General features: G+C 72.7%; 44 protein-coding genes (1 of these 44 only partly in view). 32 read left to right on the top strand and 12 right to left on the bottom strand.

Annotation, left to right across the window (positions count from 1 at the left end; all coding sequences use genetic code 11):
• The first annotated feature begins 213 nt into the window (after positions 1 to 213).
• From ACFC0Z_RS27330 to ACFC0Z_RS27310, 5 genes are all read left to right on the top strand, one after another.
• Entirely contained in the window at positions 214 to 1,038 is an 825-nt protein-coding gene (locus ACFC0Z_RS27330; protein WP_376443117.1) for a L,D-transpeptidase family protein, read from the top strand.
• A 20-nt stretch (positions 1,039 to 1,058) separates the two neighbouring features.
• A complete protein-coding gene (alr, locus tag ACFC0Z_RS27325) occupies positions 1,059 to 2,207 on the top strand; it encodes an alanine racemase (protein ID WP_376443115.1) in 1,149 nt (382 codons plus the stop codon).
• A 31-nt stretch (positions 2,208 to 2,238) separates the two neighbouring features.
• Entirely contained in the window at positions 2,239 to 3,360 is a 1,122-nt protein-coding gene (locus tag ACFC0Z_RS27320) for an alpha/beta fold hydrolase (RefSeq protein WP_376443112.1), read from the top strand.
• A gap of 10 nt (positions 3,361 to 3,370) precedes the next feature.
• A complete protein-coding gene (gene tsaE / locus ACFC0Z_RS27315; protein WP_376443109.1) occupies positions 3,371 to 3,871 on the top strand; it encodes a tRNA (adenosine(37)-N6)-threonylcarbamoyltransferase complex ATPase subunit type 1 TsaE in 501 nt (166 codons plus the stop codon).
• Positions 3,872 to 4,042: 171 nt separating this feature from the next.
• Positions 4,043 to 4,258: a hypothetical protein gene (locus ACFC0Z_RS27310; protein WP_376443107.1), complete on the top strand. Its 216-nt coding sequence runs from the start codon at positions 4,043 to 4,045 to the stop codon at positions 4,256 to 4,258.
• A 7-nt stretch (positions 4,259 to 4,265) separates the two neighbouring features.
• Here ACFC0Z_RS27310 and ACFC0Z_RS27305 read toward each other — a convergent pair whose 3' ends face one another.
• Positions 4,266 to 4,997, bottom strand: coding sequence for an SDR family oxidoreductase (locus tag ACFC0Z_RS27305; protein ID WP_376443104.1), 732 nt, complete (start codon positions 4,995 to 4,997; stop codon positions 4,266 to 4,268).
• Between the two features lie 113 nt (positions 4,998 to 5,110).
• Between ACFC0Z_RS27305 and ACFC0Z_RS27300 the strand changes: the two genes are divergently transcribed.
• The 3 genes from ACFC0Z_RS27300 to ACFC0Z_RS27290 are packed head-to-tail and all read left to right on the top strand — an operon-like array spanning position 5,111 to position 8,238.
• Positions 5,111 to 5,389 (top strand): acyl carrier protein, encoded by a 279-nt coding sequence (locus ACFC0Z_RS27300; protein WP_376443101.1) that lies wholly within the window; start codon positions 5,111 to 5,113, stop codon positions 5,387 to 5,389.
• Complete coding sequence (locus ACFC0Z_RS27295; RefSeq protein ID WP_376443098.1) at positions 5,386 to 6,570, top strand: cytochrome P450; 1,185 nt, start codon at positions 5,386 to 5,388, stop codon at positions 6,568 to 6,570. Before ACFC0Z_RS27300 ends, ACFC0Z_RS27295 begins: the two co-directional genes overlap by 4 nt.
• Positions 6,571 to 6,573: 3 nt before the next feature.
• Positions 6,574 to 8,238, top strand: a complete 1,665-nt coding sequence (locus ACFC0Z_RS27290) for an AMP-binding protein (protein WP_376443096.1) — start codon at positions 6,574 to 6,576, stop codon at positions 8,236 to 8,238.
• A gap of 88 nt (positions 8,239 to 8,326) precedes the next feature.
• Here ACFC0Z_RS27290 and ACFC0Z_RS27285 read toward each other — a convergent pair whose 3' ends face one another.
• Both ACFC0Z_RS27285 and ACFC0Z_RS27280 read right to left on the bottom strand, forming a co-directional pair.
• Entirely contained in the window at positions 8,327 to 8,872 is a 546-nt protein-coding gene (locus tag ACFC0Z_RS27285; RefSeq protein ID WP_376443094.1) for an EF-hand domain-containing protein, read from the bottom strand.
• A 126-nt stretch (positions 8,873 to 8,998) separates the two neighbouring features.
• Entirely contained in the window at positions 8,999 to 9,541 is a 543-nt protein-coding gene (locus tag ACFC0Z_RS27280; RefSeq protein ID WP_376443152.1) for a hypothetical protein, read from the bottom strand.
• 175 nt (positions 9,542 to 9,716) lie between these two features.
• Here ACFC0Z_RS27280 and tsaB point away from each other — a divergent pair, with 175 nt between their 5' ends.
• The 8 genes from tsaB to ACFC0Z_RS27240 all read left to right on the top strand — a co-directional run bounded on the left by tsaB (position 9,717) and on the right by ACFC0Z_RS27240 (position 15,692).
• Positions 9,717 to 10,373 (top strand): tRNA (adenosine(37)-N6)-threonylcarbamoyltransferase complex dimerization subunit type 1 TsaB, encoded by a 657-nt coding sequence (tsaB, locus tag ACFC0Z_RS27275; protein ID WP_376443091.1) that lies wholly within the window; start codon positions 9,717 to 9,719, stop codon positions 10,371 to 10,373.
• A gap of 56 nt (positions 10,374 to 10,429) precedes the next feature.
• The gene (rimI, locus tag ACFC0Z_RS27270) at positions 10,430 to 10,891 is read left to right on the top strand and encodes a ribosomal protein S18-alanine N-acetyltransferase (protein ID WP_376443149.1); all 462 of its coding nucleotides are present in this window, start codon (positions 10,430 to 10,432) and stop codon (positions 10,889 to 10,891) included.
• On the top strand, positions 10,891 to 12,027 hold the full coding sequence (gene tsaD / locus ACFC0Z_RS27265; RefSeq protein WP_376443088.1) for a tRNA (adenosine(37)-N6)-threonylcarbamoyltransferase complex transferase subunit TsaD: 1,137 nt from the start codon (positions 10,891 to 10,893) through the stop codon (positions 12,025 to 12,027). Before rimI ends, tsaD begins: the two co-directional genes overlap by 1 nt.
• Positions 12,024 to 12,278: a hypothetical protein gene (locus ACFC0Z_RS27260; RefSeq protein ID WP_376443086.1), complete on the top strand. Its 255-nt coding sequence runs from the start codon at positions 12,024 to 12,026 to the stop codon at positions 12,276 to 12,278. The genes tsaD and ACFC0Z_RS27260 overlap by 4 nt, the downstream gene beginning before the upstream one ends.
• A gap of 53 nt (positions 12,279 to 12,331) precedes the next feature.
• Positions 12,332 to 13,252 carry a polysaccharide deacetylase family protein gene (locus ACFC0Z_RS27255; protein WP_376443147.1) on the top strand — a complete coding sequence of 307 codons (921 nt, stop codon included), beginning with the start codon at positions 12,332 to 12,334 and terminating at the stop codon, positions 13,250 to 13,252.
• Positions 13,253 to 13,363: 111 nt separating this feature from the next.
• Positions 13,364 to 13,729: a YciI family protein gene (locus ACFC0Z_RS27250; protein WP_376443083.1), complete on the top strand. Its 366-nt coding sequence runs from the start codon at positions 13,364 to 13,366 to the stop codon at positions 13,727 to 13,729.
• A gap of 73 nt (positions 13,730 to 13,802) precedes the next feature.
• Positions 13,803 to 15,002: an RNA polymerase sigma factor gene (locus tag ACFC0Z_RS27245; protein WP_376443144.1), complete on the top strand. Its 1,200-nt coding sequence runs from the start codon at positions 13,803 to 13,805 to the stop codon at positions 15,000 to 15,002.
• A 21-nt stretch (positions 15,003 to 15,023) separates the two neighbouring features.
• Entirely contained in the window at positions 15,024 to 15,692 is a 669-nt protein-coding gene (locus ACFC0Z_RS27240; protein ID WP_376443080.1) for a hypothetical protein, read from the top strand.
• On the opposite strand, the gene ACFC0Z_RS27235 is transcribed toward ACFC0Z_RS27240, so the two are convergent.
• A complete protein-coding gene (locus ACFC0Z_RS27235) occupies positions 15,631 to 16,824 on the bottom strand; it encodes an SAM-dependent methyltransferase (protein WP_376443077.1) in 1,194 nt (397 codons plus the stop codon). The two genes, ACFC0Z_RS27240 and ACFC0Z_RS27235, sit on opposite strands and share 62 nt — an antisense overlap.
• A gap of 149 nt (positions 16,825 to 16,973) precedes the next feature.
• Between ACFC0Z_RS27235 and ACFC0Z_RS27230 the strand changes: the two genes are divergently transcribed.
• Both ACFC0Z_RS27230 and ACFC0Z_RS27225 read left to right on the top strand, forming a co-directional pair.
• Positions 16,974 to 17,918, top strand: a complete 945-nt coding sequence (locus tag ACFC0Z_RS27230; protein ID WP_376443074.1) for a polysaccharide deacetylase family protein — start codon at positions 16,974 to 16,976, stop codon at positions 17,916 to 17,918.
• On the top strand, positions 17,915 to 18,118 hold the full coding sequence (locus tag ACFC0Z_RS27225) for a hypothetical protein (RefSeq protein ID WP_376443071.1): 204 nt from the start codon (positions 17,915 to 17,917) through the stop codon (positions 18,116 to 18,118). The genes ACFC0Z_RS27230 and ACFC0Z_RS27225 overlap by 4 nt, the downstream gene beginning before the upstream one ends.
• Positions 18,119 to 18,145: 27 nt before the next feature.
• Here the strand turns inward: ACFC0Z_RS27225 and ACFC0Z_RS27220 are convergent, their stop codons facing one another.
• Positions 18,146 to 18,568: a DUF6234 family protein gene (locus tag ACFC0Z_RS27220; RefSeq protein WP_376443069.1), complete on the bottom strand. Its 423-nt coding sequence runs from the start codon at positions 18,566 to 18,568 to the stop codon at positions 18,146 to 18,148.
• Positions 18,569 to 18,856: 288 nt separating this feature from the next.
• Here ACFC0Z_RS27220 and groES point away from each other — a divergent pair, with 288 nt between their 5' ends.
• Both groES and groL read left to right on the top strand, forming a co-directional pair.
• Positions 18,857 to 19,165, top strand: a complete 309-nt coding sequence (gene groES, locus ACFC0Z_RS27215; RefSeq protein WP_017239619.1) for a co-chaperone GroES — start codon at positions 18,857 to 18,859, stop codon at positions 19,163 to 19,165.
• 111 nt (positions 19,166 to 19,276) lie between these two features.
• Positions 19,277 to 20,905, top strand: a complete 1,629-nt coding sequence (gene groL, locus ACFC0Z_RS27210) for a chaperonin GroEL (RefSeq protein WP_376443066.1) — start codon at positions 19,277 to 19,279, stop codon at positions 20,903 to 20,905.
• A gap of 127 nt (positions 20,906 to 21,032) precedes the next feature.
• Here the strand turns inward: groL and ACFC0Z_RS27205 are convergent, their stop codons facing one another.
• The 3 genes from ACFC0Z_RS27205 to ACFC0Z_RS27195 all read right to left on the bottom strand — a co-directional run bounded on the left by ACFC0Z_RS27205 (position 21,033) and on the right by ACFC0Z_RS27195 (position 23,332).
• Entirely contained in the window at positions 21,033 to 21,734 is a 702-nt protein-coding gene (locus ACFC0Z_RS27205) for an ester cyclase (protein WP_376443063.1), read from the bottom strand.
• 66 nt (positions 21,735 to 21,800) lie between these two features.
• A complete protein-coding gene (locus ACFC0Z_RS27200; protein WP_376443060.1) occupies positions 21,801 to 22,574 on the bottom strand; it encodes an SDR family NAD(P)-dependent oxidoreductase in 774 nt (257 codons plus the stop codon).
• Positions 22,575 to 22,624: 50 nt separating this feature from the next.
• Positions 22,625 to 23,332, bottom strand: coding sequence for an MOSC domain-containing protein (locus ACFC0Z_RS27195; RefSeq protein WP_376443057.1), 708 nt, complete (start codon positions 23,330 to 23,332; stop codon positions 22,625 to 22,627).
• An 81-nt stretch (positions 23,333 to 23,413) separates the two neighbouring features.
• Here ACFC0Z_RS27195 and ACFC0Z_RS27190 point away from each other — a divergent pair, with 81 nt between their 5' ends.
• Entirely contained in the window at positions 23,414 to 24,307 is an 894-nt protein-coding gene (locus ACFC0Z_RS27190) for a LysR family transcriptional regulator (RefSeq protein ID WP_376443054.1), read from the top strand.
• A 180-nt stretch (positions 24,308 to 24,487) separates the two neighbouring features.
• Here the strand turns inward: ACFC0Z_RS27190 and ACFC0Z_RS27185 are convergent, their stop codons facing one another.
• Positions 24,488 to 24,871 carry a WhiB family transcriptional regulator gene (locus tag ACFC0Z_RS27185; protein WP_376443051.1) on the bottom strand — a complete coding sequence of 128 codons (384 nt, stop codon included), beginning with the start codon at positions 24,869 to 24,871 and terminating at the stop codon, positions 24,488 to 24,490.
• Positions 24,872 to 25,305: 434 nt separating this feature from the next.
• Between ACFC0Z_RS27185 and ACFC0Z_RS27180 the strand changes: the two genes are divergently transcribed.
• The 4 genes from ACFC0Z_RS27180 (at position 25,306) to ACFC0Z_RS27165 (ending at position 29,655) form a co-directional block, all read left to right on the top strand.
• Positions 25,306 to 25,917, top strand: coding sequence for a response regulator transcription factor (locus ACFC0Z_RS27180; RefSeq protein WP_003948568.1), 612 nt, complete (start codon positions 25,306 to 25,308; stop codon positions 25,915 to 25,917).
• A gap of 252 nt (positions 25,918 to 26,169) precedes the next feature.
• Entirely contained in the window at positions 26,170 to 26,772 is a 603-nt protein-coding gene (locus ACFC0Z_RS27175) for a sigma-70 family RNA polymerase sigma factor (RefSeq protein WP_376443048.1), read from the top strand.
• A 139-nt stretch (positions 26,773 to 26,911) separates the two neighbouring features.
• On the top strand, positions 26,912 to 28,414 hold the full coding sequence (gene guaB / locus ACFC0Z_RS27170; protein WP_376443045.1) for an IMP dehydrogenase: 1,503 nt from the start codon (positions 26,912 to 26,914) through the stop codon (positions 28,412 to 28,414).
• A gap of 116 nt (positions 28,415 to 28,530) precedes the next feature.
• A complete protein-coding gene (locus ACFC0Z_RS27165) occupies positions 28,531 to 29,655 on the top strand; it encodes a GuaB3 family IMP dehydrogenase-related protein (protein WP_360800367.1) in 1,125 nt (374 codons plus the stop codon).
• Positions 29,656 to 29,731: 76 nt separating this feature from the next.
• On the opposite strand, the gene ACFC0Z_RS27160 is transcribed toward ACFC0Z_RS27165, so the two are convergent.
• Positions 29,732 to 30,241, bottom strand: a complete 510-nt coding sequence (locus ACFC0Z_RS27160; protein WP_376443041.1) for a hypothetical protein — start codon at positions 30,239 to 30,241, stop codon at positions 29,732 to 29,734.
• A 185-nt stretch (positions 30,242 to 30,426) separates the two neighbouring features.
• Positions 30,427 to 31,668 carry a nucleotide sugar dehydrogenase gene (locus ACFC0Z_RS27155; protein WP_376443038.1) on the bottom strand — a complete coding sequence of 414 codons (1,242 nt, stop codon included), beginning with the start codon at positions 31,666 to 31,668 and terminating at the stop codon, positions 30,427 to 30,429.
• Positions 31,669 to 31,926: 258 nt separating this feature from the next.
• Between ACFC0Z_RS27155 and ACFC0Z_RS27150 the strand changes: the two genes are divergently transcribed.
• From ACFC0Z_RS27150 to ACFC0Z_RS27125, 6 genes are all read left to right on the top strand, one after another.
• Positions 31,927 to 33,633 (top strand): glycerol-3-phosphate dehydrogenase/oxidase, encoded by a 1,707-nt coding sequence (locus ACFC0Z_RS27150; protein ID WP_376443035.1) that lies wholly within the window; start codon positions 31,927 to 31,929, stop codon positions 33,631 to 33,633.
• A gap of 191 nt (positions 33,634 to 33,824) precedes the next feature.
• The gene (locus ACFC0Z_RS27145; protein WP_376443032.1) at positions 33,825 to 36,284 is read left to right on the top strand and encodes a protein kinase; all 2,460 of its coding nucleotides are present in this window, start codon (positions 33,825 to 33,827) and stop codon (positions 36,282 to 36,284) included.
• 113 nt (positions 36,285 to 36,397) lie between these two features.
• On the top strand, positions 36,398 to 39,628 hold the full coding sequence (locus tag ACFC0Z_RS27140) for a protein kinase (RefSeq protein WP_376443029.1): 3,231 nt from the start codon (positions 36,398 to 36,400) through the stop codon (positions 39,626 to 39,628).
• A 170-nt stretch (positions 39,629 to 39,798) separates the two neighbouring features.
• The gene (locus ACFC0Z_RS27135; RefSeq protein ID WP_376443026.1) at positions 39,799 to 41,553 is read left to right on the top strand and encodes a serine/threonine-protein kinase; all 1,755 of its coding nucleotides are present in this window, start codon (positions 39,799 to 39,801) and stop codon (positions 41,551 to 41,553) included.
• A gap of 201 nt (positions 41,554 to 41,754) precedes the next feature.
• Entirely contained in the window at positions 41,755 to 43,413 is a 1,659-nt protein-coding gene (locus ACFC0Z_RS27130; RefSeq protein ID WP_376443023.1) for a succinic semialdehyde dehydrogenase, read from the top strand.
• Between the two features lie 46 nt (positions 43,414 to 43,459).
• Positions 43,460 to 45,331 carry a GMC family oxidoreductase N-terminal domain-containing protein gene (locus ACFC0Z_RS27125; RefSeq protein WP_376443020.1) on the top strand — a complete coding sequence of 624 codons (1,872 nt, stop codon included), beginning with the start codon at positions 43,460 to 43,462 and terminating at the stop codon, positions 45,329 to 45,331.
• 611 nt (positions 45,332 to 45,942) lie between these two features.
• Here ACFC0Z_RS27125 and ACFC0Z_RS27120 read toward each other — a convergent pair.
• A complete protein-coding gene (locus ACFC0Z_RS27120) occupies positions 45,943 to 46,290 on the bottom strand; it encodes a chorismate mutase (RefSeq protein ID WP_376443017.1) in 348 nt (115 codons plus the stop codon).
• Positions 46,291 to 46,618: 328 nt separating this feature from the next.
• Here ACFC0Z_RS27120 and guaA point away from each other — a divergent pair, with 328 nt between their 5' ends.
• Positions 46,619 to 48,044: the 5' portion of a glutamine-hydrolyzing GMP synthase gene (gene guaA, locus ACFC0Z_RS27115; protein WP_376443014.1), read on the top strand. It continues 167 nt past the right edge of the window; 1,426 of the gene's 1,593 nt are visible here — the first part of the coding sequence; the start codon lies at positions 46,619 to 46,621; its stop codon lies off the right edge, out of view.

Below are 48,044 nucleotides of genomic sequence, written 5' to 3'. Positions count from 1 at the left end.
GGGTCCGCGGGGCTGCCCCCCGGTTCCGCGAGGGGGCGGGGTGGGGGAGACGCCCGCCGCAGGCGCCCCGCCCCCCCCCCCGCCCCCCCCCGCCCCGCCCCCCACCCGGCGCAATCCATTGCCCCACCCGTGCGACCCCGCGCGCCACCCCGCCCCCGGCGGGAAAGGGTGAGTGAGGTGATCAGTTGGAGAAGAAGCCGCACCGCGCCCCTGTTGTTCGTTCTCGCCGCCTCGCTCGCCCTCGCCCCCGCCCCCGGCGGCGCCGCGGCCGACGAGCCCGATCCCCTCGTTCCCGGTGTCGTCGGGGCCGGCCGGGCCGAGTACCCGATGGACACGCCCGACCAGGTGCTTCCCCCGCTCCGTTCCGACGGCGATCCCGTGGTTCCGGTGCCCGTGCCCGAGCAGCCGGTGGACGAGCTCGTCGAGCATCTGCCGCGCGGCGCCGTCGCCGAGGCGTGTACCGCGACCACCGGGATCTACCAGCGGCAGGTCGAGCGGCTGCTGAAGCTCAAGGTCGACGGCAAGCAGTCCGCCGCCGACTGCAAGGCCATCAAGGCCTTCCAGGTGAAGGAGAAGATCAAGCCCGCCAACGGCTACGCGGGCCCCGTCACCTGGGCCCGTGCCGAGCTGCTCGCCGCCCGGAAGAGTCTCGATCCCGGCCGTCGCTGCCCGGTGAAGAAGTACGCCGTCGCCTGTGTCGACCTCGACCGGCAGCTCATGTGGGTGCGGAAGGACAAGAAGGTCACGTACGCCGTCGTCAACATCCGGAGCGGGCGGAAGGGGTACGCGACCCGGACGGGGTGGCACTCGGTCTACTGGCGGCACAAGGACCACTGGTCGTCGATCTACGACACGCCCATGCCGTACTCGCAGTTCTTCAGCGGAGGCCAGGCCTTCCACGCCGTCTACGGGCAGATCGCCACCCCCACCGGCAGTCGCGGCTGCGTCAATCTCAGCTACGCGAACGCCAAGAAACTGTGGGACGTCCTGCGCAAGGGTGACCGGGTCTACATCTGGGGAAAGCGGCCCGGTAGCTGACACCTGAGAGACTGGGCGCGATGACTGAGACACCTCCGCCCCGCAGAGCCCGCGCCGAGATCGACCTCGGCGCGCTGCGTGCGAACGTCCGCACGCTGCGCGCCCGCATCGCCCCCACCGCCCGGATCATGGCCGTGGTCAAGGCCGACGCGTACGGACACGGCGCCGTGCGCTGTGCCCGCGCCGCCTTGGAGGCGGGCGCGGAGTGGCTCGGTACGGCCACTCCGCACGAGGCGCTCGCCCTGCGCGCCGCCGGGATCACCGACGTTCCCGTGATGTGCTGGCTGTGGACCCCGGGCGATCCGTGGGACGCGGGCATCGAGGCCGGTCTCGACATGTCCGTCAGCGGCATGTGGGCCCTGGAGGAGGTCGTCGAGGCGGCCCGCCGTACCGGCGGCACCGCCCGCGTCCAGCTCAAGGCCGACACCGGTCTCGGCCGCAACGGCTGCCAGCCGGCCGACTGGCCCCGGCTCGTCGGCGAGGCCCTCACGGCCGAGAAGAACGGCCTCGTCAAGATCACCGGTCTGTGGTCGCACTTCGCGTGCGCCGACGAGCCCCACCACCCCTCCATCGCCGCGCAGCTCGACGTCTTCCGTTCGATGCTCGACTTCGCGGAGAAGGCGGGTGTCACTCCCGAGGTCCGGCACATCGCCAACTCGCCGGCCACCCTCACCCTGCCCGAGTCCCACTTCGACCTGGTCAGGACCGGCATCGCGATGTACGGCGTCTCGCCGAGCCCCGAGCTCGGCACCTCCGCCGACTTCGGTCTGCGGCCCGTCATGTCGCTGAAGGCGAGCGTCGCGCTCGTCAAGCAGGTCCCGGCCGGTCACGGTGTCAGCTACGGCCACCACTACGTCACCGGCTCCGAGACCACCCTCGGTCTCGTGCCCCTCGGGTACGCCGACGGGGTGCCCCGGCACGCCTCGGGGCGCGGGCCCGTCCTCGTCGGCGACCGTGTCCGTACCGTCGCCGGGCGGGTCGCCATGGACCAGTTCGTCGTCGACCTCGGCGGCGACACTCCCGAGCCCGGCACCGAGGCCGTGCTCTTCGGCGCCGGCGACCGGGGGGAGCCGACGGCCGAGGACTGGGCCGTGGCCGCCGACACCATCGCGTACGAGATCGTCACCCGGATCGGCGCGCGCGTGCCGCGCGTCTATCTGAACGAGTAGACGACAGGCAGACACCGTTTTAGGGGGCGTTGTGAGCGAGTCGTCCAGCGGCTGGAAGCGGGCCGGGATCGCCGGGGCCGCGATCGGCGTGCTCGCGGCCGGGGCCGCCGCCGGTGTCGCCGTCGAGCGGCTCACGGTCGGCCGTTCCGTACGCCAGAAGGCCCGGCTGGCGCTCGACTCCAGCGGGCCTTACGGGGATCTCCGGGGGGTCTCCGGGTGGGCTCGGGCCGATGACGCGACCCAGCTGTACTACGAGGTCGACGAGGTCGACGAGGTTCCCGACAACGACTCCGGCGCGCCGCTCACCGTCGTCTTCTCGCACGGCTACTGCCTCAACCAGGACTCCTGGCACTTCCAGCGCGCCGCCCTCCGCGGCCGCGTCCGTGCCGTCTACTGGGACCAGCGCGGCCACGGCCGCTCCGCCCGTGGCGTCGCCCAGTCCGGGCCCGAGGGGGTGCCGGTCTCCATCGACCAGCTCGGCCGTGACCTCAAGGCCGTCCTCGACGCCGCCGCCCCCGAGGGGCCGCTCGTCCTCGTCGGGCACTCGATGGGCGGCATGACGGTGATGGCGCTCGCCGCCCAGTACCCCGGCCTGATCCGCGACCGGGTCGTCGGCGCCGCCTTCGTCGGTACGTCGGCGGGGGAGCTCGGGGACGTGTCGTACGGGCTTCCGCTCGCCGGCGTCAACGCCGTGCGGCGGGTCCTGCCGGGGGTGCTGAGGGTGCTGGGTTCCCAGGCGGAGCTGGTCGAGCGCGGGCGCAGGGCGACGGCCGACCTGTTCGCCGGGGTCGTGAAGAAGTACTCGTTCGCCTCGGCGGACGTCGATCCCGCCGTGGCCCGTTTCGCCGAGCGGATGATCGAGGCGACCCCGATCGACGTCGTCGCCGAGTTCTACCCGGCCTTCGCCGAGCACGACAAGTCCGCCGCGCTCGCCGCGTTCCGGGACGTCCCGGTGCTCGCGCTCGCCGGTGACGGGGATCTGATCACTCCCGCGGCCCACACCGAGGTCATCGGGGAGCTGTTGCCCGAGGCCGAGCTCGTCATCGTTCCCGACGCCGGGCACCTGGTGATGCTGGAGCACCCCGAGGCCGTCACGGCACGCCTGGACGACCTGCTCGTCCGCGCGGCGGGGAGCGTTCCCGCCAAGGGCTAGATTTGCGGGTATGGAAGCTGCGCACCCGCCCGTCTCCGGCGCCACCCTGGCCATCGACTCCCCCGAGCAGATGCAGGACCTCGGCCGTCGGCTCGCGAAAATCCTCCGCCCCGGCGACCTCGTCATGCTCACCGGTGAGCTCGGCGCCGGGAAGACCACCATGACCCGCGGCCTCGGCGAGGGGCTCGGCGTGCGGGGGGCCGTCACCTCCCCGACCTTCGTCATCGCCCGCGTCCACCCGTCCCTGGTCGGCGGCCCGGCGCTCGTCCACGTGGACGCGTACCGGCTCGGCGGCGGTCTCGACGAGATGGAGGACCTCGACCTCGACGTCTCCCTTCCCGAGTCCGTGGTGGTCGTGGAGTGGGGTGACGGCAAGGTCGAGGAGCTGACCGACGACCGGCTCCACGTCCTCATCCACCGGGTGACCGGCGACACCGACGACGACCGGCGCACGGTCGTGCTGCGCGGGATCGGCTCGCGGTGGGCGGACGAGGACCTCGCTCTCGGCTGAGCCCGCCCGCCTGTCCCCGCCCGCCTGTCCCTCCCTCGGCCGGGGGACTTTTGTACGTCCGTTCGTAGGAGGTTCCGACAAGCTGTCGGCAAGATATTGCGTGGGCGGTAGGGGTCGTGGTGACATGGACTCAGGAGAGGGTTAGGGGTACCTAACCAACGGGAGGCATGCATGGCGACGCCACAGCGCGCGGAACACGGCGACCACGGCCGGGAGCAGGTCTCGATCGGCCAGCTGCTGGCCTTCGGCGCCGCGGTCCAGGCCGTTTCCACGCCGCCGCGCAGAGCCGAGTCCCAGGTCGGTGCGGAGAGCGACGCCGTCGCTGAGTCCGGCACTGTCGTGGAGGCCGTGCTGCGGCGGGGTGAGGTCGGCCGGAAGGCCGCGTAACCCCCCCCTACAGCAGGCCGCCCGTCGCCGAGATGGTCTGGCCCGTGATCCAGGCCGCGTCCGGACCGGCCAGGAACGTCACGATCCCGGCGATGTCGTCGCCCGTGCCGAGCCGGCCGAGGACGGTGTTCCGGGCGGCCCGCTCCATCAGGCGCTGCGGCATGGACTGCCGCAGCATCTCGGTGTCCGTCGCGCCGGGCGCCACGCAGTTGACCGTGATGCGGCGCGGGCCGAGTTCCTGCGCCGCCACCGCCGTGAACTGCTCGACGGCCGCCTTGCTGGCCGCGTACACCGCGTTGCCGGGCGTCGGGCGGCGGACCCCGATCGACGACATCGTGATGACCCGGCCGCCGTCGCGCAGCCGCGTCGAGGCGTGCTGGAGGGCGAGGAACGTGCCCTTCGTGTTGACCGCCATCACCCGGTCGTAGGTCTCCTCGCTCGCCTCCTCGATCCGCGCGTGCGGGAGCCACACCGCCGCGTTCGCCACCAGGACGTCGAGGGTGCCCACGGCCTCCTCCGCGCGGTCGAAGAGGGCGGCGACCTCGGCGGAGTCGGCGAGGTCGGCGCGGATGGCGTGCGCCCCGGTGGCGTCGGCGACCTCCCGCGCCGCTTCCTCGGCCCGGTGGAAGCCGAAGGCGACCCGGGCCCCCTCGGCGGTCAGCCGCTCCACGATCGCGCGGCCGATGCCCCGCGAACCGCCCGTGACCAGCGCGTTCCGCCCCGCCAGGCTTGCCGCCATCGTGGTGTCCCTCCCCGTTTGCCGATTACTCTGTGTGGGTAAAACGTTGCGTAGAGTAGCATTCCTCGCGATTGTCGGGACGCGAGTGGATGGGGTGCGGGGTGCGCAGCACGGTGAGCGAGCGACGGATGACCAGGCCGGAGGTGCGCGCGGTCCTCGTGGCGGCCCTGCGGGAGCTCCGGCCCGAGCTCGCCGGGGTGCCGATCAGCGGTGACGAGCACCTCGCGGCGGACCTCGGGCTCGACTCGGTGGCCAGGGTCGAGCTGCTCGTGATGCTGGAGGAGGCGTTCGGGGTCGAGGACGAGGTGGATCCCCGGATCTTCGTGACGCCGTCGACGCTGGACGAACTGGTCGAGCAGATCGCCGTCACCGAGCAGGTGGTGCTGCGGTGACGGGCCCTGGCGTGCTGACGGGCTGTCCCGTCGCGGCGGTCCCCGCCGCGCGGTTCCTGCCCTCCGGGCCCGAGGCCGCCGAGGCCTTCTTCGCCGCGCCGGACTCCGCGCTGTCGCACGCGGAGGGCTGGGACGTCGTCTTCGGCGGCAGGTTCGGCCGCGGGGTCCTCAACCTGGACGGCGAGCCGCACCGCACGTACCGCCAGGCGCTCATGCCCCTGCTCCGCAGCGGCGCGGTCGCGGCCCACCGGGCGACGATCGAGGAGGTGGTGGGGAGGGCCGTCGGCTCGCTGCCCGTGGGCAGCCCCTTCGATCTGCACGCCGTCACCCAGACCACCGCCTTCGCCGTCGCGGCCCGGCTCTTCGCCGGGCTCGACGAGGAGGAGGCCGAGGAGCTGTACGGGCTCTACGGCGAGCTGCGGACCCCGCCGGACGGCGAGCTCGGGACACCCGGCGGCAACCGCGCCGCCCGGCGGGTCGGGCGGGCCAGGCGGCGGGTGCGGGAGCTGCTGCGCGCCGCGGTCGTACGGCTCCGCGACGGCGACCCGGCCGACGGGCCCGTACGGCGGCTGCGCGCGCTGCCCGGGCCGCCGTCGGACGACGTGATCGCGGAGAACATCGCGATCCTGATCCTCGCCGGGTACGAGACCACCGGCTATCTCTCCGCCCGCCTGTTGTGGCTGCTCGCCCGCCACCCCGAGGCCCAGGAGGCCGTACGGGGGGAGGTCGCCGAGCCGGCGGCCCCCTCGCCGTTCCTCGACGCGGTCTTCCAGGAGACCGCCCGGCTGCACCCGCCGCTCGCCTGGCTGCCCCGGCGGGCGTCGGGCGCGTTCGCGTGCGGGGAGACGCGGGTTCCGGCCGGGGGCGAGGTGTTCTACGCGGTGGGGGAGTCGCAGCGCGACCCCGGCACCTTCGCCGAGCCCGACGCGTTCCGGCCGGAGCGCTTCGTCGAGGGGGAGCGGCACGGGCGGTACGCGCTCACGCCGTTCGGGGCCGGTCGGCGGATCTGCGCCGGCATCCATCTCGGGACCCTGGAGACCAAGCTCGTCGCCGCCGCCGTGGTGCGGGAGTTCCGGCTGACGGCGCCCCCGGGGCCGTACGTCGGGGACGTCTCCCTCAACGGCTCCACCGTGACCCCGGCGGCCCCCCTTCTCGTCCGTCTCGACCGAATCCCCGGGTGACCCATGGCTCCCCTCGGCTCCCTCGACCCCTTCGCGTGCCTCACGCTCCCCGAGGCCGTCCGTGCCCTCGGCTCCGGGCCCTCCGTGGCCTTCCCCCGTACCGGCGATCGGTTCACCGCCGCCGAGCTCGACTGCGCCGCCACGCGGTTCGCCCTTCGGCTCGTCGCCGCCGGTGTGCGGCCGGGCGAGGTCGTCGGCGTGCTCGCGCCGACGAGCCCGCTCGTCCTCGTCGGGCTCCTCGGGATCGCGCGGGCGGGGGCCGCCGCGAGCATGTTCCCGGCCGCCGTCGGCCTGCCGGAGCGCGAGGCCGAGCGGCTCGCCCCGGCGGTCGCCGCCGCCGGGATGCGGCACCTGGTCGTCCACCGCGACTGCGCCGACACCGCCCGCGCGGTGCGGGCCCTGTGCCCGGCCGTGACCCTGGTCGAGGAGGACGGGGAGCCGGACGGTGAGGACGGGGAGCGGGGAGGGGCGGCCGGGGCCGCGCTGCCCCGGGTCGCGCCCCGTGACCTCGCCGTCGTCCAGTTCACCTCCGGCAGCACCTCCGCCCCCAAGGGCGTGATGCTCTCCCACGCGACCGTCCTCGCCGGGCTCCGGGCGATCGTCAGGTCCGCCGCGATGGACCGGCACGACGTGATGGTGTCCTGGGTGCCGCACTTCCACGACATGGGCCTCTTCGGCCCGCTCTCCGTGTTCCTCGCGGGCGGACGGGTGCACCTCGTGCCGCCGATGGACTTCGTCCGGCGCCCCGCCGGGCTCCTGCGGCTGCTCTCCGAGACCCGGGCGACCGTCCTCACCGGCCCCGACTTCTCGTACGCGCGCCTCGCCGCCGCCGCGACCCCCGAGCTGCTCGCCGAGCTCGACCTCTCGCCGCTGCGGCTCGCCTTCAACGGCGCCGAGCCCGTCAGGGCCGCCACCGTCGACGCCTTCGTCACGCGGCTCGCGCCCGCCGGGCTCGCCGCCTCCGCGATGTATCCGGTGTACGGCATGGCGGAGGCGACCCTCGCCGTCGCCTTCCCGGCGCCCGGCGCCGAGCCCCGGGTCGTCCACCTCGACCGGGCGCGGCTCGCCGACGACGGCCTCGCCGTCCCGGTGGCGGCCGACGACCCCCGGGCGAAGGCGCTCGTCGGCGTCGGGCGGCCGGTCGAGGGGATGCGGCTCCGGGTGGTCGGCGCGGACGGTGCCCTCCGCAGGCCGGGGCGGCTCGGCGAGATCCAGATCGCCGGTCCCGCCGTGACCACCGGGTACTACGCGGCTCCCGCCGCCACCGCGACCGCCTTCGACGGGCCCTGGCTGCGCACCGGCGACCTCGGATTCCTCCTGGACGGGGACCTCTTCGTCACGGGCCGCCGCAAGGAGATGATCATCGTCAACGGGCAGAACCACTTCCCCGAGGACGCCGAGAACCTCGCCCGCGAGCAGCCCGGTGTCCACCGGGGGAACTGTGTCGCCTTCGCGGACGACGCGAGGGAGCGGCTCGTCGTGGCCGCCGAGATCGCCCCCGGCGGCGATCCGGACGCCGTGGCCGGGTCGATCCGCCGGACGCTCGCCGAGCGGCTGGGGCTCGCGGCCGTCCACGTGGAGCCCGTACGGCCCGGGGGGCTGCCGCGCACGACCAGCGGGAAGTGGCAGCGCGGCCGGGTGCGGGCCCTCCTGGACGCGCGGGGCTGACGGGACACGGCAAGGGGCGCCGCCGGTCCCCCGGGACCGGCGGCGCCCCTTGCGCTGTGCGCTCGGCGTCAGAGCCGTGCGCTCGGCGTCAGATCTTGCCGAAGAGGTGGTTGCCGCCCGCGGACTCGTCGTCGCTCAGGAAGAACTCCTCGATGGCCTGCGCGAGCTCCTGCTCGGTGACGTAGCCGTCGCCGTCGAGGTCGATGCGGGCCATGGCCTCCTGGTGGTCCTTGTCGCCCATGCCCAGGCCGGCGTGGATCCGGGCCAGCTCCTCGCTGTCGAGGCGGCCGTCGCCGTCGGTGTCGCCGAGCGCGATGATCGCCTTCGCGACCGGCACGACGAGGCGGCGGTAGCCCTCGCCCGACGCGGCGTCGGACTCCAGCCCGGCCACGTACTCCTCGCGGCTGATCTCGCCGTCGCCGTCCGTGTCCATGCTCTCCCGCAGGCCGTCCCAGAGGCCCTGGTACGCGTCGCTGAGGGCGATGATCCTCGGGGCGGAGACCGGCAGGCTGAACTCCTTGGCCATGCGGGAGATGATCAGCTCGAAGTCGTCCCAGGTGATGCTGCCGTCACCGTTGGTGTCGATGAGGTCGAAGTGACGGCCGATCTTGCGGGTCAGCAGGTTCGTGGGCATGGGAGTGCCCTCTCTTCTCGTGGGGGGATGAACGCGTTACGCAGCGTACACGTCCGGTTACGGAGAGAGAGTGGGTTTCGCTCGATCGGGGGAGGGTGAATCGTGAGCCGAGGGGGCCGGCTCCGGTCAGCCGACGACGACGACCTTCGAGCCGATCGTCGCGAACGACCACAGCGCGTCACCGTCGGCCCGCTTCATGCGGATGCCGCCCGTCTTCTTCGACGGGTCGGGGGACGGCGTCGAGCCGTCGACCGCCGCGCTGAAACCGATCGCCACGTCCTGGGTCGTCGCGAACCGCACCACGTGCTCGATCTGCACGCCGTCCGAGCCGCGCACCGAACCCGAGCGCGAGGTCACCCGGTAACCGCCCGGCGCCGGGTGGACCGTGCTCGGCATCACCGAGAACGTGCGCGTGGCCTTGTTCTTCTCGTCCACCAGCCAGACGCGGCGGTCGTGGAGCGCGTACACGACCCGCTCGCCCACGCCCGAGTCCGCCGGGATCGCGAGGGGGTTCTTCGGCGGCTGCTTCGGGCCGCCGGTCGCCGAGGCGGAGGGGGAGGCCACGCCCGGCGTCCTCGGCTTCACCGCGAGGTCGGCGGGCGCGCTGGCCGAGGCCTGGTAGGCGAGGAAGGCGACCGCGGCGACCGCCGCCGCCGTGAGCCCGGCCACGATTCCCGAGCTGCTCCGTGCCACCGTGCCCACCTCTCGTACGAACGTATCGAAGGGTGACGGTAGCAGTCGGCGCCTCCCCGGCCCGGCCGCCGTGCCCGGGTGCGCGCGGGGGTCCGCCCGCCCGGACCCCGTCCCGGGGCGGGGTCCGCCGCCGGAGCCGTAGGCTGTTCGCGTGCTGTTGCTCGCCATGGATACCGCCACCCCCGCCGTCACCGTCGCCCTCCACGACGGCGAGACCGTCGTCGCCTCGGAGAGTCAGGTCGACGCCCGTCGCCACGGGGAGCTGCTGCTGCCCGCCGTCGACCGGGTCCTCAAGGAGGCCGGGCTGAAGCTCGACGCGCTCACCGGCGTCGTCGTCGGCGTCGGCCCCGGCCCGTACACCGGTCTGCGCGTCGGCCTCGTCACCGCCGCCGCCTTCTCCTCCGCGCTCGGCGTCCCCGTGCACGGCCTGTGCACCCTCGACGGCCTCGCGTACGCCTCCGGGATCGACGAGCCCTTCGCCGTCGCCACGGACGCGCGCCGCAAGGAGGTCTACTGGGCGCGGTACGCCGACGCACGCACGCGCGTGACGGACGCGGCCGTCGACCGGCCCGCCGAGATCGCCGAGGAGCTCGCCGGGCTCCCCGTCGTCGGCGCGGGCGCCCGCCTCTACCCCGAGGCCTTCCCCGACGCCCGCGACCCCGAGCACCAGTCGGCCGCCGCGCTGGCCGCCCTCGCGGCGGAGAAGCTCGCCAAGGGCGAGGGCGGGTTCCTCGACCCGCTGCCCCTGTACCTGCGCCGCCCCGACGCGCAGGTGCCGAAGAACTACAAGGTGGTCACCCCCAAGTGAGCGCCCCGCTGAGCGCCGACGTGACGGGGGCCGTGACCGGGTCGGTCCTGCGCGAGATGCGCTGGTGGGACATCGAGCCCGTCCTCGCCCTCGAAGCCGAGCTGTTCCCCGAGGACGCCTGGTCGGCGGGGATGTTCTGGTCCGAGCTGGCCCACTCCCGCGGCCCCGGCGCCACCCGGCGCTACATCGTCGCCGAGGACGCGGCCGGGCGGCTCGTGGGGTACGCCGGCTTCGCCGCGGCCGGCGGCCTCGGCGACGTCCAGACGATCGCCGTCGCCCGGGACCAGTGGGGCACCGGGCTCGGCGCGCGCCTCCTCTCCGACCTGCTCCACCACGCCACCGCCTTCGAGTGCGACGAGGTCCTCCTCGAAGTGCGCGTGGACAACACACGGGCCCAGAAGCTCTACGAGCGCTTCGGCTTCGAGCCCATCGGTTTCCGGCGCGGCTACTACCAGCCCGGAAACGTCGACGCGCTCGTGATGCGACTGACCGTTCAAGAAACTGGGACTGAGATCTGATGGCTGCTGACGAACCCCTCGTGCTCGGCATCGAGACCTCGTGCGACGAGACCGGCGTCGGCATCGTCCACGGCACCACGCTCCTCGCCGACGCCGTCGCGTCCAGCGTCGACACCCACGCCCGCTTCGGCGGCGTCGTGCCCGAGATCGCCTCCCGCGCCCACCTGGAGGCGATGGTCCCGACGATCGAGCGCGCCCTGAAGACGGCCGGGATCTCCGCGAAGGACCTCGACGGCATCGCCGTCACGGCCGGACCCGGCCTCGCGGGCGCCCTGCTCGTCGGCGTCTCGGCGGCCAAGGCGTACGCGTACGCCCTCGGCAAGCCGCTGTACGGCGTCAACCACCTCGCCTCGCACATCTGCGTCGACCAGCTGGAACACGGCAAGCTGCCCGAGCCGACGATGGCGCTGCTCGTCTCCGGCGGGCACTCCTCGCTGCTGCTCTCCTCCGACATCACCTCCGACGTGCGGCCGATGGGCGCCACGATCGACGACGCGGCCGGCGAGGCCTTCGACAAGATCGCCCGCGTCCTCGACCTCGGCTTCCCCGGCGGACCGGTCATCGACCGGCTCGCCAAGGAGGGCGACCCGAACGCGATCGCCTTCCCGCGCGGACTCAGCGGCTCCCGCGACCCCGCGTACGACTTCTCCTTCTCCGGCCTCAAGACCGCCGTGGCCCGCTGGATCGAGGCCAAGCGGGCGGCCGGCGAGGACGTGCCGGTACGGGACGTGGCCGCGTCCTTCCAGGAGGCCGTCGTGGACGTCCTCACCCGGAAGGCCGTACGCGCCTGCAAGGACGAGGGCGTCGACCACCTGATGATCGGCGGCGGCGTCGCCGCGAACTCGCGGCTGCGGGCGCTCGCCCAGGAACGGTGCGAGCGGGCCGGGATCCGGCTGCGCGTGCCCCGGCCGGGGCTGTGCACCGACAACGGCGCGATGGTCGCGGCGCTCGGCTCCGAGATGGTGGCCCGCAACCGGCCCGCCTCGGACCTGGAGCTGTCGGCGGACTCGTCGCTGCCGGTGACGGACCCGCACGTGCCGGGGCGTGCGGATGCGCATGACCACGGCCACGGCCACGGTCACGGTCACTCCCACGATCACGTGCACGAGGTCAGCAAGGAGAACCTGTACTCGTGAGGCTCGCCCTGATGTGGGAGGCCCGGGCGGTCCAGGGCCGGGGCGCCGAGCTCCTGGAGTGGGCGCGCGCGCAGACCACGGCGTACGAGCCGCTGCGCCGCGAGACCTTCCGCGCGCCGCAGGACCGGGTCCTCGTCCTGACCTGGTGGGACGCGGACGCCTTCGACGCGGAGCTGCCGGAACTTCCGGAGCCCGAGGCGGAGCTGATCACCCGTCCGGTCCACCGGTGGCGCTTCGAATCGGTGGAATAGGGGTCGCGGGGCGCAACCTTTTGGCCGTTCCGGGCATCCCACAGCGCGTGAGCGTGAAGAAGACGATCGCGTTGTGGGCGGTCATGACCGTCGCCACTCTCCTTGCGACCGGCTGCGCGGTGCAGGACACCGGCGTGCCGGGCGGCCCGGGCGGGCCCGGCGGCCTTCCGGCGCCGCCGGCGGTGGGCAACGAGGCGGGGATGGCGGCGCCCGACGCCCCTGACGCCGGCGGTGATTCCGGCACGTCGCCCGGTACCGGCGACTCGGGCAAGGCCTCCAGCGCGTCCGGGAGCGCCGCCGCGTACCGGAAATGGGGCCTCAAGCCCTTCCCTGCGCCGCCCGCCCCGCCCGCGGCCAAACCCGTCCTGCGGGCGCCCGGCGGCCCGGTCCCCGTCATCAGCGAGATCCCCACCACCGAGAAGATCGTCTTCATCACGATCGACGACGGGGCCGAGAAGGACCCCGAGTTCGTCACGATGATGAGGGACCTCCGGATCCCGGTGACGATGTTCCTCACCGACTCGGCGATCCGCGGCGACTACGCGTACTTCGCCCCGCTCGCCGCCCAGGGCCACGGCGTCGCCAACCACACCCTCACCCACCCCAACCTCCGGACGCTCGGCCAGGAGGCCCAGCGCCGGGAGATCTGCGGCCAGCAGACGAAGCTGGCGGAGCGGTACGGGACGACCCCGCGCCTCTTCCGCCCGCCCTACGGCAACTGGAACGAGGCCACGCGCGCGGCGGCGGGGGAGTGCGGGGTCGACGCGATCGTGCTGTGGCGCGAGTCCATGCAGATCAAGAACATGCAGTACCAGCGCGGCGACCGGAAGCTCCACCCCGGTGACATCGTCCTCGCCCACTTCCGCGGCCCGTCCGAGCTGAAGGGCCGGACGATGACCGAGATGACGGCGACGATGCTGCGCCGGATCCAGGAGCAGGGGTTCACGGTGGCACGCCTGGAGGACTACGTCTGAAAGATTTCCGGGCGCGGTGTCGATGCGGGCCGGTCCCGTTCGACGTATGAGTGGAAGGCGGGGAAGAGCCCCGCCTCCGCACCCGTAGGAACCGCACCCCGAGGAGTCGTCATGCCCCGCTTCCTGTCCCTCGTCCGCATCGAGGAGAACACCATCGACATGGAGAGCGCCGACCCCGGCTTCGAGCAGCGGATGGGCGCGCTCTTCGAGGAGATCACCAAGGCCGGCGCGATGCTGGACACGGCCGGTCTCAAGCCGACCTCCGAGTCCACCCGGATCACCTGGTCGGACGGGAAGCTGTCGTACACCGACGGCCCGTTCACCGAGACCAAGGAGGTCGTCGGCGGGTACGCGATGCTCCAGTGCAAGGACATGGCCGAGGCCGTCGAGTGGGGGAAGCGGTTCCTCGCCGTCCACCCGCCGCAGTGGAAGGTCGGCCTCGAGGTCCGCGAGGTCGAGGAGATGCCGGAGGGCTGACCTGCCGCTGTCGGAGCTCTGTGCTTTCCTTCGGAATGTGACGGTGGAGAGCACCCTGGAGACGGTCTTCCGGATGGAGTCGGCGCGGATCATCGCCACCGTGGCGCGGATCGTGCGCGATGTCGGCATCGCCGAGGAGATCGCCCAGGACGTCTTCGTCGCCGCCCTCGAACAGTGGCCGGAGTCGGGCGTACCGGAACGGCCGGGCGCCTGGCTCACGGCCGCCGGCAAGCACCGCGCCGTCGACCTCGTGCGGCGGCGCGAGACGTACGCCCGCAAGCTCGCCGAGGTGGGCAGGGAGCTCCCGGAGGCCTCGTACGACCCGGAGCCCTCGGGCCCCGGCGACATCGACGACGACGTGCTGCGGCTGATCTTCACCGCCTGCCACCCGGTGCTCTCCCCGGCGGCGCGGGCCGCGCTGACGCTGCGGCTCGTGGGCGGGCTCCGTACCGACGAGATCGCGCGCGCCTTCCTCGTACCGGAGGCGACCGTCGCCGCCCGGATCACCCGCGCCAAGCGGACGCTCGCGCGGGAGGGCGTCGAGTTCGAGGTGCCGTACGGGGAGGAGCGGGCGGCCCGGCTCGGGTCCGTCCTCGAAGTCGTCTACCTCGTCTTCAACGAGGGGTACGCGGCGACCGCGGGCGACGACCTGCTGCGCCCCGGCCTCTGCGAGGACGCGCTGCGGCTCGCCCGCGGGCTCGCCGCCCTCGTGCCGGAGGAGGGCGAGGCGCAGGGCCTGGCCGCGCTGCTCGAACTCCAGGCGTCGCGCACGGCGGCCCGGACCGGCCCCGACGGGCGGCCGGTGCTGCTCGCCGCGCAGAACCGGCGGCGCTGGGACCGGCTGCTGATCCGGCGCGGCTTCGCGGCCCTCGAACGGGCCGGGGACGGGCGCTCGTACGGGCCGTACGCCCTCCAGGCCGCCATCGCCGCCTGCCACGCGCGCGCGGAGACGTACGAGGCCACGGACTGGCCCACGATCGCCGCCCTGTACGGCCGGCTCGGCGCCCTCGCGCCCTCCCCGGTGGTGGAGTTGAACCGGGCCGTCGCCGTGTCGATGGCGGACGGCCCGGAGGCCGGCCTCGCACTCGTCGACGCCCTGGCCGACGAGCCCGCCCTCGCGGACTACCACCTTCTGCCGAGCGTACGCGGCGACCTCCTGGCCCGGCTGGGCCGGACGGCGGAGGCCCGGGCGGAGTTCGAGCGCGCGGCCTCGCTCACGCGGAACGCGCGGGAGCGGGAGCTGCTGCGGGAGCGGGCAGGGGAGTTGAGATGAAGGCCCTCTAGGGTGCGGGGTATGTCTCCGCGTACCCCGCTGCCCCCTCCGCCCCCGCCCGCCGAGCTCCGGAGCTGGCCCGACCGGGAGGCCCGCATCGCCGATCGGGCGCTCGCGCTCGACGCGTTGGGGTGGCGGCTGCTCGGAGTGGGGCGCATGGCGATGTTCCTGGTGTGGTGCGCGCTGCTCCAGCTGGGGTGGGGGCTCGTCGGGTTCCTGCTGATAGCCGTCGGCGGGCCCGCTCCCGATCCGATCACGACGGCGATCGGGGTCTTCACGGCGGCCCTCGGCCTCGGTCTCCTCGTCCCCGTCGTCTGGCTCACCGTCCGCAGCCACCGCCGCGACCGGGCGGTCCGGGACCTCCTGGTCCAGTGGGCGGCCCTCGACCGGCACAAGCCGACCGACGACCGGCTGCGCGCTCCGGGCCGCAGCGCCTGCTGGCTGGTGGTGTCCTTCGCGCTGTGCGGGATCGGGCTCTGGCTTGGCTTCGTCGTGCCCGCGAGGGCCCGGTGGGAGGACGGCGGTTACGGCCTCGTCGCGTACGGGATGGGCGCCGCCCTGATCTTCTGGGTCACCGGACTCACGGGCCTGGCCAAGGCCTTCGGCCACTACCGCTTCGCCGTGCGGCTCAGCGGCCCTCGCCCGCCGGGCGGCCGATCAGCATCGTCGGGGCGCCCGCGACCCGAGTGAGCAGGACCGTCGCGGAGTTGGGGCCCTTCGGCTTCACCTTGCGGCGGATCTCCTCGGGTTCGACGGCCGAGCCGCGCTTCTTCACCGTCAGGGTGCCGACCTCGCGTTCCCGCAGGAGGGCCTTCAACTTCTTGAGGTTGAAGGGGAGTTCGTCGGTGATCTCGTAGGCGGAGGTGTACGGGGTGGGGGTGAGCTCGTCCGCCGTGATGTACGCGATCGTCTCGTCGATCAGGCCGCCGCCGAGCTCCTCGGCGACCTCGGCGACCAGGTGCGCGCGGATGACGGCGCCGTCGGGCTCGTACAGGTAGCGGCCGACCGGGCGGACCGCCGGGTCGGGGAGGCCGCGGCCGGTGATTCCGGCGCCCGAGGGCAGGAGGGTGGCGCGGCGCGCGCCCGGGTCGGTGCCGAACCAGAGCACCGCCTCCTTCACGTCCCCGCCGTCCGAGATCCACTCGGCCTCGGCCTCCTCGGGGACGGCCTCGTGCGGGATGCCGGGCGCCACCTTGAGGGCCGCGGCCTGCCGGGCCGTACGGGCCGCCTGGACGGCCCAGGAGAGCGGCGGGGAGTACGCCTCCGGGTCGAAGATCCGGCCGCGGCCGCCGCGCCGGGCCGGGTCGACGAAGACCGCGTCGTACGGCTCCGTGTCGATCTCGGTGACGTCGGCCTCGCGGACCTCGATCAGGTCGGCGAGTCCGAGCGCCTCGGCGTTCGCGCGGGCCACGACGGCGGTCAGCGGGTCGCGGTCGACGGCGAGGACGGAGATTCCGGCGCGGGCGAGCGCGAGGGCGTCGCCGCCGATGCCCGAGCACAGGTCGGCGACGCTGCGGACGCCGAGCGCCTTGAGGCGGGCCGCGCGGTAGGTGCCGACGGAGGCGCGGGTCGACTGCTCGACGCCGTTGGGCGTGAAGTACATCCGGTACGCGTCCTCGGCGCCGAACTTCGCCACCGCGCGCTGCCGCAGCCGGGCCTGCCCGACCGCCGCCGTGACGAGCTCCGCCGGGTGGTCGCGGCGCAGCCGGGAGACGACCGCGAGCTCCTGGGAGGGCTCGTAGTCGCGCAGGGCGGCGAGGAGCGTCTGCCCCTCGGGCGTGAGTAGGGCGGTGAAGGCGGCGAGGTCGGTCACCCGTCCCATTGTGGTGCCTGCCGCGGGTCCGGGGCGCTGTGGGCCGCCCGGGGGACGAAGGTGACGGATTGGCGGTGTCGTGTCACGCAGAGCCACGAACGCTGACAGGATGCGGCGCCATACGGCTAGTACGACTAGTACGACAAGAGGAAGAATCCATGGTGAAGAGCGCGCGTCTTTTCCGGCGGACCCTCGGGGCCGCTCTCGTCGTCGCGGCACTCACGTCCGCCGCCACCGCCTGCTCCGAAGAGGCCGCCGAGCGCGGGCACGGGGCGCCGGCCCCCGCGCCGGGCCAGCAGGGGCGGCAGGGGCAGGGCCAGGGGCAGGCGGCCGGCTCGGGCGGCGCCCTGAACGCGTACGTCGAGAAGGTCAAGCGACAGCGGGCGGCGCGCGTGCTCGCCGCGAAGAAGTGGGGGCTCGCCAAGGCGCCCCTTGAGGCCCCGGCCCCGCCGAAGACCAAGCCGCGGATCACCACGCGCAAGGGCTTCGAGACGGACGGGGAGGGGCTGCCGCCGGTCTTCACCACCGTCCCGACCAAGCAGAAGGTCGTCTTCCTGACCATCGACGACGGCGCGGAGAAGGACCCCGAGCTGCTGCGGATGATGAAGGACCTGCGCATCCCGTACAGCGCCTTCCTCAGCGACTACGTCGTCAAGGACGACTACCCGTACTTCGCCAAGATGCAGAAGTCGCTGCCGGAAGGGGTCGCCCTCCACAACCACACGCTCAACCACCGCTACCTGCCGGCGCTCTCGTACACGCAGCAGAAGCGCGAGATCTGCGGCATGCAGGACGTCATCCAGAAACGATTCGGCAAGCGGCCCCCGCTCTTCCGCCCGCCCTACGGCAACTACAACGAGGACACCCTGCGCGCCGCGAAGACCTGCGGCGTCAAGGCGGTCCCGCTGTGGGCCGCCGAGGCCTTCCCCGACCACATGGAGTGGCGCGAGTGGGACCGGGACCTGCACCCCGGGGACATCGTCCTCACGCACTTCCGCGGCGAGGAGGACTGGAAGGGCTCGATGTCCGACATGGTCCGGCGGGTGATGAACGTGATCACGGCGAAGGGGTACGCGGTCGCGAAGCTGGAGGACTACGTATGAGCCGGCGGCGCGGTACGTGCGCCCTGATCGCCGCGACCCTGCTGCTCTGCCTCACCGGCTGCGCCTCCGCCGTCGACCCGCTGGAGCGCCTCGGCCGCAAGGCCGTGGAACAGACCCGCGAGGGGGAGCGCCGCGCGGGCGTGGAGCACGTACGCGCGGGCGTGGAGCACGTACGGGCGGAGGGGCTTCCCCTGGGCTGAAGGCTTCCCGGGAGGGCGAGGCGGGGCTCACCCTCCCGGGCACTCGCACGGCCCGCCCCCGCTGGTGCACACGCAGCGCTGCTCCGCCGGGGCCGGGGCCGACGGCGGGGCGGGGTGCGAGCGCGTCCACTCCTCCGTCCCCACCGCGACCGTCGCCACGGCGAGGAGTCCGGCCGCCAGGAACTGTGCTCCGGCACTCCAGGGCCAGCCGCCGCGCCGCAGCGCGAACGCGAGCAGCAGCAGGCCCGCCGTCATCGTGACGAAGAGCAGCACGGGGATCCAGTCCATCGGTGGCGGCCAGGTGTCCACCCGTTCGTGGACCGACGTCCAGGCGCGCAGCCCGAGCATGAAGAGGGTGATCAGGGCGAGGACGCCGTCGAGCAGGAGGAGCGCCAGGGCGAACAGGACGTCGTGGGCCGTGCGTACCCGGGGGCGGGGTGTGGTCGCCATGCCCGCACCCTCGTACGGAACCGCCGGCTCCGCGAGCACGTTGTCCTCACGGGACGGCAACAGCGCCGTGACGGCGGCTGGGATGACGGGTGCGACGACGCGCTCGACGGTCGGGAATTGGCACTCCGCTTGACCGAGTGCTAATCGCGGCCATAGTCTCGGCTCTGGCACTCCCCACTGGAGAGTGCCAACACAGCGACGGGCAGGTCCGGCACCCGCGACGACGGATCCACCTGGTCGCCACCTCAGACAGTTAACCCCGTAATCTCCGAAGGGGGAGGTCGGATCGTGACGACCACCAGCTCCAAGGTTGCCATCAAGCCGCTCGAGGACCGCATTGTGGTCCAGCCGCTCGACGCCGAGCAGACCACCGCCTCTGGCCTGGTCATTCCGGACACCGCCAAGGAGAAGCCCCAGGAGGGCGTCGTCCTGGCCGTGGGCCCGGGCCGCTTCGAGAACGGCGAGCGCCTGCCGCTCGACGTCAAGACCGGCGACATCGTGCTGTACAGCAAGTACGGCGGCACCGAGGTGAAGTACAACGGCGAGGAGTACCTCGTCCTCTCGGCTCGCGACGTGCTCGCGATCGTCGAGAAGTAATTCACCGAAGTATCTGCAACCAGATGCTTTGAGCTGCGCCCCTTGACCCCGCACCGGGCGTCCGGGGGCGCAGTTCGTTCCACCTGATTCCGAGAGGGCTGAACCGCTCCCATGGCGAAGATCCTGAAGTTCGACGAGGACGCCCGTCGCGCCCTTGAGCGCGGCGTCAACAAGCTTGCCGACACGGTGAAGGTGACGATCGGCCCCAAGGGCCGCAACGTCGTCATCGACAAGAAGTTCGGCGCCCCCACCATCACCAACGACGGTGTCACGATCGCCCGCGAGGTCGAGATCGACGACCCGTACGAGAACCTCGGTGCCCAGCTCGTGAAGGAGGTGGCGACCAAGACCAACGACATCGCGGGTGACGGCACCACCACCGCCACCGTGCTCGCCCAGGCCCTGGTCCGCGAGGGTCTGCGCAACGTCGCCGCCGGCGCCTCCCCGGCCGCCCTGAAGAAGGGCATCGACGCCGCCGTCAAGGCAGTCTCCGACGAGCTGCTCGCCACCGCGCGCCCGATCGAGGACAAGTCCGACATCGCCGCCGTCGCCGCGCTCTCCGCGCAGGACCAGCAGGTCGGCGAGCTCATCGCCGAGGCGATGGACAAGGTCGGCAAGGACGGTGTCATCACCGTCGAGGAGTCCAACACCTTCGGCCTGGAGCTCGACTTCACCGAGGGCATGGCCTTCGACAAGGGCTACCTGTCCCCGTACATGGTCACCGACCAGGAGCGTATGGAGGCCGTCCTCGACGACCCGTACATCCTGATCAACCAGGGCAAGATCTCCTCGATCCAGGACCTGCTCCCCATCCTCGAGAAGGTCATCCAGGCCGGTGGCAGCAAGCCGCTCCTGATCATCGCCGAGGACGTCGAGGGCGAGGCGCTCTCCACCCTCGTCGTCAACAAGATCCGTGGCACCTTCAACGCCGTGGCCGTCAAGGCCCCCGGCTTCGGTGACCGCCGCAAGGCGATGCTCGGCGACATGGCCACCCTCACCGGTGCCACCGTCATCGCCGAGGAGGTCGGCCTCAAGCTCGACCAGGCCGGTCTGGACGTGCTGGGCACCGCCCGCCGCGTGACCATCTCCAAGGACGCCACCACCATCGTCGACGGTGGCGGCAACGCCGAGGACATCGCCGGTCGCGTCGGCCAGATCAAGGCCGAGATCGAGTCCACGGACTCCGACTGGGACCGCGAGAAGCTCCAGGAGCGCCTCGCGAAGCTCGCCGGCGGCGTCTGCGTGATCAAGGTCGGCGCCGCGACCGAGGTCGAGCTCAAGGAGAAGAAGCACCGTCTGGAGGACGCCATCTCCGCGACCCGCGCCGCGGTCGAGGAAGGCATCGTCTCCGGTGGTGGCTCCGCGCTCGTCCACGCCGTCAAGGTCCTCGAGGGCAACCTCGACAAGACCGGCGACGAGGCCACGGGTGTCGCGGTCGTCCGCCGCGCCGCCGTCGAGCCGCTGCGCTGGATCGCCGAGAACGCCGGCCTCGAGGGCTACGTCATCACCTCGAAGGTGTCGGAGCTCGACAAGGGCCAGGGCTTCAACGCCGCGACCGGCGAGTACGGCGACCTGGTCAAGGCCGGCGTCATCGACCCGGTGAAGGTGACGCGCTCCGCCCTGGAGAACGCCGCCTCGATCGCCTCCCTGCTCCTCACCACCGAGACCCTCGTGGTGGAGAAGAAGGAGGAGGAGCCGGCGGACGCGGGTCACTCCCACGGCCACGGCCACTCCCACTGAGGCTCGTAGCGTCTGATCGCTCGTAGCGACCGCTCGCTTGTGGCGACTGCTCGCTCGTAGCCGATCGCCGAGGCCCGGTGCTCCCGTCGCGGGAGCACCGGGCCTCAGTGCTGTCCGGTCGCCGGGCTCACGCCTCGACCGCGCCGAGCTGGCCCATCAGGCCGAGCAGGTCGTACTGCCACCAGCCCTCGACGATCTTCCCGTCGTCCCGGAACCGGTGGATCACCGTGCCGGTCATGGAGACCTTCTGCCCGGTGGGCTGGAGCCCCATGAAGTCGCCGACGTGCGTGCCGTTCCACGTCCAGCGCGTGCAGACCCGGTCCCCGTCGGCGAGCTGGTCCTCGACCGTGAAGGCGAAGTCGAACGCCCCGCGCCACATCTCCGCCTCGCGGCGCAGCGCGTCCATGCCGTGGGCGTCCTGCGGGTTGGTGGGGTCGTGGTCGTGGTACCCCTCGGCGAACACCTCGTCCAGCGGCGGGAGCTCCTCGTCGGTGGTCGCGATCAGGTCGAAGAAGCGGCGGACGTTGGCCTTGTAGAGCGCCTCGTCCCGGACGACGTCCAGGTCGGTGAAGGTCGGCATCTCGTCGCAGAGGGCGACCATCTCCCGGAAGATCCGGTCGGTCTCGGGCAGTTGCGAGTTCCGCATGGCCACGTCGTACGAGGGGAACTCCACGATCTCCACGACGTGCGACGCGTCCGACCGGTCCTTCCCGACGATGCTGTGGATCGCGGTCCGCTTGCCCTCGGTCCGTTCGACCCACTGGTCCATGAGCCGGTTGAGGTCGTCGACCCGACTGGTCTTGCAGTCGATGATCTGTACGAATGTCATGGCGCCGCCTCCCGACCCAGACCCCCAGGTAGGACCCTTCCAGTCTAGGTCGCGGGGGCGTGGCGGCTACTGCGGACCGTACTTCCGTCCCGCCTTCGACGAGACCCCGCCGAGCAGCCCCCGCGGCGCCAGCTTCACCACACCCATGAGGGCCTTGTAGCGCGGGTCCGGGATCGACAGCGTCTTCCCCCGGTCCAGGTCGGCCAGCGCCGCCACGACCAGCTTGTCGGCGTCCAGCCACATCCACCCGGGGATGTTGTCCGTCCCCATCCCGGCCCGCTCGTGGAACTCCGTCCGTACGAAGCCGGGGCACAGCGCCATCAGCCGTACGCCGCTGCCCGCGAGGTCCCGCGCCGCGCCCTGGGTGAACTGCACGACCCACGCCTTCGAGGCGCCGTACGTGCCGCGCGGGAGGAAGGCCGCCACCGAGGCGACGTTGACGACCCCGCCCCTGCCCCGCCCCTTCATCGCCGAGGCGGCGGCCGAGGTCAGCCGGAGGACGGCCTCGCAGTGGACCGTCAGCATCTTCAGCTCGTCGGCCATGGAGACTTCGAGGAAGCGGCCCTTGTTGCCGAAACCGGCGTTGTTCACGAGCAGGTCGACGGGGTGCTTCGGGTCGGAGAGCCGCGCCTCGACGGCGGCGATGCCCTCCTCCTCGGAGAGGTCCGCGGCGAGCACCTCGGCCTCGACGCCGTGCCGGTCGTGGAGCTCGGTCGCCTGCTCCCGCAGCCGCTTCACGTCCCGCGCGACGAGCACGACATCGTGCCCGTCCGCCGCCAGCTTCCGCGCGAAGGCGGCCCCGATGCCCGCGGTGGCGCCTGTGATCAGTGCAGTCGTCATACGGGCACGGTAGTGCCCCGGCGCATGACGGTCCCCGCCCCGGGCCGCTGTTACGCGCCCGCGTACTTCTCGGCGTACTGGCGTGCGAGCGCGAGCAGCCCCGACTCCATCCACTCGGCGGCCGCCAACGTCCTTGGCAGCAGCGTGCGTTCGACCGTCGAGGCGCGGTGCAGGAGGGCGACCGTGATGTCGTGGTCCGGCCGGCGCACGACCGTGATCGCGTCCCCGGCCCGCACCTCGCCCGGCGCGATCACCCGGAGCAGTGCGCCGGGGCCGGCGGTCGACAGGGTGAACCGCTTGACCCAGCCCTTCTCGCCGACGAAGCCCGCGAACGTACGGCACGGGATACGGCTGCCCGTCACCTCGACGACGAGCTCGCCGCCGATCCGCCAGCGCTCCCCGATCAGGGCGTTGTTGACGTCGAGCCCGCGCGTGGTGAGGTTCTCGCCGAACGAGCCCGGGGTCAGCTCGCGGCCGAGCTCCCGCTCCCACAGGTCCATGTCCTCGCGGGCGAAGGCGTACGCGGCACGGTCGGTGCCGCCGTGGAACCGCAGGTCGCAGACCGCGTCCCCGGCGACCCCGCTCGCCCCGACCCCGGTCGCGCCCGGGTCCTGGATGCGGACGGGGCCGTCGACGGGCCGCTTGTCGATGCCCGTCATGCCGGTGGCGGACTCGGTGTAGTCCACGGCCCTGGCACGGCCGGCGTTCACGCTGAGCAGGGTCGGCGAGTTCGCCGACGAGGTCACAGACGAGGTCATGCGGGTACTTTACGGCGATTTACCTCAAAGGCTCACCTGGATATTCGGCGTTTCACCCAAGACTCGCTTATGCTTGAGGTCATGATCGAGGCCCGCCACCTCCGCGTCCTGCGCGCCGTCGCCGCCACCGGTTCCTTCTCGGCCGCCGCGCGCGAACTCGGCTGCACCCAGCCCGCCGTCAGCCAGCAGATGAAGGCGCTCGAATCCTCCGCCGGTACGCCGCTGCTGATCAGGACCGGCCGCGAGATGCGCCTCACCCAGGCGGGCGAGGTCCTCGTACGGCACGCCTCCGGCATCCTCGCGGGGCTCACCGCCGCCGAGGAGGAGGTCGCCGCCATCGCCGGACTCCGGGCCGGCCGGGTCCGCCTGGTCTCCTTCCCGAGCGGCAGCTCCACCCTCGTCCCCACCGCGCTCGCCGCCCTGCGCGCCGCGCACCCCGGAACTCGCGTCTCGCTCGTCGAGGCCGAGCCGCCGCGCTCGATCGAGATGCTGCGGGAGGGCGACTGCGACGTGGCCCTCGCCTTCCGGTACGGAGCGGGGCAGGCCGAGTGGGACGACCTCGTCGTCCGGCCGCTCCTGGCGGACCGCCTGGTGGGCCTGGTCCCCGAGGGGCACCGGCTCGCGGGGGCCGAGTCGGTGGGCATCGCCGAACTCGCCGACGACTCCTGGATCGCCGGCTGCCCGCGCTGCCGCCGCCAGCTCGTGGACGTCTGCGAGGAGGCGGGCTTCACCCCGCGCATCGACTTCGCCACCGACGACTACCCGGCCGTGGTGGGCCTGGTGGGCGCGGGTCTGGGCGTCGCCGTCCTGCCGGAGCTCGCCATCGAGTCCGTACGGCCCAAGGGGGCGCGGACCGTCACCGTGGAGCCCGCGGTGGAGCGGGAGATCGTGGCCCTGACGCTGCCGGACCTGGCGCAGGTCCCGGCGGTCGCGGCCACCCTGGACGAACTGACCCGCGCCGCCACGCGCGCGTAGCCCGTGATGCGCGCCTAGCCCGTGATGCGCGCCGCCACGCGCGCGTAAGGCCTGATCCGCGCCGCCACGCGCGCGCAGGGTGTGCCTACGTCACCACGCGCGCGTGGGCGCGGTTCGTCTTAAGCTCAGGTCAGGCACCGTCGTCGCGGTCGGCCCAACCGCCGTTGGGGAAACGTTCCTTCACATGTGCTCCACGATCGGGCGGCCCGCGGCCGCCGCCGATGCGGTCATGGGCGTGACCGGCCGGGCCGGCGTCGCCGTCGGCGCCGCCGCCGCGATCAGGCGGTTCCTGGCGCGTCCCATGAGCTCTTCGCGTTCGTCCTCGGTGAGGCCGCCCCATACGCCGTAGGGCTCCCGCACGGCGAGTGCGTGTGCCGCGCACTCCGCGCGCACCGGGCACCGCATGCAGACCTCTTTCGCCGAGTTCTCGCGCGCACTCCGTGCCGCGCCGCGCTCTCCCTCGGGGTGGAAGAACAGGGAGCTGTCCACTCCGCGGCAGGCCGCGAGGAGTTGCCAGTCCCACAGATCGGCGTTGGGTCCGGGAAGGCGGGAGAAATCTGCCATTGCGCTTGTCCCCTTGAAACCGTGTCGAACGGATTGGTGGGCGGGTGGATGGCTGATCGTCCGGGGCTCCTCGGGCCCCGACGTCTCGGGGTAGTACAACTACTGTCGAAGTAGATGTAAATATGACTCATTGCGAATCTAGCCACAGACACTGCGAAAAGGGAAGAAAACCGGCTAAATGGGGCAATAGGTTTCGATCGAGGGCAGATAGGCCGCGTCGCTCTCCTCCGCTTACGTGTCCTCACGTAGAGTGCGGAAGGCTGCCGTCCGACCCGTAACTCTTTCGAGTGACCATCGTTGAGAGTGCGGAGGCGGTTGAAGGAACAGGCGATCGGGCAGGTGTCCGAGAGCGTCAATCGCACAGGTGACGATACGTACCAGCCCTGGAGGCTCAAGGTGACGCGCAACAGCTGCGAGAGCCACGGAGGTCAGTCATGACATCCGTCCTCGTCTGCGATGACTCCCCGCTTGCCCGAGAGGCGCTCCGCCGCGCGGTCGCGACCGTGCCCGGCGTCGAGCGTGTGACCACCGCGGCCAACGGCGAGGAAGTCCTCCGCCGCTGGGGCGCGGATCGCTCGGACCTGATTCTGATGGACGTACGCATGCCCGGTCTGGGTGGCGTCGAGACCGTCCGCCGGCTTCTCTCCGCGGACCCCGGCGCCCGGATCATCATGCTGACCGTCGCGGAGGACCTCGACGGCGTCGCGCTCGCGGTCGCCGCCGGTGCCCGCGGGTACCTGCACAAGGACGCCTCGCGCGCCGAACTGCGGGCCACCGTCACGCAGGCGCTCGCCGACCCGACCTGGCGGCTCGCCCCGCGCCGTCTCCGTTCGGCCGAGATGGGCGCCGCGCCCACGCTCACCGCGCGCGAGATCCAGGTCCTGGAGGGCATGAGCCACGGCCGGTCCAACGCGGAGATCGGGCGCGAGCTCTTCCTCTCCGAGGACACCGTCAAGACCCACGCCCGGCGCCTCTTCAAGAAGCTCGGCGCCTCGGACCGCGCGCACGCCGTCGCGCTCGGATTCCGCTGGGGTCTGGTGCGCTGAGGCGCAGGTCACCGGCGCCCTCCCCGTCCTCGATCGCGTCCGCCGAGAGGCGGACGGGGTGGGCTTGTGTCACTTCCCCGCGGAATGCCGCATCCTTGAGGTGTGGAGGATGCGGAGTTCCTCGGGGACGAGTCGGTCGAGCGGGAGGGGAGGGCGACGGAGATGAGTGCCGGCGCACCTGCTCATAACGCTTCGGTGCACAACTACGGACGCGGTGCCGCGAACGCAGGAGCGTCGGGGCACCATGGAGCGATGCGCGACGACGAGACCGTGGGTTCTCCCATGCCTGCCGGGCAAGGGGAGATCGCCGCGCTCGTGCGCCGCGCGGTCGACGGCGACGCGCAGGCCACGCACGACCTCCTCGCGCGTGTCCATCCGCTCGCCCTGCGGTACTGCCGCACCCGCCTCAACCGGCTGCCGGGTGACGCCCGCCACTTCGTGGAGGACCTCGCCCAGGAGGTCTGTGTCGCCGTCCTGATGGCGCTCCCGCGCTACAAGGACACGGGCAGGCCCTTCGAGGCCTTCGTCTTCGCCATCGCCGGACACAAGGTCGCCGACCTCCAGCGGGCCGCCATGCGGCACCCGGGGTCCACGGCCGTGCCCTCCGACGAGATGCCCGAGCGCCCCGACGACTCCCTCGGCCCCGAGGAGCGCGCGCTCCTCAGTGACGACGCCGAGTGGGCCAAGAAGCTTCTCGCCAATCTTCCGGAGAACCAGCGCGAGCTGCTCGTCCTGCGCGTCGCCGTCGGACTGACCGCCGAGGAGACCGGGCAGATGCTCGGCATGTCCCCGGGGGCCGTCCGGGTCGCGCAGCACCGCGCGCTCAGCCGGCTGCGGGCGCTGGCCGAGCAGTAAGTGTCGACCGCGCCGGTCATCCCTTTCGTACACGTGCGAACGTCCAAAGCTCCTCGCTGATCATGGTCGTGGAATGAGACACCGCTCAAGGCCGTTAGCATGGACATCCGCACCGATCAAGGCCATTGGGGAAGGTGTCATGACTGCAAACGTCGACGGAGTGCCCGAGAAATTCGCGACACTCGGGCTGACCTACGACGACGTGCTGCTGCTGCCGGGAGCGTCCGAGGTGCTCCCGAACGCGGTCGACACCTCGTCCCGCATCTCGCGCAACGTCCGCGTGAACATCCCGCTGCTCTCCGCCGCGATGGACAAGGTCACCGAGTCCCGCATGGCCATCGCCATGGCGCGCCTCGGCGGCGTCGGCGTGCTGCACCGCAACCTGTCCATCGAGGACCAGGTCAACCAGGTCGACCTGGTGAAGCGGTCCGAGTCCGGCATGGTCACCGACCCCATCACCGTGCACCCCGAGGCGACGCTCGCCGAGGCGGACGCGCTGTGTGCCAAGTTCCGCATCAGCGGCGTCCCGGTCACCAACCCCGACGGCAAGCTGCTCGGCATCGTCACCAACCGCGACATGGCCTTCGAGTCGGACCGCAGCCGCCAGGTGCGCGAGGTCATGACCCCGATGCCGCTGGTCACCGGCAAGGTCGGCATCTCCGGCGTCGACGCCATCGACCTGCTGCGCCGCCACAAGATCGAGAAGCTTCCGCTCGTCGACGACGACGGCGTCCTCAAGGGCCTCATCACCGTCAAGGACTTCGTCAAGGCGGAGAAGTACCCGAACGCGGCGAAGGACTCCGAGGGCCGCCTGCTCGTCGGTGCCGCCGTCGGTGCCAGCCCCGAGGCGCTGGAGCGAGCCCAGGCGCTCGCCGCCGTCGGTGTCGACTTCCTCATCGTCGACACCTCGCACGGTCACAACAGCAACGCCCTGAGCTGGATGTCGAAGATCAAGTCCAGCGTCAACGTCGACGTGATCGGCGGCAACGTCGCCACCCGTGACGGCGCGCAGGCGATGATCGACGCCGGCGTCGACGGCATCAAGGTCGGCGTGGGCCCCGGCTCCATCTGCACCACCCGCGTGGTCGCCGGCATCGGCGTCCCGCAGGTCACCGCCATCTACGAGGCCTCCCTCGCGGCCCGCGCCGCCGGTGTCCCGCTGATCGGCGACGGTGGCCTCCAGTACTCCGGCGACATCGGCAAGGCGCTGGCCGCCGGCGCCGACACCGTGATGCTCGGCAGCCTCCTCGCGGGCTGCGAGGAGTCGCCCGGCGAGCTCCTCTTCATCAACGGCAAGCAGTTCAAGTCGTACCGCGGCATGGGCTCGCTCGGCGCCATGCAGTCGCGCGGCCAGGCCAAGTCGTACTCGAAGGACCGCTACTTCCAGGCCGACGTCGCCTCCGACGACAAGCTCGTGCCCGAGGGCATCGAGGGCCAGGTGCCCTACCGCGGCCCGCTGGCCAACGTCCTGCACCAGCTCGTCGGCGGCCTGCGCCAGACGATGGGCTACGTGGGCGCCGCCTCCATCGAGGAGATGGAGTCGAAGGGCCGCTTCGTCCGGATCACGTCCGCGGGCCTCAAGGAGAGCCACCCGCACGACATCCAGATGACGGTCGAGGCGCCGAACTACAGCCGCAAGTAACAGGCGGTAACAGAGCGCGACGCGTGGGGGCGGTTCCGGCATATGACCGGGGCCGCCCCTCACGCTTGTGTCGGGGATACTGGTAGGCGCAGACGTAGAGGGAAAGGCCACACATCGTGACTGAGATCGAGATCGGGCGCGGCAAGCGCGGCCGCAGGGCGTACGCGTTCGACGACATCGCCGTCGTACCGAGCCGGCGCACCCGGGACCCGAAGGAGGTCTCGATCGCCTGGCAGATCGACGCCTACCGCTTCGAGCTCCCCTTCCTGGCCGCCCCGATGGACTCGGTCGTGTCGCCGCAGACCGCCATCCGCATCGGCGAGCTCGGCGGCCTCGGCGTCCTGAACCTGGAAGGGCTCTGGACGCGGTACGAGGACCCGCAGCCGCTCCTCGACGAGATCGCGGAGCTGGACGAGGAGACCGCGACCCGCCGTCTGCAGGAGATCTACGCCGCCCCGATCAAGGAAGAGCTGATCGGGCAGCGCATCAAGGAGGTGCGCGACTCCGGTGTCGTCACCGCCGCCGCGCTCTCCCCGCAGCGCACCGCGCAGTTCTCCAAGGCCGTCGTCGACGCCGGCGTGGACATCTTCGTCATCCGCGGCACCACGGTCTCCGCCGAGCACGTCTCCGGCGCCGCCGAGCCGCTGAACCTGAAGCAGTTCATCTACGAGCTCGACGTCCCGGTCATCGTCGGCGGCTGCGCCACGTACACCGCGGCCCTGCACCTCATGCGTACCGGCGCGGCCGGCGTCCTCGTCGGCTTCGGCGGCGGCGCGGCGCACACCACGCGCAACGTGCTCGGCATCCAGGTCCCGATGGCGACCGCCGTCGCCGACGTGGCCGCGGCCCGCCGCGACTACATGGACGAGTCCGGCGGCCGGTACGTCCACGTCATCGCCGACGGCGGCGTCGGCTGGTCCGGCGACCTCCCGAAGGCCATCGCCTGCGGTGCCGACTCCGTCATGATCGGCTCCCCGCTGGCCCGCGCCGTGGACGCGCCCGGCAAGGGCCACCACTGGGGCATGGAGGCCGTCCACGAGGACGTGCCGCGCGGAAAGCTCGTCGACCTCGGCATCGTCGGCACCACCGAGGAGATCCTCGCGGGCCCGTCGCACCGCCCCGACGGCTCGATGAACTTCTTCGGCGCCCTGCGCCGCGCCATGGCCACCACGGGCTACACGGAGCTCAAGGAGTTCCAGCGCGTCGAGGTCACCGTCGCGGACGCCCAGCACAAGCGCTGACCCCGTTCCGTACGGAGGAAGGGCCCCGCACCGGATCGGTGCGGGGCCCTTCCGCGTCCACGCGCGCGCGTACGGGTCAGGCGGCGGCCTTCCTGGCGCCGGAGAACGCGGCGAAGGCGGCTATGCCGAGGAAGAGGAACGTCAGCGGGTCCTTGCCCTCGTTCCAGGCGCTGGTCAGGGCCCCGAACTCCTGGAAGATCAGGTCCGCGGCGGAGGCGTTCAGCTGCTTGCCGGCGATGATCGCCATGCCCAGGAGCTGGCCGAAGTAGACCGCGCCCAGGGCCAGCGCCGCGCTGACGACGGGCAGGATCGGGTTGCGGCCGCCGACCTTGCCGGCGGCGAGGCCGACGAGGAAGCCGACGCCGACGGCGGCCCAGCCGATCTCCCGCTCGATGCCGCCGATGACGGCGCCGTACACACCGCCCGCGACGAGCGCGGCGACGAACGCGGCGACGAGGCCGAGCGCGAGGTTCTCCCGGGCCGGGGCGGGCGGCGGAGTGGCCGGGTAGGGCCCCGGAGCGGCGCTCTCGGCGCTCGTGGCGCCCTCGGCGAACGGGTTGCCGGGCGGCGGGACGGGCTGACTCATGGCGGATTCCCCCCTGGGAACGGTGACGAGGATGCGGCCGCGCACGTCGGTCGTTCAGCGGGCCCAGGTCCCCCCTGGCCCGCGCGCGTGGAACGCGGTGTTCGCGGTGGACCCGGAGGCTAGCAGCCGCCTGTGACAACGGGACAGGGGATTCCGGTGCGGGCCGCTCAGGGGGGCGGTGGGGCTCAGAGGCGGTGGGCCGTGCCGGCGGGAGTGGCGCCTCGGGTGTCGAGGAGGAGTTGGGCCTTCACCGCCAGGCCCTGGAGGTCGTACGTGCGGTGGTGCTGGAGCAGGATCGTCAGGTCGGCGTGGGCGGCGGCCTCGTAGAGGGAGTCCGCGCGGGGGACGGGGACCTCCCCGGCGCGCCAGTCGGGGGCGTGCGGGTCGTGGTAGCTGACGGCCGCGCCCAGGTCCATGAGGCGGCGGGCGATCTCGTCGGCGGGGGAGCCCTGGCGGTCGGGGAGGTCGGGCTTGTACGTGATCCCGAGCAGCAGGACCCGGGCGCCGCGGGCCGACTTGCCGTGCTCGTTGAGGAGGGTCGCGGCGCGCTGGACGACGTACTGGGGCATGCGCTCGTTGACCTGGCCGGCGAGTTCGACGAGGCGGAGCGGGCGGTGGCCGCCGACCGTGTCGACGGGGGCGCCGTGGCCGCCGACGCCCGGGCCGGGGCGGAAGGCCTGGAAGCCGAAGGGCTTGGTCTCGGCGCAGCGGATGACGTCCCAGAGGTCGACGCCGAGCTCGTGGCAGAGGACCGCCATCTCGTTGACGAGGGCGATGTTGACGTGCCGGAAGTTGGTTTCGAGGATCTTGACCGTCTCGGCCTCGCGGGGCCCGCGCGCGCGGACGACCTTGTCCGTCAGCCGGCCGTAGAACGCGGCGGCCGACTCCGTGCAGGCCGGGGTGAGGCCGCCGATGACCTTGGGCGTACCGGAGAAGCCGTGGGTCCGGTTGCCGGGGTCGAGGCGGCCGGGGGAGTAAGCGAGGTGGAAGTCGCGGCCGGCGCGGAGCCCCGAGCCGATCTCCAGGATGTCGCGCAGCAGGCCCTCGGTGGTGCCCGGCGGGACCGGGGACTCCAGGAGGACGGTGGTGTGGGGGCGCAGCCGCGTGGCGAGCGTGCGGGCCGCCTCGGTGACGGCGGTGAGGTCGAGGGTCCGGTCGGGGCCGAGGGGGGTCGGCGCGCAGAGGACGGCGGTGCGGACGCGGCCCAGCTCGGCGGTGTTGGTGGTCGGCCGGAAGCCTCCCGCGAGCATGCGGCGGATCTCGGGGGCGGTGAGGGAGCCGTCGACGGGGGAGCGGCCGGCGGAGAGCTCGGCGGCCGGGCGGGGGTCCGTGTCGTAGCCGATGGTGTCGATGCCTGCGGCGGTGGCGGCCTGGGCGAGGGGGAGTCCGTGGTGGCCGAGGCCGATGACGGCGAGATCAGCGGGCATGAGGGGGCGGACCGTCCTTCCCAGTAGCCGGGCCGGGGGATGTCAGACTAGGCGTAAATATGACCGATATGCGGCATTGTGCGGCGGAAGATCGCCGAGTGTTATCCACAGGGTGGCGGCGGGGCGGTGGCTGATGTCGGTGGAGGAGGACAGAATCGAGTCTGTGAGCCACGCCACAGCGCGGGGCTCTCCGGGCGTGTGAGCGAGGCTCGCGGCTCGTGCAGACGGGATGACGGAGGACGACGGGAGGCGGCAGTGGTGAGGACAGCGACACTGGGCCCCGCCGAGCGCACCGAGGCGCTCGCGGCCATGGCGGAGCGTGAATTGGACGTGCTGGTCGTCGGCGCGGGAGTCGTCGGCGCCGGGACCGCCCTCGACGCCGTCACCAGAGGCCTCTCCACCGGCATCGTCGAGGCCAGGGACTGGGCCTCGGGCACGTCGAGCCGCTCCAGCAAGCTCATCCACGGCGGCCTGCGCTACCTGGAGATGCTCGACTTCGCGCTCGTACGGGAGGCACTCAAGGAGCGCGGCCTGCTCCTGGAGCGGCTCGCGCCCCACCTCGTGAAGCCCGTCCCCTTCCTGTATCCGCTCCAGCACAAGGGCTGGGAGCGGTTCTACGCGGGCTCGGGCGTCGCGCTGTACGACGCGATGTCCATGTCCTCGGGCCACGGCCGGGGCCTCCCCGTCCACCGCCACCTCTCCCGGCGCGGCGCCCTGCGGGTCGCGCCCTGCCTGAGGAAGGACGCCCTGGTCGGCGCCCTCCAGTACTACGACGCCCAGATGGACGACGCCCGCTTCGTCACCACCCTCGTCCGCACCGCCGCGGCCTACGGGGCCAGGGCCGCCAGCCGGGCCCGGGTCGTCGGGTTCCTCCGCGAGGGCGAGCGGGTCGTCGGCGCGCGCGTCCAGGACGTCGAGTCCGGCGGCTCGTACGAGATCAGGGCCCGCCAGATCGTCAACGCGACCGGGGTGTGGACGGACGACACCCAGGCCCTCATCGGTGAGCGCGGCCAGTTCCACGTCCGCGCGTCCAAGGGCATCCACCTCGTCGTCCCCAAGGACCGCATCCACTCGACCACCGGACTCATCCTGCGCACCGAGAAGTCCGTGCTCTTCGTCATCCCCTGGGGGCGCCACTGGATCGTCGGCACCACCGACACCGACTGGGACCTCGACAAGGCCCACCCGGCCGCCTCCAGCGCCGACATCGACTACCTCCTGGAGCATGTGAACACCGTGCTCGCGACCCCGCTCACCCGCGACGACGTCCAGGGCGTGTACGCGGGCCTGCGGCCCCTGCTCGCCGGCGAGTCCGACGCCACGAGCAAGCTCTCGCGCGAGCACACCGTCGCCCACCCGGTCCCCGGGCTCGTCGTCGTGGCGGGCGGCAAGTACACGACGTACCGCGTGATGGCGAAGGACGCGGTCGACGAGGCCGTCCACGGCCTCGACCAGCGTGTGGCCCCCTGCGTCACCGAGGACATCCCGCTCCTCGGCGCCGAGGGCTACCGGGCGCTGTGGAACGCCCGGGCGAGAACGGCCGCGCGGACCGGACTGCACGTCGTCCGCGTCGAGCATCTCCTCAACCGGTACGGCTCCCTGACGGAGGAGATCCTCGAACTGGTCGCCGCCGACCCGGACCTCGGCCGGCCGCTCACCGGAGCCGACGACTACCTGCGCGCCGAGATCGTCTACGCGGCCTCGCACGAGGGCGCCCGCCACCTCGACGACGTCCTCACCCGGCGGACCAGGATCTCCATCGAGACCTTCGACCGGGGGACGCGGAGCGCGCGCGAGTGCGCGGAGCTGATGGCGCCCGTCCTCGGCTGGGACGACCGGCAGGTCGACAAGGAGGTCGAGCACTACGAGAAGAGAGTCGAGGCCGAACGGGAGTCGCAGCGCCAGCCCGACGATCTGACGGCCGACGCGGCACGGCTCGGGGCCCCGGACATCGTGCCGATCTGACAGGACGTCCGTGTCCTGTGGTGTCCGGGGGGAACCTGGGAGGCGTCCTGGGGCGTCGTCATCCCGGAGTACGGACCCGGGGGCGGCGGCCTTCCCGAAGTGAGGGACAATGGCCTCTCTTCCAGGGCGGGTTACCACATCGTGCCGGAAGCGGCAGACGCGGCGGAGATCAGGGATCGCAGAGGGGACGCATGTCGGAGGCGGAGCAGTCGCGGGACACGGCGAAGGACCCCCGGCGGGACGCCGCCGCGGGGGCCGCGACCGACGGCGACCGAGGAGTGGTCCCGGCCGCGCGCGAGGCGGAGCGCGGCCCGCGGGACGCGAAGGACGTCGAGGACGCCACGGCGGACGAGGGCGCCGGGGACGCGGAGCGTGTCGAGGGCGCGCAGAGCGTCGAGGACGCCGTGGGCGCCGGGGACCGCGAAGGTGCCGAGGTCGTCGAGGGCGCCGAGGAACCCGTGCGGGACGCGGCGGGATCGGGCGGCGTGGACACGGGCTCTGACGGGGCGGCGGTTACCGGTGCGGGCGCAGGTGCCGGTGCCGCTAGCGATACCGATGCCGGTGAGGCTGATGCGGCCTCCGTCTCCGGCGGGCGGCTGCGGGGGACCGAGCCGTCGACCGGTTCGGGCGGCTTCGGCGCCGGGGACGGCGCCGGCGCGAGCTTCGGCGGCGACCGGCTCCGCAAGGACACGGCGTCGGAAGGCCGGCTCCTCGCCGGACGCTACCGGCTCGGCGTCGTCCTCGGACGCGGCGGCATGGGCACCGTGTGGCGCGCGGTCGACGAGACCCTCGGCCGGCACGTCGCCGTCAAGGAGCTCCGCTTCCCGAGCAGCATCGACGAGGACGAGAAGCGACGCCTCATCACCCGGACCCTGCGCGAGGCGAAGGCCATCGCCCGGGTCCGCAACAACGGCGCCGTGACCGTCTTCGACGTCGTGGACGAGGACGACCGCCCCTGGATCGTCATGGAGCTCATCGAGGGCAAGTCCCTCGCCGACGCCGTCCGCGAGGACGGCACGCTCACGCCCCGGCGCGCGGCCGAGGTCGGCCTCGCCATCCTCGACGTCCTGCGTTCGGCGCACCGCGAGGGCATCCTCCACCGCGACGTGAAGCCGTCCAACGTGCTGATCGCGGAGGACGGCCGGGTCGTCCTGACCGACTTCGGCATCGCCCAGGTGGAGGGCGACCCCTCGATCACCTCCACCGGCATGCTCGTCGGCGCCCCCTCGTACATCTCGCCGGAGCGCGCCCGGGGCCAGAAGCCCGGCCCCGCGGCCGACCTGTGGTCGCTCGGCGGGCTCATCTACGCGGCGGTCGAAGGCAGCCCGCCGTACGACAAGGGCTCCGCCATCGCCACGCTCACGGCGGTGATGACCGAGCCGGTCGACCCGCCGAAGAACGCGACGCCCGAGCTGGAGCAGGTCATCTACGGGCTTCTCGCCAAGGACCCGGCCCAGCGGCTCGACGACGCCCGCGCGCGGGTCCTGCTGCGGGCCGTCCTCGACGCGCCCGAGTCGGCGCCCGTGACCTCGGCCGAGGTCACCACGGCCGTACCGCTGCCGCCCCGTCCCACGGGCAGTCCGGCGGTTCCCGCGGCCGGCAAGGGGCCCGAGGCGGCGTCCGACCGGATGCGCGGGGCGCTGAAGTCCGTGCGGAACGCGGCCGCTTCCGTGAAGGCCGAGCCCGCGGCCGGGCAGGCCGCGCGGCCCGACGCCCAGCCGAGGCAGCGGCTCGCGACCGAGCCGCTGCGGGGCGACGGGAAGCCGGCCCCGGCCCGCGCTCCGCTGACCGACGTCGTTCCGCGCCGCACGCTGATCATCATCGCCGCGGTCGCCGTCCTCGCCATACTCGGCACGATCATCGCGGTCTCCCTCGGCGGCGGAGGCGACGAGGGAAACCAGGGCAAGGGCGATGGCGGCGCCACGGCCTCGGCGGGTGCCACGGCCGGAGGGGACGGCTCCGGAGGGGCCGACGGTTCCGGCTCCGGTTCCGGCTCCGACGGTGGCGTGGGCGGTCCCGGGCAGCAGGGCGGCGTGCAGCCCGGCAGCACCGGCTCGGACGGCTCCGGCGGCGGGAACGGCGCGAACGGTTCATCCGGTGCGAACGGTTCGAACGGTTCGACCGGTTCCACGGACGGAAAGGGCGGCGTCACGCCCACCGGCACCACGGGCGGCGGCGGTACGGACTCGGTGCTGCCCGCGGGCTACAAGCTCGTCACCAACGACAAGCTGCGCTTCTCCGTGGCCGTCCCCGGCACCTTCAAGCCCAGCTCGATACAGGGCTACGACCTCGGCGTGATACTCAGCGAGCACGGCGGCTTCCCGCGCGTCCAGGTGGACTTCAACGCCAGCCCGAAGGACAACGCGGCGACCGCCTGGGCCCTCGCCAAGGGCGGCGTGGCCGTCACCAGCCAGGACTACCGGCACATCGGCATCAGGACCGTCTCGTACAAGGGCTATCCGACCGTCGCCGACTGGGAGTTCACGCGGACGCAGAAGGGCGAGTCCGTCCGGGTCCTCAACCGCGGCTTCAAGGTCGACGCCAAGCACGGCTACTCGATCATGATCACCTGCAAGGCGGACGCGTGGGACGGCGAGGAGTGCCGGACGCTGCGGGAGACGGCGTTCGCCACGTTCAGCCCCAAGGACTGACCGGTCCCACGTATCGTGAGAGTTCGTGAGCCGGGAGCGCCGGAAGCGGCTGACAAACGTCGCTAACTGCTCGGTACCGGACCGGAATTGACTGACTCGCGTGGGGAGGCGTCGTGGACGACTACGCGGGAAGGGTGCTCGCCGACCGCTACCGCCTGCCGCTGACGTCGGCCGCGGCGGGCGCGGACCCGGGGGCGCCCGACGTCACCGAGACGCGCGCCTTCGACACGTACAGCGGGCAGGAGGTCCTGGTCCGCCAGGTGCCGCTGCCGGAGTTCGTCGACGCCGAGGTGCTCGACGGCGCGGACGGGCCCGACCGGTCCTACGGTGCCGCGGGGCGGGCGACCCGGCGGCCCGCCGAGCCCGTCGTGCGCCGGGCGATCGAGGCGGCCCAGGCCGCCGCGCAGATCCCCGACCACCCGCTCCTCGACCAGGTCTTCGACGTCTTCGCCGAGGCCGGATCGCTGTGGATAGTGAGCGAGGTCGTGGCGGCGCGGCCGCTGTCCGCGCTCCTGGCCGAGCGGCCCCTGAACCCGTACCGCGCGGCCGAGATCGGCGCCGACGTCCTCACCGCGCTGCGCGCGCTCCACGCCCACGGCTGGGTCCACCGGAACATCACCGCCCGGACCGTGCTCGTCTGCGACGACGGGCGCGTGGTCCTCACGGGCCTCGCGGTGGGGGCCGCCGAGGAGGCCCTGAGCGGGTACGCGCCGGTGCCGGAGCAGGGGGACGGCGGCGGAGGCTTCGGGACGGGCTTCGGCGACGGCCTGCCGATGGCGGCGGCGCCGGGTGGTGGCGTGCCCGCTCCTGCTTCCGAGTACGCCGATGTGTACGAGGCCGAGGTCTACGAGGAGGCGGAGGAGGAGTACGAGGAGGGCGAGGAGGAGTACGAGGAGGGCGAGGAGGAGTACGAGGAGGGCGAGGAGGAGTACGAGGAGGGCGAGGAAGAGGGCGACGGGGAGAGCGACGGCGAGGCGTTCGAAGAGGGGGAGGAGGGCGGGGAGTTCGCGCCGGGGTACGGCGCTGACGAGGGCGACGGAGTCGAAGGGGTCGAGTACCTCCCTTACGAGGCCACCGTGACGAACCTGGAGACCGAACTCGCTCCGCTCCCCGTTCCCGACCCCGCTCCCGCACCCCTTCCTGCGCCCGCTCCGTACGGCGCCGATCCGTACGGCGCCGCGGCGAAGGCGGCCGACGGGCCCCGGGCCGGGGCCGAGCCGCCCGCCCTTCCCGCGCCGCCCACCGCCGACGTCCGGGCCGCGCGGGCAGGGGCCATCGCCGCCTACCGCGCGGCGACGCGCGCGGCGGCCCGGCTCGGCGAGTCGGGGGCGCTGCCGGTGCAGCGCCCGGCGCCGGCGGAGCCCGGCGCGGAGCAGCCTTCGGCGGCGGCGCCCGCTCCCGTACCGCCGTCGCCCGTCCCCGTACCGCCACCCGCTCCCGTGCCGGCCTCCGGTGCGCCCGAGCCGCAGTGGTGGTCGCAGGCGGCGGACGACGATGACGACGGCGACGACGACGACGCGACCTACGGCGGCCCGCCGTCCGGGCCCGCGCCGCGCGTCCACCTCGCGGGCAACTGGAGCGACGGCCCGCACGCCTCGCGGGACGGCTCCGGTCCGATCCCGGCGGGCGGCGGCTCCGTCCTGCCGGGCTCGGGCCGTCCCGCGCTGCCCGCCGGGTACACGGCCGCGACCCCGGAGCCCGGCCTTCCGGCGCGCGCCGGGGTCACCGGGCCCGAGCGGTCCGCCGTACCGCCCTCGGCCTCGACCTCGGCCCCGGCCTATCGCGGGCCCACCACGCGGCTGGCCGCCGAGCGGGCCCGGCAGACCCGGATCGCCGTCGTCGGCGCCGTCACCGAGCGCTGGGCGCCCGAGCAGGCCGGACCCGTGCACGAGAACTGGCGGCTCGCCCCGCCGATCGGCCCCGCCACCGACCTCTGGGCGCTCGGCGCGCTCCTCTACCGGGCCGTCCAGGGGCACGCTCCCTACCCGGAGGACAGCGCCGCCGAGCTCGTCCAGCTGGTCTGCGCCGAACCGCCGGCCTTCGCGGAGGAGTGCGGTCCGCTGCGCCCGATCGTGGAGTCCCTGCTGCGCCAGGACCCCACCGAGCGGCCCGATTTCGAGGAACTGCGCGGCTGGCTGCGCTCCCTCGTGCGGTCGGCGCCGGAGCCGGACGCCGGCTTCGGCGCCGTACCGCCGCAGGCGTTCGACGCGACGCGGCTGCCGATCGTCCGGCGCCGCGGCGAACTCGTGCGCCGGCGCCTCCGGCGCGCGGGGGCGGACTCGGGTGCGGGCCGGCACCGTCACAAGCGGGGCAAGGACCCGAGACCGGCGGCCCGTCAGGAGGAGTCGCGGCCGCAGGAGCCGGAGTTCCGCGAGGAGGAGCAGCGGGCCGAGACGTACCGGGAGGAGGCGTACCGGGAGGAGACGTACCGGGAAGAGGCGTACCAGCCGGAGTTCCGTGAGGAGTTCCTGGGCGAGTTCCGCGAGGAGGTCCCCGAAGAGGTCCCGCAGCGCGCCCCCCGCGCTCCCCGCCCGTCGCGCGCCCCTCGCCCGCCCCGCGCCCCGCGCCCGTCCCGCGCCCCGCGCGCGCCTCGCGCCGCCGGTTCCTCGCGTTCCCTCGGCCGTACGCTCCTCCTGGTCGTCCTGTTCCTGTTCGGCGGAGCCCTCGCGTACGCCGTCCTCTTCATGCCCCGTCAGTCGGAGACGCCCGCCGCGCCGACCGCGAACCCGACGGCTCCGGCGACATCGGCCGAGGCCCCGTCCTCGTCCCCGGCCGATCCCGCCCCGCCGTCCGCGAAGCCGAGCGCGGAGAAGCCGAGCGCGCAGCCGACCACCCGTCCCCCCGCGAAGCCCACGACTCCGCCCGCCGCGCCCGCGACGGGGCCCGCCCCGGCCGCCGGGTACGTCCTCCAGCGGGACCCGGAGGGGTTCAGCATCGGGGTGCCGAAGGGCTGGCGGCGCAGCCCGATCAATGACGCAGGCCAAGTGCGCTACACCAGCGGCGACTTCACGATGATCGTCGTCCCCGGCCGGGACTCCGTCGGGGACAACGGCACCGATCCGCTGGAGTACCAGAACTCCAAGGAGCGCGAGCTGGAGCCCTGGCGCGCGTCCAGCTGGTCGGACGTCGACGACGCCCGCCGGGTGGACATCGGGACGACGGCGACGGCCACGGGAAGTTACTGGTGGCTGGACAGCACGGGCCGCGAGGTCTTCGTCCGGAACCTGGCGCTCATCGACGGCGGCCGGTACCACGTCGTCCAGGTCATCGGTCCGAGCGGGCAGCGCGACAAGGTCTCCGCGATCCACGACGAGGCGACGAGGACCTTCCGCCCCGGGCGCTGATCCCCTCGCCGTGGCGGGTCTTTCGCGGGCACCCTCCGGGACCTTCGGCCGGGCCTTCCGTCGGATTGTCACCGTCCCCTGGTCACAGTGCTGTTCCTATGGCAGCCCCGAGGTTCCGCCGCCCGCCGTCCCCTCCGTAACCTGGCACCCGAAGGAACGGGCGGGGGCAAGTGGAACATTCTCAGAGCACAGGGGCGGGGCTGCTGCTCGCGGGTCGCTACCGGCTTGGCGAGTGCATCGGTCGCGGCGGCATGGGCAAGGTCTGGCGCGCGCACGACGAGGTGCTGCACCGCGTGGTGGCGGTGAAGGAGCTGACGGCGGGCCGGTTCGTGGCCGAGGCCGACCGGCTCGTGCTGCACGCGCGGACGCAGAAGGAGGCGCGTGCCGCCGCCCGGATCACCCACCCGGGCGTGGTCACCGTCCACGACGTCCTGGAGCACGACAACCGTCCGTGGATCGTCATGCAGTACGTCGACGGGCCCTCGCTCGCCGACGCGGCCAAGGAGGCGGGCACGATCGAGCCGCGCGAGGCGGCGCGGGTCGGGCTGCACGTCCTCGGCGCGCTGCGGGCCGCGCACGCGGCCGGGGTGCTGCACCGGGACGTCAAGCCGGGGAACGTCCTGCTCGCGCGCGACGGGCGCGTCCTGATCACCGACTTCGGCATCGCGGCGATCGAGGGGGACGCGACGATCACCCAGACCGGTGAGATCGTCGGTTCCATCGACTACCTGGCGCCCGAGCGGGTACAGGGCGGCGATCCCGGTCCCGCCTCCGACCTCTGGTCCCTGGGGGCCACGCTGTACACGGCGGTCGAGGGCGTCTCGCCGTTCCGCAGGACCTCGCCGATCAGCACCATGCAGGCCGTGGTGACCGAGGAGCCTCCGCACCCGGCGAACGCGGGGCCGCTGGCCTCCGTCATCGTGGCGCTGCTGCGCAAGGAGCCGGAGAACCGGCCGCGCGCGGACGAGGCCGAGCGGATGCTGCTCGACGCGATGGAGGGCCGCGAGCCGGAGGCGGCCCAGGCGTACGTGCCGACCCAGCGCGTGACGCGACGGGAACTGGAGGGCGAGGGAAGCGAGTCGGGCGATCCGGCCGGAAGCGGCGGCATGTCCGGTACGGGCCTCGGTGCCGCGGCCGCCGCCCAGAGCCGCCCCACCACCCCCACCGCCCAGTGGCCCCACCCGGCTCACTCGGCTCACTCGGCTCACCCGGCTCACCCGGCTCATCCGTCCGGCGTGGCCTCCTCCGCCGCATCCGCCGCCACCTCCCCCTCCGCTTCCCGGGGCCGCTGGCGCACGGTCGTCCCGGCCGCGCTGCTCGCGGGCCTCGTCGCCGGTGGCGCCGTCTACGCCGCCATGAACTTCGCGGGCGGCGACCGTACGGGCACGGGTGCGGGTACGCACACGACGGCCCCGGCCGCCAAGCGCGCCGGCGGCACGGAGGACGCCGTCCCGGCCGGCTGGCACCGCGTCGAGGACCCGGCGGGCTTCAGCCTCGTCGTACCGGACGGCTGGAAGCGGCAGAAGGAGGGCGACCAGATCGACTACACGCCCGACAACGGCCGTCACCGGATCCGGATCAGCATCGACCGGAAGCCGGACTTCGAGAACCCGTACATGCACGCGCAGGACCTGGAGAAGACCGTGGAGACGCGGCTTCCCGAGTACCAGCGCGTGAAGCTGATCCAGACGACCTACCGCGACCAGGTCCGCTCCTGCCTGTGGGAGTTCACCTGGAACGAGAAGAAGACGTTCCCGGGGCGGCGGCACGCGATCGACCAGTTCTACTACGCGGACGACGGCACGGAGTACGCCGTGTACATGTCCTCGCCGGAGTCGAGCTGGGAGACGACGAGGGAGCAGTTCGACGTCGTGCTCCAGCACTGGCGGGCGCCGGGCGAGGGAACGCCGACCGGATCACCCTGACGGGCTAACCACCCGAACAAGTGAACAGATCTTCGATACGCGTCCGGGCGGCCGGAAATTTTCTCCCTGCCTAGCCTCCGTCGACCGTAAGCCGCTGATCAGGGGTTATGTGCCAGTGATCACTGGCGCGATGTGCGCGCCCGCTGAAAACGCGTTACCGACGGGTACCCAAAGGGCGGCCCGCCGCCTACGCTCGCCTTCATGACGGACTCGCAGGCCCCCGCCGCCCTCTCGGTTTCCGACGCCCCCGCCGTGAAGGGCGTCGTGCCCGCCGGCGCGACCAACCCTGTCGCGCCCGCGCCCGCCGGCGCGCGGACCGCCGCCGACGTCGTGACGCCCGAGGTGGTCGCCCGGCTGACCCGTGGCGTCATCGGTTCCGGCCGCACCGCGAACCACACCCCCTTCACCGGGGAGCGGCTCGCCGAGCTGCCCGAGTCCACACCCGAGGACGTCGCCGAGGCCTTCGCGCGCGCCCGCGCCGCCCAGCCCGACTGGGCCGCGGTCCCGGTCAGGAACCGCGCCGCCGTCCTGCTCCGCTTCCACGACCTCGTCCTCCAGCGCCAGTCCGAGATCCTCGACCTCATCCAGCTGGAGACCGGCAAGGCCCGCCTGCACGCGCACGAGGAGGTCCAGGCGGTCTGCGTCGCCGCCCGCCACTACGGCCGCAAGGCCGCCTCGTACCTGCGCGCGAAGCGCCACACCGGAGTCGTACCGACCCTCACCAAGGTCACCGAGCTGCGGCAGCCGCGCGGGGTCGTCGGCCAGATCGCGCCCTGGAACTACCCGCTGGAGCTCTCCGTCGGCGACGCGCTCCCGGCCTTCGTCTCGGGCAACGCGGTCGTCATGAAGCCGGACACGGAGACCGCGCTGACCGCGCTCTGGGCCCGTGACCTGCTCATAGAGGCGGGTCTTCCCGCCGAGGTCTTCCAGATCGTCATCGGCGAGGGACCGGTCGTCGGCCCCGAGGTCGTCAAGCACGCCGACTACGTCTCCTTCACCGGCTCCACCCGCACGGGCCGCGAGGTCGCCCAGGGCGCCGCCGCCCGGCTCGTCGGCGTCTCGCTGGAGCTCGGCGGCAAGAACGCGATGCTCGTCCTGGAGGACGCGGACATCGAGAAGGCCGCCGCCGGAGCCGTCCGCGCCTGCTTCTCCTCCGCGGGCCAGCTCTGCATCTCCATCGAGCGGCTGTACGTGCACGAGTCCGTCGCCGACGCCTTCCTGGAGCGCTTCGCCGCCCGGACCAAGGCCATGCGGCTCGGCAGCTCCCTCGCGTACGGGGCGGACATGGGCTCCCTCGTCGGCGAGCGCCAGCTGGAGACGGTCACGAAGCACGTCGACGAGGCCGTCGCCAAGGGCGCCACGCTCGTCGCGGGCGGCGTCGCCCGCCCCGACATCGGCCCCCTCTTCTACGAGCCGACCATCCTCGACGGCGTCGAGGCCCCGATGGCCGTCTGCTCCGAGGAGACCTTCGGGCCGGTCGTCTCCGTCTACCGCTTCTCGGACGAGAACGAGGTCATCGCCCTCGCGAACGGGACGCCGTACGGCCTCAACTCCTCGGTCTGGACGAAGGACTCGCGCCGCGGCCACGCCGTCGCCGCCCGCCTGCGGACCGGCACGGTCAACATCAACGAGGGGTACGCCCCCGCCTACGGCAGCGTGCAGTCGCCGATGGGCGGCATGAAGGACTCCGGTCTCGGCCGCCGTCACGGCTCCGAGGGCATCCTCAAGTACACCGAGGCCCAGACCGTCGCCCAGCAGCGGCTCATGCCGCTCGCGCCGTCCTTCGGCATGGACGACGAGAAGTACGCGGCCGTGATGAGCGTGTCCCTGAAGGCGATGAAGGCCCTGCGCCTGCGCTGACCACCCTGTCCTTACTCGCTTCGCCCCTTTCCGTACGAGGAGAGCCATGACCGCGGTACCCCCTACCCAAAACCAGGAGCAGGCGGACGCCGCCGCGAACGACTCCAAGGGCTACGACTCCAAGGGCTACGACTCCGAGGGCTACGACTACGACGTCCTCGTCGTCGGCTCCGGCTTCGGCGGTTCGGTCACGGCCCTCCGGCTCACCGAGAAGGGCTACCGGGTCGGCGTCCTGGAGGCCGGCCGCCGCTTCACCCCCGGGACCATGCCGAAGAACTCCTGGGACCTGAAGAACTTCCTGTGGGCCCCGGCGCTCGGTCTGTACGGCATGCAGCGCATCCACCTGCTCGGCAACGTCATGGTGCTCGCGGGCGCCGGCGTCGGCGGCGGCTCCCTCAACTACGCCAACACCCTCTACGTACCGCCGAAGCCGTTCTTCGACGACCCGCAGTGGAAGGACATCACCGACTGGCAGGACGAGCTGCGGCCGTACTACGACCAGGCGCAGCGCATGCTCGGCGTCCGGATCAACCCGACGACGACCCCCTCGGACGTGCACCTGAAGGCCGCCGCCGAGGCGATGGGCATCGGCGACACCTTCCACATGGCGCCCGTCGGCGTCTTCTTCGGCGACGGCAAGGACGCCGTCGGCGAGGACGGCACCGGCCCCGCGAAGGTGAAGCCGGGCGCCCAGGTCCCCGACCCGTACTTCGGCGGCGCGGGCCCGGCCCGGCGTGCCTGCACCGAGTGCGGCGAGTGCATGACCGGCTGCCGGCACGGCGCCAAGAACACCCTGAACGAGAACTACCTGCACCTCGCCGAGAAGGCGGGCGCCACCGTCCACCCCATGACCACGGTCGTCACGGTCACCGAGGACTCGCGCGGCGGCTACGCGGTGAAGACCCTCCCGACCGACAACCGCAAGAAGGGCCGGGGCCGGACCTTCCGCGCCCGCCGCGTGGTGATCGCGGCCGGCACGTACGGCACGCAGACCCTGCTGCACCGGATGAAGGACGGCGGGCTGCTGCCCGGCATCTCGTCCCGGCTCGGCGAGCTCACCCGGACGAACTCCGAGGGCCTGGTCGGCGCGCAGACCACCGACCGGCGCTACCGGAAGCGCCACGGCCAGGCCAAGGTCGACTTCACCCGCGGCGTCGCCATCACCTCCTCGATCCACCCGGACGAGAACACCCACATCGAGCCGGTGCGGTACGGCAAGGGCTCCAACTCCATGGGCGGCATGACCGTCCTCCAGGTGCCCTACGGGGCCCACCGGGTGCGCAACTGGCTTCTGAACCTGGTCAAGCACCCGGCGCTCGCCGCCCGCTCGCTCTCGAACCGGCGCTGGTCCGAGCGGACCATCATCGGTCTCGTCATGCAGTCCCTGGACAACTCCCTGACGACCTACCGCAAGCCGGGCGGGCTCGGAAAGGGCCTGCTCACGGCCCGGCAGGGGCACGGGGCGCCGAACCCGGTCCAGATCCCGGAGGCCACCCGGGCCGCGACCCTCCTCGCCGAGGAGATCAACGGCTTCCCCGGCTCCAACATCGGCGAGCTGATGGGCACCCCGCTCACCGCGCACTTCCTCGGCGGCTGCCCGATCGGCGCCGACGCCGGGTCCGGGGTCATCGACCCGTACCACCGGCTCTACGGGCACCCGGGGATCTCCGTCGTCGACGGCGCCGCCGTCTCGGCCAACCTCGGCGTCAACCCCTCGCTGACCATCACGGCGCAGGCGGAGCGGGCGATGTCGTTCTGGCCGAACAAGGGCGAGGAGGACCCGCGGCCGCGGCAGGGGGAGGAGTACGTACGACTCTCGGCGATCGAGCCGAAGTCGCCGGCCGTCCCGGCCGAGGCGTTCGGCGCCCTGCGGCTGCCGTTCCTGGGCATCCCGACGGTCCCGCCGAAGAAGGCGTAACCGCGAAGGCGGAAGAAGCAGAAGAAAAGGCGCTGCACCCCCCTCCGAGTGCAGCGCCTTTTCTGCTTTTTGGTGATGCTGCATAGATGACCCGCGACGGACGGGATTGGTTGTAGGGGTTGCACGGGATCTTGATGTGATGCGCGTCACATGAAGGCGTCGGGTCTCGTGCCCGTCCCGCGCCCGTCTCATGGCAAGGGCCCCGTGCCGCGATTCCGGTCGCGGTACGGGGCCCTTGGTGTCGGCACCGGTGTCAGGGCAGCGGCGGTGCCGGGCGGGCGGCGCCGGGGGGTCGCGCCGCGTGGGGGAGTGGCTGAGGGGGACGGGGTTCCGAGGGGGACGAGATTCTGGGTGATCCGATCGACCGGATGCGGTCGGCCCCGGGCGTCCCCGGGACCGACCGCCCTTTCTGGGTGACCGGGCTGCTGTCCCCTGCTGCCCGGTCACGCGCGCTGGTGCGAGGTCCCACGGCGCACCGGAGGTGCGCCACACGCCCCAGCGAAGCCACGCGTGGTTTCTGACGGGCCCGCCCCTGGCTGGCACGGACAACCGGACCAACGAAGCCGGACCGAACCCGGTCACGCGCCGTACGGGTGAGAGCGGGCTCGAACTCAGATGCGGCCCCGGCACAGCTCCAGCATCGTCATGGCGAGCGAGGTGCCCGGCTTGCCGAGGGCGTCCCTGTAGTGGCCGAGCACCTCCATCTCGCGGTTCAGGTTCACCCGGCGGCCGCCGGAGGAGATCCGGGCCTCCTGGATGACGGCCGAGACGGCCATCCGCTCCTGGATGAGGCCGATGATCCGGTCGTCGAGGGCGTCGATCCGCTCGCGGGCGTCGCCGATCAGCGCCGCCGCCTCGTCGGTGCGGGCGCCGGTCTTCTCGGTCTCGGTCTGGGGAGTGGAGGTCGTGGCGGTGGTGGCGGTCGTCGTGGTCGTGGCGGTGGTGGCCATGGCGGTCATGCGGGTCTCCTGGGGGTGTCGGGTCCGGGAGCCCCGGGGCGACACGGCCCGGAAACGACAGAACGCCCCGGGCCTTGTCGGCCCGGGGCGCCTGGGAAGTCGCTTGTCAGTTGCTCAAGCAGCACGACCATGGCAGCCGGACGGGCCGGTGCCATAGGTAAAGAGGAAGGTCGAGAGCTTGCGCATGCCGACAGTATGGACCCCTCCCCGAACACGGGGCCAACCCGGGTTCGGATGGTGAGACGAAAGGCGCTGTCGGCGCGCCGGTAGAATCGACATATAGCCCCTCGTTCGGGGGACACCCTCCTACCGCCGGAAGGCCGCCGTAGTGTCATCAGCGACCCCCGCTGCCGCGCCCGACGTCACCAACCCGGACGTAGTCCTCGTTGTCGACTTCGGCGCCCAGTACGCCCAGCTCATCGCCCGTCGTGTCCGTGAGGCCCGGGTCTACAGCGAGATCGTCCCGTCCACCATGCCGGTGGCCGAGATGCTGGCCAAGAACCCGAAGGCGATCATCCTCTCCGGCGGCCCGTCCTCCGTGTACGCGGAGGGCGCCCCGCGCCTCGACCGCGCGATCTTCGAGGCGGGCGTCCCCGTCTTCGGCATGTGCTACGGCTTCCAGCTGATGGCGGTGACCCTCGGCGGCACCGTCGACAACACCGGCGCCCGCGAGTACGGCCGTACGCCGCTGCACGTCTCCAAGGCCGGCTCCACCCTCTTCGAGGGCACCCCGGTCGAGCAGTCGGTGTGGATGTCGCACGGCGACGCCTGCTCCGCCGCCCCCGAGGGCTTCTCCGTCACCGCGTCCACCGACGTCGTGCCGGTCGCCGCCTTCGAGAACGACGAGAAGAAGCTCTACGGCGTCCAGTACCACCCCGAGGTGCTGCACTCCACGCACGGCCAGCAGATCCTGGAGCACTTCCTCTACCGCGGCGCCGGCATCGAGCCGAGCTGGACCACCGGCAACGTCATCGAGGAGCAGGTCGCGGCCATCCGCGCCCAGGTCGGCGACAAGCGCGCCATCTGCGGTCTCTCCGGCGGCGTCGACTCCGCCGTGGCCGCCGCGCTCGTCCAGAAGGCCATCGGCTCGCAGCTCACCTGCGTCTACGTCGACCACGGCCTGATGCGCAAGGGCGAGACCGAGCAGGTCGAGAAGGACTTCGTCGCCGCCACCGGCGCCAACCTGGTGGTCGTCGACGCGCAGGAGCGCTTCCTGAACGCGCTCGCCGGCGTCTCCGACCCGGAGACCAAGCGCAAGATCATCGGTCGCGAGTTCATCCGCGTCTTCGAGCAGGCGCAGCTGGAGATCCTCCAGGAGGAGGGCCCCGAGGTCGCGTTCCTCGTCCAGGGCACCCTCTACCCGGACATCGTCGAGTCCGGCGGCGGCACCGGCACGGCGAACATCAAGTCGCACCACAACGTCGGCGGCCTCCCCGACGACATCGAGTTCCAGCTCGTCGAGCCGCTGCGCCAGCTGTTCAAGGACGAGGTCCGCATGGTCGGCCAGGAGCTCGGCCTGCCGGACGAGATCGTCCAGCGCCAGCCGTTCCCCGGCCCCGGCCTCGGCATCCGCATCGTCGGCGAGGTCACCAAGGAGCGCCTGGACCTGCTGCGCGACGCCGACGCCATCGCCCGCGAGGAGCTCACCGCGGCTGGCCTCGACCGCGAGATCTGGCAGTGCCCGGTCGTCCTGCTCGCCGACGTCCGCTCCGTGGGCGTCCAGGGCGACGGCCGCACCTACGGTCACCCGATCG

This window comes from Streptomyces sp. NPDC056144 (assembly GCF_042264145.1).
In the GTDB taxonomy this organism is placed as follows: Bacteria; Actinomycetota; Actinomycetes; order Streptomycetales; family Streptomycetaceae; genus Streptomyces.
This window is presented reverse-complemented; position numbering and strand designations above follow the sequence as displayed.

Bases quoted from the DNA above. Each gene is read 5' to 3' on its own strand.
- alr (WP_376443115.1), top strand. From the start codon at position 1,059: ATGACTGAGACACCTCCGCCCCGCAGAGCCCGCGCCGAGATCGACCTC.
- tsaE (WP_376443109.1), top strand. From the start codon at position 3,371: ATGGAAGCTGCGCACCCGCCCGTCTCCGGCGCCACCCTGGCCATCGAC.
- ACFC0Z_RS27310 (WP_376443107.1), top strand. From the start codon at position 4,043: ATGGCGACGCCACAGCGCGCGGAACACGGCGACCACGGCCGGGAGCAG.
- ACFC0Z_RS27305 (WP_376443104.1), bottom strand. From the start codon at position 4,997: ATGGCGGCAAGCCTGGCGGGGCGGAACGCGCTGGTCACGGGCGGTTCG.
- ACFC0Z_RS27290 (WP_376443096.1), top strand. From the start codon at position 6,574: ATGGCTCCCCTCGGCTCCCTCGACCCCTTCGCGTGCCTCACGCTCCCC.
- ACFC0Z_RS27285 (WP_376443094.1), bottom strand. From the start codon at position 8,872: ATGCCCACGAACCTGCTGACCCGCAAGATCGGCCGTCACTTCGACCTC.
- rimI (WP_376443149.1), top strand. From the start codon at position 10,430: ATGCGCTGGTGGGACATCGAGCCCGTCCTCGCCCTCGAAGCCGAGCTG.
- tsaD (WP_376443088.1), top strand. From the start codon at position 10,891: ATGGCTGCTGACGAACCCCTCGTGCTCGGCATCGAGACCTCGTGCGAC.
- ACFC0Z_RS27250 (WP_376443083.1), top strand. From the start codon at position 13,364: ATGCCCCGCTTCCTGTCCCTCGTCCGCATCGAGGAGAACACCATCGAC.
- ACFC0Z_RS27245 (WP_376443144.1), top strand. From the start codon at position 13,803: ATGGAGTCGGCGCGGATCATCGCCACCGTGGCGCGGATCGTGCGCGAT.
- ACFC0Z_RS27240 (WP_376443080.1), top strand. From the start codon at position 15,024: ATGTCTCCGCGTACCCCGCTGCCCCCTCCGCCCCCGCCCGCCGAGCTC.
- ACFC0Z_RS27235 (WP_376443077.1), bottom strand. From the start codon at position 16,824: ATGGGACGGGTGACCGACCTCGCCGCCTTCACCGCCCTACTCACGCCC.
- ACFC0Z_RS27230 (WP_376443074.1), top strand. From the start codon at position 16,974: ATGGTGAAGAGCGCGCGTCTTTTCCGGCGGACCCTCGGGGCCGCTCTC.
- ACFC0Z_RS27225 (WP_376443071.1), top strand. From the start codon at position 17,915: ATGAGCCGGCGGCGCGGTACGTGCGCCCTGATCGCCGCGACCCTGCTG.
- ACFC0Z_RS27220 (WP_376443069.1), bottom strand. From the start codon at position 18,568: ATGGCGACCACACCCCGCCCCCGGGTACGCACGGCCCACGACGTCCTG.
- groL (WP_376443066.1), top strand. From the start codon at position 19,277: ATGGCGAAGATCCTGAAGTTCGACGAGGACGCCCGTCGCGCCCTTGAG.
- ACFC0Z_RS27205 (WP_376443063.1), bottom strand. From the start codon at position 21,734: ATGACATTCGTACAGATCATCGACTGCAAGACCAGTCGGGTCGACGAC.
- ACFC0Z_RS27200 (WP_376443060.1), bottom strand. From the start codon at position 22,574: ATGACGACTGCACTGATCACAGGCGCCACCGCGGGCATCGGGGCCGCC.
- ACFC0Z_RS27195 (WP_376443057.1), bottom strand. From the start codon at position 23,332: ATGACCTCGTCTGTGACCTCGTCGGCGAACTCGCCGACCCTGCTCAGC.
- ACFC0Z_RS27190 (WP_376443054.1), top strand. From the start codon at position 23,414: ATGATCGAGGCCCGCCACCTCCGCGTCCTGCGCGCCGTCGCCGCCACC.
- ACFC0Z_RS27185 (WP_376443051.1), bottom strand. From the start codon at position 24,871: ATGGCAGATTTCTCCCGCCTTCCCGGACCCAACGCCGATCTGTGGGAC.
- ACFC0Z_RS27180 (WP_003948568.1), top strand. From the start codon at position 25,306: ATGACATCCGTCCTCGTCTGCGATGACTCCCCGCTTGCCCGAGAGGCG.
- ACFC0Z_RS27175 (WP_376443048.1), top strand. From the start codon at position 26,170: ATGCGCGACGACGAGACCGTGGGTTCTCCCATGCCTGCCGGGCAAGGG.
- guaB (WP_376443045.1), top strand. From the start codon at position 26,912: ATGACTGCAAACGTCGACGGAGTGCCCGAGAAATTCGCGACACTCGGG.
- ACFC0Z_RS27160 (WP_376443041.1), bottom strand. From the start codon at position 30,241: ATGAGTCAGCCCGTCCCGCCGCCCGGCAACCCGTTCGCCGAGGGCGCC.
- ACFC0Z_RS27155 (WP_376443038.1), bottom strand. From the start codon at position 31,668: ATGCCCGCTGATCTCGCCGTCATCGGCCTCGGCCACCACGGACTCCCC.
- ACFC0Z_RS27145 (WP_376443032.1), top strand. From the start codon at position 33,825: ATGTCGGAGGCGGAGCAGTCGCGGGACACGGCGAAGGACCCCCGGCGG.
- ACFC0Z_RS27130 (WP_376443023.1), top strand. From the start codon at position 41,755: ATGACGGACTCGCAGGCCCCCGCCGCCCTCTCGGTTTCCGACGCCCCC.
- ACFC0Z_RS27125 (WP_376443020.1), top strand. From the start codon at position 43,460: ATGACCGCGGTACCCCCTACCCAAAACCAGGAGCAGGCGGACGCCGCC.
- ACFC0Z_RS27120 (WP_376443017.1), bottom strand. From the start codon at position 46,290: ATGACCGCCATGGCCACCACCGCCACGACCACGACGACCGCCACCACC.